Here is a 57,671-nt window from a genome sequence, read left to right on the forward strand (position 1 = left end):
TGTGCGAAGCAGCAGGAATCCCAGCGCCAGAATCAACCCCAGGAAATACACCATCGTCGCGGTATGCGGCTTCTCGGGCTCATCGTTCGTGAAGCACCGCCACAGCATCCCCAGCCCCACAAACAGGAACACCCACTGGATGAACGCTCCAGTGAATCCCGTGTTCATCTCTTTGTTGACCGTCAGGCCGAAGAAGATGAAGCACGTCAGCGCAATCAGCCCACGCTGCACGCGCCCCAGCGCATACGTCGCTTGCGCTCCATCCAGACCCAGCAGCGGAACCATGTTGAACAGATTGATCCACGCCCCGACATTCGCCAGCACCACGAACAGCTCACTCGTCCGGCCCTGTGTCCCCCACGCGATCGCCAGACAAGCCAGTGCCGCCGCCAGCCCATACATCGGTCCGGCCAGCGCAATCGCCGCCAGCTGATCAACCGAGACACCTTGGTTGTACCAGCGCACATACGCGCCCAGCCCCGGAAAGAACACCGGCAGGTCCGCCTTTAGCCCGCGCCGCTTTACCGCCACGAAATGCCCCATCTCGTGAACGAAGAGGCAAACCGTAAACCCCAGCGCGAACTTCCATCCGAACAGCGCCCAGTAAATTCCGAAGAAGCCCAGAATCCCGAGCAGGAACTTCAGCTTGAACAGCAGGAAGATCGCCGTCTTAATCTTGATCAGAAACAGCGCAATCGGAGCGAACGGTCCCAGCCGCTTCGTCCACTTCGCCTTGCGGTCCTCTTCCGCGCGCATCCTGCTGTCGATCTGCGCAATGTGCTGCTGTATTCCCGCGGCCTGCTCCGCATTTTCCGGCAGCCACTTCAGCGTCGACCGCCAGCGCTCGCGCGCCTCCGCCCACTTCCCCTGTTGCTCAAACTGCTGCGCGGTCCCCGCCAGTTCACGCAGATACAGGCCATAGGTCAGCGTGTTGCAATCCGGACACGCGAGCGTCCCGTCCGGAAGCCAGTGACTGCAACTTGGGCAGCTATGGATCTCCGGTGGCGGTGCGGGTTCGGCAGAAAACGTTGTTGCGGTCGACATCAAAGTGGGTACCAGTTCCATTCTATGAGACTCGGCGCCGGAGGATCTGTCGCGCTCTCTCCAGCTGCATGGATTCAGAGCCCAAAATCCAACCCGCCTGCGCACTTCTCGCGGGAATCGATTGCGAGCAATAAATCGTGCAAAATTTTGCAGGGAAATCGTTTAGTTTCATTACTTCGATCACACCCAACTCATCGTGCTCCGAAGCGAATATTTTTGTGGAAATGTGTTTCAAATGACGTATTCTTAAGACTCGCCAGATGGGCAGGTTTGGAGGTGTAGTTCAGTGGCAGAGGTTCGTGTGCAGGAAGGCGAGCCCCTTGAGAATGCCCTGCGCCGGTTTAAGCGCAAGGTGCAGACGGAAGACATCATCAAGGAGGTCAAGCGCCACTCCTTCTACCTGAAGCCCGGCGAAAAGCGCCGCGTCAAGGAAGCTCTAGCTCGTAAACGGAATCGAAAGAAAGTCCGTAAAGAACAGGACTAAATCGCCCGTAAGGAGCAGGATTAGTGACGAAGTCCGGATCAGTGTTCTGCTGATCCCAACAAAACTCGCAGCGAACGGGGCGTGCAATTCGGCGCCCCGTCGCCGCAATAACCTGGAGAGCCGCCCCAGTTCCTGCGGCATCCTCATGATCAAGTCGACGGGCTCCGAAGTGAAAATTCGTACTTAGGCTTGAACACGCGTCCTGGGGATCTCAACCCTTTGAGTCTGGACCTCTGGTAACGTTTCAGCCTTATCCCGCAAGATGGGAGAAGGCGCATGGAATTCACGGACCGTATCCTGAAGTGCTCCGACTGTGGCAACGAGTTCGTCTTTACCGCAGGTGAGCAACTCTTCTTCTACGACAAGCAGTTCAAAAACGACCCCAAGCGATGCAAGCTCTGCAAGGCCAAGCGTGCCGGCCTTGGGCGCTCTGCCAATGCCACCGGGGCCGTAACCCTTCCGCTCTCACGCACCGAAACCCGAACGAAATGCTCGGCTTGCGGCGTTGAGACCACGGTGCCGTTCAAGCCCACCCAGGGCCGCCCCGTGCTCTGTCGCTCCTGCTTCCAGCTCAAACGAGTCCCATCAGGTGTCGCTGCCGTTGCGCAAATGGACTCGGCTGCCACGCAGGTCGCCAACGCCATGGAACAGGTGCTGCCATCCGCGGATGGCGTCGAGACCTCAGCCTCGGCCATGGAGCTGATCACCCAGGCCCCCGCTGCCGTCATCGCCGAGAACTCCGACGCTCCGCTCGCTGCTGTCGCCGCCGAAGCCGCACAGGCATGACCAACGCTGCTCACCCATCAGGCTCGTGTAGCCTGATGCGGTGAAGTACGTCCCGCATCCAGCAGCCCAGCCCACCGACAACAGCCTCATCCGCGCCCGCCACACCCTCGGCGATCTCAGCCTCACCATCTGCACCGACGGCACCTTCCTGCTCGATGGCGGAGCCATGTTCGGCGTCGTCCCCAAACCTCTCTGGAGCCGCCGCGCCCCAGCCGACGATCAGAACCGCATCCTTCTCGGCCTTAACGCCCTAGTAATACGATTCCCCGGCTCAGCGCGCATGCCGTCCGCCCTCGTCGTAATCGAGACCGGCCTCGGAAACAAGCTCTCACCCAAAATGCGCGAAATCCACGCCAACCAGGAGCTTCTCCCCGCCTCCCTCGCCGCCGCCGGCATCCGCCCCGAAGAGGTGACCCACGTCCTCAACACCCACCTGCACTTCGACCATTGCGGCTGGAACACCACCCTCCACCCCGACGGCTCCGTCACCCCCACCTTCCCCAACGCGCGCTACTTCTTCGCCGCCGGTGAGCTCGCCCACGGGCGCCTCCAGCACGACCGCGACCGCGTCAGCTATCTCTCCCCCAACTACGACCCACTCCTCGCCTCCGGCCAACTCACCCTGCTCGACCCGCACGGCCTCGGTGGCTTCACCCCAGACGACCAACGCCTTCGCAACCCCGAGGCACCAAATCTCCCACTCCCCACGATCCAAACATCGCCCGAAATCCTTCCCGGCCTCACGGTCGAGCCCTTCCCCGGTCACACCTCCAGCATGCTCGCCGTCCATATCACCTCAGGCGATGAACACGCCGTCTACACCGGCGACCTCTTCCCCACGCACAACCACCTCGACCCGACCTGGGTTATGGGCTACGATCTCGACCCCATCCGCTGCATCGACGAGCGCAAGCGCCTCCTCGCCCGCGCCATCCCCGAGCGATGGCTCCTGATCTTCCCCCACGACCACCAGCTCCCCGCAACCCACGTTACCCTCAACGACAAAGGCCGCCCCATAGCCGAGGCGGCCCTCTAGTCCCTACTCCAGGCAGCGTCAGCTCTTCGTCGCCACCTGTTGCACTGCCTTGTCCACCACCACATACAGAAGCTGGTCGTGGTCCGCTTTGGCGCCTTCCTTCACCAGTTGTCCAAAGCGCTTACCCGTCTCTTCTGAATCTGGCAACGTCAAGCCGCGCTTCTGCGCCGAAATCTGCGCGAGTTGCGTGACCATCTCAAAGAACGTCGCCTCATTCCGTCCGCTCAGCAACCACGCATCGTGCACGGACGAGGTAATCAACTGATCAGTCGTCCATGTAGGCGCCGGCTGCGTAGTCGTCGTCGTCGACCGTGTCTCTGTCGTCGACGTCTGGGTATTCGCCGGTGCAGCCTGCGCAAATCCGCTGCTCCCCGCCGCCATTCCACCCGCCAGTAACGCTATTGCCACCACTCGCATCGTCTTCATCGCGTCGTCCTTTCGTTCTCGCAAATCTGCTGTAAACCTAGCCATCAGTACCGGCGTTCGCGGTTATCCTGCGCATGCTCGCCGAGAATCGCGCCGACTCCCGCACCCGCCGCGCCGCCGATGATGGCGCCCTTGGCGCTTCCGGTGAACAGCGCTCCCAGCGCCGCTCCACCCGCGCCGCCAATCAGCGCTCCCTTGCCCGGCCCTATCCCGCCCTGGTGATACCGCCGGTCGTAGTCGTCATAGCGTCGATCGTGTCCGTAGTAATCGCCGCCCCTTCCGCCTTCATAAGCTCCGTTGTAAAACCGCTGATGGTCTCCGCGGTGGTAGTCCCTATACTGCTGTCCGTGCCCGCACGACGGAACCGCTGCCAACAAAGGTACGCACAGCACAGCCGCCATCAATTTCCGCATAAGCCTGCTCTCTTTCCCGCGCATGCATGCACACTGCGCGTAAGCCACTCGGTTAGATGCTCCCAGCGCCCAATCAAGCCCCTTTGGAATACTCTTCCTCTAGACCATCGCATGCCAGATACCTTCTCCCACTTCGACCTCGCCGCCATGCCCAAGCCCGACGCCTACAAGCTCCTGGCTTCGGTCATCATGCCGCGTCCCATCGCCTGGGTCGTCTCGCGCGACCCAGCCGGCACCCTCAATGCCGCGCCCTTCTCCTTCTTCAACATCCTCTCCGCCGACCCGCCACTCGTCGCCATCAGCTTCTCCGCCGCACCCGACCGCGAAGGCAAGGACACGCTGGCCAACATCCGCGCTCATAACGATTTCGTCATCAACATGGTCCCCGAAGAGCTCGCGCCCGAGATGAACATCACCGCCACCAACGCGCCGCGCGGCACCGACGAAACCCGCCTCGCCGGCCTCGATCTCGCACCTTCCACCCTCATCGATGTCCCGCGCATCGCCGCCTCGCCCGTCGGCTTCGAGTGCCGTCTCTTCCAGCTCATCGAACCCGGCGGTTCCAGCATCATCGCCCTCGCGCGCATCCTCTACGCGCACGTCCGCACCGACGCCTTCGCCAACCTCGAGCGCCTCTACATCGACCCCCACAAACTCCGCCTCATCGGCCGCATGCACGGTGCCGGCGGCTACTGCCGCACCACCGACATCTTCACCATCGACCGCAAATCGTGGCCTCTCGACGAATAGCCCCAAAGTAGACGGCCGCGAGCTCCTCTATCGCAACGGTCCTTCCAACGGCGGCCGCTACAGCGCCAACACCCTCATCTTCCGCGCCCGCCTCCTTGCCTCCATCTTCGGCATCATCGCCACTCTGCTCGTCTTCCTCGGCACAACCGAGATGTTCTCGCTCACTGCCGGCCTCATCGCGCTCATCCTCTTCTGCTTCGAACCTAACCTCCTCGCGCACGGCGCCTACGTCACCACCGACATGGCCGCAGCCTGCACCATCTTCGCAACCATCTACGCCTTCTGGCGATGGCACGACACCCTCGCCGACAAGCTCCCCGGCAAAGCAGACTCACGCAAACGTCTCGACTAGCGGCGGCTACGCGCCGTGCCCCTCGCACACCATCACGCCCATGTACTTGCGCCACGGCCCCACCGCCTCGCGATACTGACGCGCCATCACCCGTGAAATCTGGTGCAGATGATTCAGATCGTGCGCCGCCCACGTCGCCATCAACTGCGCGAGCGTCACCTCACCCAGTGCCGGATGCCTACCGCGCATCGCCATCTGCTCCGCGCTCAAATTCCACTCGCGCACTGTCGCGAGATTCTCTCTCCGCAGTCGCGCAAAATCATCCAACACTTCGCCCATCGACTTCGACTGGCTCTCACGAATCCCACCCCAGCGATCGAATGGCGGCAGCTCCCGCACCTCGCCATCCTTCGATTCCAGAATCGTCCGCGCCCGCGGCACCCAATCGGTCTTCTCGCAGTTGATCAGGTGTACGACGACATCGAACGCACTCCACGTCCCCTCACCCTCGTTCGTGCGCGTCCACTCCTCCGGCAACCCACGCAGCAGCGCGGCCAACACCGCCGGCGTCCGCTCCAAAACGGCTATCGTCCTCTGCAGCGTCTGGTCCATGACGTACTCATCTCCGGAACACCATCCTAAAGCGCTCTCGCCCTCTTTCCCGCGCACCCCATCGCCGTAGCGTCCCTTAGCGTTCCCTTCGCGCCCTTTGCGTCAGAGTCTTTCCTCCCGCGCAACTACGCCCAAACGCACGAAAGCCCCGCCGAAGCGGGGCTTTCAATCCTTATAACGAACGAACTTACTGCGCGACCGGCTCGATCGACACGAACCGCCCATGCTGGCCGCGATTCTGAAACTTCACGATGCCATCGATCTTCGCAAACAGCGTGTCATCGCTTCCGCGCCCGACGTTCTTGCCCGGCTTCAGCGGTGTTCCACGCTGCCGCACCAGGATCGATCCGCCCGTCACCGTCTCGCCGCCAAAGCGCTTCACGCCCAGCCGCTGCGCGTTTGAATCGCGCCCATTCTTACTGCTTCCAAGACCTTTTTTATGTGCCATCGCTCTGCCTCATCGTGAGACCGCCGGAGCATCCGCTCCCGATCTCTGATCTCTCTTCTCTGATCTCTTACTTCTCAGCCTTGAAGCTCTTCCCATTCACCTGAATCTCGTTGATCTTCACCTCAACGAAACTCTGGCGGTGGCCCTGCAGCTTCTTGTACTGCTTCTTCCGCTTGTAGTGGAAGACCAGGATCTTCTCGCCGCGGCCTTCGCCCACGACCTCGGCCAGCACCTTCGCGCCGCCCAGCTCCTGCTCAAACTTGCCCTCTTCGCCGCTCACCGCCAGCACGTCCGAGAACTCGAGCGTCCCATTGTGCTCGCTCTTCTCAATCCTCAGCGTGTCGCCGGGAGCTACGCGGTACTGCTTGCCGCCGGTACGAATGACTGCGTACATAACTTCAACCTCTCGCGGGCCACGCACACGCGTCACCCAGAAAATCTCGCTCGATAAGCCTGTATCAGGAAGCGTTTGCCACGCCAGCTCCGGGCCGTGCTGCCAACCCTTCAGAATCTTCAGGTTGCGTCCACGCCGGAACAGCCTCAGCAGCCAGCCATCCCCTCAAAAGACAGGAAGCCCAGCCACTTCGCCGAACTTATTGAGTTTACCCCAGAATCCCGCCCGGAATCAACTGCCGCCCCGTCCCACCGCCGTCGCATGTCGCGGCTGATACATCCCCAACTCACCTCCGCCCGGCAGCGGCACACTCGTCACCGACCCCCACCGTTCCTCTCTCACCTCTCCGCACCGAACACCCTTCCCCTCCAGCGCCCGAATCTCCGCCGGCAGATCGTGGCACATCAGGTACAGCTCGTGCCTCCCATTCGCCTCCGCCGGATGCACCGCAACCTCCGCCGGTGGCAGCGCCAGGATCAGCCATCCGTGCCCCGCGTCGACCGCCGCAAATCCCAGTACATCTCGCAGAAACGCCCGGTCCGCCTCCGCATCCCTGCTGTAAACCACCACGTGCGCTCCGAAGACCATGCTTCCCGCGCCTCCCTCGCGCGCGGACCCCACTCCTACACACGAAATCCTGCGCTGAAAATCGCCTCCTCCGCAAGCAGAAAGGGCGGCAGCCGAAGCCACCGCCCTCTCAGGTTGATCGGCCTTCCTCTTAGAACGAGAGGCGCGCCGAGATCTGGATCTCGCGCGGCGTAAACGTAAAGCCGCTCGAGTTGATGCTGGTCGGAACACCAAACGTCGTCGGCTGATAAGCCGCCGTGCTGGTCAGCGCCCCGGTGTCGTTGAAGATGTACGCCGTGCTGCCGATTCCGCCGACGTTCTCATGGTTGGCCACGTTGAACAAGTCCGCGCGAAGCTGCAGGCTGTAACGCTCCGTGAACGGAATCCCCTTCACCACACGGATGTCATCCACGATCGGCCGCTTGTTCTTCAACGTATTGCGTCCAATGCCGAACCCCGGCAAAACATTGCTGGGAATGAACGACTGTCCTCCCGCCCCATTCAGACTGCCCGAGAGAATCGCGTTATTCGAGTTGTAGCCGCTCAGCGAGACCGAGTACGGCAGACCGCTCTGCATCTGGAAGTCGTCGTTGATCGACCACTGATTTGCAATGTACTTCGCCCAGTTTCCACCCTTCAGGTTCGGGAAGTTGTAAAGCGCGTACGCCACAAACCGGTTCGGCACGTTGTAGTTTGAGTTCCCGTAGTTGGTCCGCATCGACCCATACGGATCGTAGACGTCGTTGCCACCACCCTGCGTCAGCGCGTTCTGGGCATAATCCAGAGCGTGCGACCAGGTGTAGTTTGCATCCGCCTCCAACCCATGCAGGTTGCGCGTCTTCACTTCCCATACCAGCGCGTTGTAGCTCGAGTTCACGTTGCTCACTGCTTCCGTGATCGCCTGGAACTTCGTCGCCTGCGGTCCAAACAGCGCCGTGTTTCCATACCCCGTGTACGTCGGGATCTGGACCGACGTGCCGTTTGGAATCGGACCGCCGCCAGTGAAGGTAATCGTCGCCAGCGAGGTCGTCGGGTTCAGGTTCAGGTCGATGAAGTTCGGCAGCTCGCGTCCCAGCCCGCCCAGGTAGCTCACGCTCAGCACCGCGCTCTGTCCCAGGTCCTGCTGCAGAATCAGGTCGAACTCATGCACCTGCGGATTCTGGAAGTTGTTCGCAAAGAAGTACACGCTCGGAGCCGCCGGCGCTGATCCGCTGGTCGTGCTCAGTGCCGGGAACGTCGGTGCCCCCGCCGTCGTCGGCTTGAAGGTTGTCGTGTACTGGCCCAGCGGGCTGCCCGTGTTCAGGAAGATATTTTCAATCGTCCCGTTCAGCACGCGCCCGTAGTAGATGCCGTATCCTCCGCGCAGAACCGACTTGCCATTACCGAACAGGTCATACGCGAAGCCAAGCCGCGGTCCAAAGTTGTTCTTGTCGCTCGGACGGTTCGTCACACCCGGAAACGGTGTGTACGATCCGCTGGCCACGGTCAGCGTGCTGCTCGGGTTCGGCAGCGCCTCGTAGTCCCAGCGCACGCCCAGCTCAACGGTCAACCGCGGCGTCAGCTTCCAGTCGTCCTGCGCAAACACACCGTAGTCCGTCGTGAAGATGTCGAACAGCGGATTGCCGTAACCCTGGAAGTACGACGTGTAGCAGGGCAGGCTGCCGACCGCCGAGCTCACCGCTCCGGTCTTGGAGTTGTAGCTTGCAACCTGCGGCGCACCCGTAGCGCAGCCGGCGTTCGCCAGGTGGTTCTGTTCCGCGTAAACATCCGCGAAGTAGTTGCCGATGTACGAGTAGCTGTAATCGCCGTTCGACTCGTACGTGTTATTCAGCAGGTCATAGTTGTGCAGCACGTCAACACCGGCCTTGAACGTGTGGTTCCCCTTCACCCAGTACGCCGTGTCGAACACCTGCCACTTGCGCTCATCAGGATATGCAAGACGGTAGGAGTAGTAAGGCGACCCCAGGTTGAACCCGCTCGAAGTCGCCAGGTTCACATAGTTGATATTGCCGTTGCTCACCAGGTTCTGCTGCGTGTACGGCGTCAGCGGCTGCTGCGTCTCGTAATCGAGCTCGCGGCTGTACTGATATCCCAGCTCGTTCGAGATCTTGTTCGTGATCTGGCTGTCCAGTCTCGCCACACCGTAGTCCAGCTTCACAAAGTCATTGCCGAACGCATCACGCGAGTACGTCGCCGTCGCCGACGTCTGCACGCCGCCCGGCGAATCCCAGCGCAACCGGTGATACAGCAGCGACACGCGGTTCTTCGAATTGATCTGGAAGTCCAGCTTCGGCGTGTTGATCTCCTGATCGCCGATACGCGGCACGTTGCCCAGCGTTCCCGCCACGCTCGCCAGCTGCGATGCATAGGTTGACGATCCCGCCGCGTAGCTCCCCAGCTTCAGGCGCGCCGCCAGCACGCAGGCCATCTCGTTCTGCGTGTTCGTGCTCACCGTCGGGCTCGCCAGCGTTCCCGTGTAGAGCAACCCTGTATTCAGATCGCAGGTTTCGCCCGTCGCCAGATTCGTCTCCGGTAGCGTGAAGAACGTCGTCGGGTTTGCAGGACGTCCAACGCCAGGAAAGAGATGGTGGTGCTGGTCGTAGGTGTAGTACCAGAACAGCCGGTCCTTGATCAGAGATCCGCCCGCCGAGAAGCCCCAGATCTTGCGCAGGTCCTTCGGCTTCAGCGGAACATTCGAGTAGGTTCCCGTCGTCGGGTTCAGCACCGCGTTCGTGACCAGTGGCGTGTACGCCGCCCAGTTGCTCTCGCGGTCATAGAAGTACGCCTCGCCGTGCAACTGGTTGCCGCCGCTCTTCGTCACCGAGTTGATCACGCCGCCGGCTGCGCGTCCGAACTCCGCCGGAAACACGCCCGTATTCACCGAGAACTCGCGCACCGCGTCCTCAGAGGTCGAGTACGCCTCACGTGTTCTGCCGCGCTCTTCTGAGAAGAACGCCTGGTTGTCATCCGCGCCGTCAATCAGCACGTTGTTCATCAGCGGGCTCACACCGCGGATCGAAACCAGTCCATAGCCGTTCGAATCCGACACCACGCCCGGCGTCATCATCGCCAGGCTCGACCACCGGCGGTTGTTCGCCGGCAGGTTCGTAATCGCCGCGGTCGGCACGTTGCTCGAGAACTGCGGCGACTCGAAGTTCAGCTCCGGCGTCACCGCCGTCACTTCCACCGTTTGCGTCTCGCCGCCCAGCGCCAGATGTGGACGCAGTTCCGTCGACTGGCTCACCTGAACAACCACATGGTCCTGCACGAATGCGCTGAACCCGGTCGCGTTGACCGTCACCTTGTATTCGCCCGGCTGCAACAGCGGAGCGTTGAAGTATCCCTTATCGTCTGCGGTCAGCGTCGTGTCGGCGTTCGTCGCGTCGTTGTGCACCACGACCGTCGCCTTCGGCACTACCGCACCCGTCGCATCTTCCACGGTTCCGGTAATCGCGCCCTGCGTCTGCGTCTGTGCGAGCGCCGCGCCTGCCGTAAGTAAAAATGCGGAACAGAGCAGGCTCAGCCTGCTCAGCGTCATATTGCGTCTCATACCGTCTCCTAAAAGTTCGCCGTTTCGGTCAGCTCTGTGAAAGCTACGGAGCTTTGACCGGGGCACCTGTACTCGCCCTGGCTCGTCAATCGTTTGCGTCCCGGCGCAATGCCTTTTCCACGTCCGGGCGCAGTTTGGCTTTCGATGGCTGCAAGTGTAGCAACGCCGCATACACCTGAACATTAAAAAATGACGACAAATCCATCTTCGTCGCCCCAAATCGCCGGTTATGTCCCTCCTAATCCACAGTTTGTCTCCTCCGTTACCAAAACAGCACTTTTCAACTCTTCAGGGCCGCCGAAGCCGCCCACTCTTCCCTCCGCTAAACTCATGGTTGAGTCTGACCAACAGCCTCAGAATCAATCGCCTGAGGACCAGCACCCCCGATGTTCATCGACGAAGCACACATCCGAATCAAAGCCGGCGACGGCGGCAATGGCTGCATGGCCTTCCGCCGCGAAAAGTTCGTCCCCCGAGGCGGCCCCTCCGGTGGCGACGGTGGCCACGGCGGCGACATCCTCATGCGCTCCTCGCTCTCCCACAACACCCTCATCCACTTCCGCTACAACCCCGAGTGGAAGTCCCAGCGCGGCGGCCACGGCCTCGGCTCCAACATGTCCGGCACCACCGGCGAGCCCACCGTCCTCAACGTCCCCGTCGGCACCCTGCTCTACGACGAAGACACCGGCGAGCTGATCCACGACTTCACCCGTCCCAACGAAGAGATCGTCATCGCCCGCGGCGGCCGCGGCGGTCGCGGCAACCAGCACTTCGCCACCAGCACGCACCAGGCCCCGCGCGAGCACGAGCTCGGCCGCCCCGGCGAAGCCCGCAACTACCGCCTCGAGCTCCGTCTCCTCGCCGACGCCGGCCTCGTCGGCTTCCCCAACGTCGGCAAATCCACGCTCATCTCGCGCCTCTCCGCCGCCCGCCCCAAAATCGCCAACTACGCCTTCACTACCCTCGAGCCCAACCTCGGCGTCGTCCAGGTCGGCGACCCGCCCTACGAGCAATCCTTCACCGTCGCCGACATGCCCGGCCTCATCGAAGGCGCCAGCCAGGGCGCCGGTCTCGGAACCCAGTTCCTCCGCCACATCGAACGCACCAGCGTCCTGGTCCATCTCGTCGACGTCTCCGATGCCTCGGATGCCATCGAAGGCAGCGCGCGCCCCGACCCCGTCGAGGACTTCAAGACCATCACCGCCGAGCTCAAAGCCTTCGACCCCGCCCTCGCCGCCAAGCCCACCATCCTCGTCGCCACCAAAGCCGACGTCGCCAACCCTGACAAGCTCAAAAGGCTGAAAGCCTTCGCCACTCGCCGTAAGCTGCCCTTCTACACCATCAGCGCCGTTACCGGCGAAGGCATCGACAAGCTGAAATACGCCATCGCCGAAGCCGTCGCGCAGCACCGCACCCACGAGCCCTATACCGAGCCCGAACCTGCGATCTACAAGGCCCCCAAGCCCAAGCCGGCCTACCCACCTCCGCTCCCCTCCGCGAAAGCGCACCGCCGCTGAGCGCCATCGCTCGGCATCTTCAACTATGCCGTGGCGAACCTTCGCGCTCCTTTGCGTCCTTTGCGTCAAAGCACCTTGCTCTAAACTGCCAGCAGACTTTGCAGTCCACAGAAACGTCTCCGTGCACGACAGTCCCGCCAAAACCCGCTGCGCCTGGGTCCGCGCCGACGACCCACTCATGCTCGCCTACCACGACCGCGAATGGGGCGTCCCCGTCCACGACGACCGCACCCACTTCGAGTTCCTCATCCTCGAAGGCGCCCAGGCCGGCCTCAGCTGGACCACCATCCTCCGCAAACGCGAAAACTACCGCCGCGCCTTCGCCGACTTCGACCCCGAAAAGGTCGCGCGCTTCACCCCCTCGCGCATCGAAAAACTCATCCTCGATCCCGGCATCATCCGCAACCGCCTCAAGATCGAATCCGCCGTGCGCAACGCCCGCGCCTTCCTCAAAGTCCAGCAAGAATTCGGCACCTTCGACACCTATTGCTGGCGCTTCGTCGACGGCAAGCCAAAACTCAACCACTGGAAGTCCACCCAACAGATCCCCGCGACTTCCCCCGAGTCCGACGCCTTCAGCAAGGACCTCAAGCAGCGCGGCTTCAACTTCGTTGGCTCAACCATCCTCTACGCCCACATGCAGGCCGTCGGCATGATCAACGACCACCTCACCACCTGCTTCCGCTACCCCAAACTCCGTTAGCCCTCCGCGTAACGTGACCTCAGCGACAACTCAGTGGAGCTTTGTTCTTTGCCCGGGCGTCCGCATCCGGTAGAGTACCCGAGACACTCGGCCACCTATGATGACGCGACGGACCCTTCCCTCTGCCAGCCTCCGGGCTCTGCAGTACCTTCTTGCTGCAATCACTTTCGCTTTCATCTCAGGTTGCTCTGGCGGCTCAGGGGGTGGCACCACATCGCGTGCGCCCGCGCCTATCGTCGCGAACGTATCGCCGACAACTGTCCCGGTCGGCTCCTCTGGCTTCACCCTCGCCGTCACCGGTAGCAACTTTCAGTCACAGGCAGTCGTCAACTGGAACTCCACCGCGCTCGCGACCACCTACAACAGCGCCAGCTCGCTCAATGCCGCAGTCCCCGCAACTCTCGCCGCCACCGGCATCGTCGCCAACATCACTGTCTCCAACCCAGACGGCCAGGCATCCACTTCCAACGCCGGATCCACGCAGGTCTCTGTCGACAACCCTGCGCCGACTCTCACCGCCGTCAGCCCCACCGCACTCTACGCCGGCGCCGGCGACACCACCTTCACCCTCACCGGCACAAACTTCAACTCCTCCTCTGTGGTCATGGCCGGGACCACCGCGCTCACGACCACCTTCGTCAACGGCACCCAGCTCACTGCCGTCGTTCCCGCCGCCACGCTCGCTCCGGTCGGCACCCTGAGCCTCTCGGTCAGCAATCCAACGCCCGGCGGCGGCGCCTCGCAAGCCGTCTCCGTCACACTCAAACAGCCGGCTGCCAAGCTTAGCTCGCTCTCGCCGGCGTCCGCCCTCGTCGGTTCTCCCTCACCCGTTACCGTGACCATCTCCGGCAGCTACTTCACATCCTCCGACGTCGTAATTCTGAACTCCTTGGTAGCGCCGACGACATACGTCTCGGCAACCTCCCTTCAGTTCACCATCTCACCGCAATACTTCACCAGCACCGGCAATCTCAACATCTACGTCCGCGACCCCATATCGGGGTTCAACTCGAACAGCCTCACATTTCAGGTCGTCAATCCGGTTCCAGTACTCAACAGCATCTCGCCCGGTACGGTCACTGCCGGTGCACCTAACTTCGTCCTCACGCTCACTGGAACCAACTTCGTTCAATCCGCCACAGTCCTCGTTAATGGCGTGCAGGCATCGCAAGCTTCCTATCCCACCGCCACCAGCGCTGCCGTCTTCGTTCCCGCCAGCGCCGTCTCCAGCGTCGGCAATGTGAGCGTCACCATCGCCAACCCCACTCCCGGCGGCGGCACCTCCACCGCTCAAACTCTCCACGTCATCAGCGCAGACAACCGCGTCCGCACCGTCAATCTCACCGCTAACGATCTCGGTTGGGACTCAGCTCACAACCTGCTCGTTGCTTCAAGCGGCTGGTCCGTTACGAACACCCCCAACAACCTTGTCACCATCGACCCACTCCAAGGCACAATCGTTACCACGCAACCCCTGCCCAGTTCGCCAGCGGGTATTACCGTCACCGACGACGGCAGCTATGTCTACGTCACTCTCCCATCCACCGGACAGGTCGAGCGCTTCACCCTTCCTTCGCTCACGCCCGATATCACCTTCTCGCTTGGCAACGATTCGAACGGCAAGTTCTACTTGTCAAATCACGTCGTCGCCGCACCGGGACATCCGCATACCGTCGCGGTCACTCGCCACTCCAGCACCACAAGTGTGTATGGCTCGATCGGCGGCGTTGTCGTCTATGACGACGGCGTACCGCGCCCCAACATTGCCTACCCGGGCGCCTATCCCAACTATTACGACGACATAATCTGGGGCGCCGACGCTACCACGCTTTACGGCACGAACCCCGAAATCTCTCCTCAAGGAGATAAAGACACCTTCGCTGTCGACGCGAACGGCGTAACTTTGCTCTCCAATCAGCCGGACGTTTTGGACGCGTCCCAACACCTTGCCTTCGATACAAAAACCGCTAACCTGATCGACGGCGATGGTCTCGTCGCGAGTGCCGCTACGGGTCAGCAGGTCGGCCGATTCCAATCAAGGGGTTCTGGGGGACCGCTCAGCGATCAACCCTTTGCGCTCGACCTCACTCAGCGAAAGGCGTTCTTCCTGACGAGTTCCTCTCTAAGCGGCTCAACTCAAATCTCTATCTCGGCGTTTGATCTCGATCATCTCAGCTACCTCAACTCGATGGCTGTCTACGGACTCGGCTATGGCTCCGCAATGGTGCGTTGGGGATCAAGCGGGCTTGCGATCGCCGGCTCGCAGATCTACATCATCGACGGCTCATTCGTTGCCTCTACCGGCATCTCCTCTGCCGTCGGTGGCTACTTGGCGCCATCGCCCACACTCACCTCGCTCAGTCCCGCCGCTGTAACTGCGGGCAGCCCCGACGTTCAGGTCACCTTGACGGGCCGCGACTTCACGCAGGCGTCCGAAGTCACCTGGAACAATCAAACGCTTCTCATCAACTCCGTCTCCGACACTCAACTCGTCGTCACGATCCCGGCGGCATCGCTCGCCAGTGCGGCCGCCAGTGGAATAAGCGTCACCAACGGGCCAGGCACCGGCAGTTCCGGTTCGCTCGCCTTCACCGTGCTCCCGAATCTCGGTACGACCGCGCAAATCAGCGTGCTCGACATCTCCGGTCAGGACCTCGTCTGGGATAACACGCACAACTTGCTCTACGTCGCAGTCCCATCCAACGATCCCGTCTACGCCAACAGCATCGCCGTCATCGACCCGAGCAAGTCCGCCCTTCAACAGACCGTCCCCGTCGCACAGGGTCCAAGCTCTATCGCCATCTCCGACGACGACCAGTATCTCTACTCCGGTTTCTTTGATCAGGCAATCATTCAGCGCTACACGTTGCCATCCTTCGCGCTGGATCTAACCTTCCCATCAGGTGGCCACGCCCCTTCGAACCTGGTAGGTCTCAGCGAGACCTGCACATTTGCAGTCAGCCTCAAAGTCGCTCCCGGCAAACCACAGACCATCGCGGTCGGCGAGGGTTGTCCCAACGGATTAGAGGCGTCAGCTGGTTTCGATATCTACGACAACGCCACCCCGAGACCTGGCTACTTCACCTCCCAGGCCTTCATCACCAGCTTCGCCTGGGGCGCAGATGCCACAACCCTCTACGGTCAATCCGAAATCTTCGAACCACAGACCCTCGATGGATTTTCCGTCTCACCCTCCGGCGTCACTCTCACAGGACAGTTGAACACCGGCGGCCTCGGCCTTCACCTCCACTACGACTCCGGCACCGGTCTGCTCTACAGCGATTCCGGCGTAATCACGAATCCCGCTGGTCCCGCACAGGTCGCAAAACTCGCCGCAGGGTCGGGTGATCTTCTGGTGCCCGACGACACGCTCAAACGGATCTTTATCCTCACCAATACCAGCGGTAACAGCGGGTCAGGACAAGGCGCCATCAGCTACACGCTCAACGTCTACGACCTCAACACCTACGCTCTGCTCAACTCCATTACCATCCCCGATGTCCTCGGCGCTCCTATGCAAATGGCGCGCTGGGGCAGCAATGGCATCGTGTTCGTCACGACCGGCACCAACTACACAACCGTATCCCCCGGAACGCTCTACATCCTCCAAGGCAGCGCTATCTCAGGCACGCCATAGACTTACTCGGCATCGACTTGACAAACTCTCACTTGAAACAGGAACACGAATGCCCGGCACCCGCCGGGCATTCCCATTTTCGGACACACCCCGACACCTCAGGTGCGCCCCTAAGTTCTCTTCTTTGAGGATTTTGCGCAATTTATTGGGGGAGGGGGGACCCTGCCTTACCCGCCCAGAAGCGGATGCCAGAAGTCGATCCCCAGCATGCACGCGACGCCAAACGCAATCACCAGCCAATACCAGTAACGGTCCACCCAAGCAATCAAACCTGTCTTCTCGTGCTGCGACGTCATGCTCTCAACTCCTTGCCACAAATCCTAACCGAGTCCACCCTATCTCGCACACCCACCTCGCGCAAGGGTATCTCGTAATCCATAGATAGCTCTCAAAAACCGGAAGGTTTCTCAGCCCCGCGGACCCGCCAACTTCCCTGTTTTCAACAACTATTCGCTTTGGCTTCTCAATTGCACGAAAGCTATTGCCCCAGCTCCAAGTGTGACGTCGGAGGGTTCGTTCCTGTCGGCCTCCCTGCGCACCGGAGTGGCATTTCCAGGAGAACCTCCTACGACGATGAGACGTTCATTCTCGAAGCTCGCCTTCCTCTTTCTGCTTTTCGCCTGTACTGCAGCCTTCCTCCACGCTCAAGACAGAGCTGTACTGACAGGTGTCGTTACCGACCAAACCGGCGCGGTCATTCCCGGCGCGGCCGTGGATCTTTCCAACCCCACCACCAGCGTGCACCTTAAAACGGTCACCAACGGTGCAGGTTCGTATCGCTTTGACAACGTGCCGCCCGGGCCGAACTATGTGCTCAGCTTCACGCAGCCCGGTTTCGCGCAATACACCGTCAAGAGCTTCTACGTAAACGTCGGCATTGCGAACAGCCAGAATGCGAAGCTGTCGGCAGGCGCTGTCACCACGGACATCGAGGTTTCGGCGGGCGAGGGAGTCACGCTCAACACCGAAGACGCGACCATCGGCGACAACGTCCAGGTGGAGTCGCTGAATAGTCTTCCCGTGCAGAATCGACTGTCCCCGGCCGTACTCTTTACCCTCCAGCCCGGCGTGACCAGCGACGGCTCAAGTGCCGCCAATGGCTCGGTGCTCGGCTCGCGCGTCGATCAGGGCGCTGACGTGACGGTTGACGGCCTCGATGTGAACGACTTCGCGACAGGCAACTTCGGAGCGATTACAGGCGATGCTCCGGTTGATTCTGTGCAGGAGTTTCGCGGCACAGTCGGCGGATTCACAGCCACCAGTGGACAGGGGGGCGGCGGCCAGTTCCAACTGGTCACGAAGAGCGGAACGAACCACTGGCACGGGAACGCGAGCGAGTATCACCGCGACAACTCGACGACTGCCAATGATTGGTTCAATAACCTGGCCGGGATTCGCGCTCCAAAGCTGGTGCAGAACCAGTTCGGGGGCAGCGTGGGCGGTCCCATCAAGCACGACAAGCTGTTCTTCTTCTTCGACTTCGTCGACAACCGCGTCGCGCAGGACGCGGCCGTCGCGCGCACGGTGCCCCTGCCTTCCTACAAGCAGGGCAACATTGGCTACATCAATAACAATACTGGTTGCACCAGGAGCAGCCGTCAAAACACCACACCAAACTGCATCAGCTTTCTCACTCCGGCGCAGGTCAAGGCGATGGATCCAGCCGGTGTCGGCGAAAGTCCCGCTCTCTTCAAGATCATCGACTCGCGCTATCCCGACCCCAACGACCTGACCGGCGGCGACGGCGTCAACTCCGGTTACTTCCGGTTCAACGCCCCGACCCCGACCTTCACCACGGTGTATGTCGGTCGCGTGGACTACAACCTGACCTCGAAAATCCGGCTGTGGGGCCGCGGACAGGCGGCTCGTGAAAATCAAGTAAATAGCGCACCTCAGTTCCCTGGCGACCCACCGGCGGCGCAGTTTGTTGACCGCAGCTACGCATACGTCGGCGGAATGGACTGGCAGATCAGCGCCAGGAAGTTCAACCAGGTCAGCTACGGCGCGACCGTGCAGGACTACTCATTCCCCCGCCCGTCCAATCCTCTCGGGACGAGCCAGATCACCTTTGCTACCGGAACGACGACGCCGTTCACGGCGCCCTATGCCAGCCCGTCGAACTCGCAGGCGCGGCACGTCCCCATCCCGCAGGTCACAGACAACTTCACCTGGAATTTGGGACGCCACTCGATCACCTTGGGCGGCACTTTCAAGTGGATCCACGCCACCGACAACACCGTTCTGGATATCAACTCCTTCGACATCGGGCTGGGCGGCCACGTGTTGGGTCTGAACAGCAGCCTCCGCCCCTCAAACCTCCTGCCCGGTTCCTCAACTGCAAACACCTTATATGACAGCGCGTTCACTGCGGCGCTGGGTCGGGTGGGCTCCATCTCCGGCAAGGTCAACTACGACTCGGCCGGCAACCCCTTGCCATTTGCAACGGGCTCGCGCCGGTCGTATCAGTACTACCAGCCGATGCTATATGCCTCGGACAGCTGGAAGGTCACACCGCACCTGACCTTAACCTACGGATTGAACTGGCAGTACTTCTCCGTTCCTTATGAGACCAACGGTCTCGAAACTGTCCAGACGATGCCCTTCGACACCTACTTCGCCGATCGCGTGAAGCAGAGTGCGGCCGGCATCAGCGGGCCCACGTCGGTGCCGTTCCTCAGCTACGTGCTGGGAGGCAAGGCTAATAACGGTCCCGGCTACTATGCCCCGGACTGGAAGGACTACGCACCGCGGTTTGCCTTTGCCTGGAACCCCGGTTTTGACTCCAAGACGGTCTTCAGCGGAAGCGCCGGAATCGTCTTCGACCGCACCATCGTGAACGCAGTCCAATACCAGCAGGACCAATTCTCGTACCTGTTCTCGCAGCCAATCACCCAAAGCTACGGTGTCTCGACGAATGTCGTGGGCTCCATCGCGAACGACGCGCGCTTCGATGCGCCGCCAGCCATCAGCATTCCATCAACGCCGAAGCCGCCGTTCACGCCGTATGTTTCGAACGGCATTCCCTACGGCCTGCAGAACGGTGGGGCCTTCAACGAAATGGTCGATCCGACGCTGAAGACACCCTACTCCATCGAGTTCAGCTTCGGCATGCAACACGAGTTCCCCACCTCGACGCTGTTGCGCGTAAGCTGGGCCAGCCGTCTTGGCCGGCGTCTGCTGGGCCAGGCTGACTCAAACCAGCTTGTGGACTTCTCGGACAAGGCATCTGGACAGCTCATGTCGCAGGCAATCACGAATATGGAGCTGCAGATCCGCGCCGGTGCAAATACCGCGAACCTGACCGCACAGCCGTGGATCGAGGATCTTGTTGGACCAAACATCGGCAGCCTCACGGTTGGGAGCACGGTTTATCCCAACTACACCTCCTTGGTCGCTGACCAGGCGATCGGCTCCCTGCTGCAGATCGGCGACTTTGCCGACAGTATCCAGGGACTCTCCGGCGTGCTGCCGTACAACGTCGGCATGGGGGCGCAATTCTCTGAAAACACCTTCTACACGAACAAGGGCTTTTCCAGCTACAACGGCCTGCTAGTCACGCTGCACCAGAACGTCAAGCACGGACTGCAGTTCGAGGCCAACTACACTTGGGCACATTCATTGGACAACGTCTCGCTGATCGCCAACTCGGCCGCCTACGGCGGATACGGGTTCATCTGCGATGCGCTGCGTCCGCGTCTCTGCCGCGGCAACTCTGACTTCGACATCACCCATACCTTCAACGGATACTCGACCTACTCTCTGCCCTTTGGGCGCGGACGGTCCTTCGCAACCCACATGCCGCTCGGACTCGAGGAGCTGTTGGGAGGATGGGATGTGAGCGGCATCGTCCGGGCCCATAGCGGACTGGCCTTTACCGCGCAGAGCAACGCATTTATTGCCGGTTACGCGAACGATGCGCCCGCGCTCTTCGACGGGGACTCGTCGGCAGTTCAGCGCAGCGTCCATAAGGAGACTGGCGGCCTGTTCCTGTTCTCGAATACCAACAATGCGTTGAATGCATTTGGGCCGCCGATTGGCTTCAACATTGGCTCTCGCAACACTCTTCGCGGACCGACATTCTTCAACCTCGACGCCGGCCTCGCCAAGTCGTTTGCGCTCTGGCCCAGTGAGGGGATGAAGCTGCAGTTCCGCGGCGACGCCTTCAACGTGCTAAACCACCCGAACTTCCTGGCTCCATCAAACAACGGCAGTGCGGACAACATCCAGAGTCCGAGCAATTTCGGACAGTTGACTGCGATGAACGGCGGAGCCCGCGTGCTGCAGATCGGGGTTCGCTTAGAGTTCTAACCTCGACCGCGCCTCCAAGCGCGGTCCTCACCCAGCCTGCCGCGACCTCCGTCGCGGCAGGCTTTTTCTTTTGTGCAACATGCCTCTCCCAGAACGCACCGCACACTCGAATCCGAGCGCACCCCACCCCATGGCCAACCCCATGATTCTAAATAGCTTGCACGTAAAGTCTTTAGATCCAAGACTTTGCACATAAAGTCCAGACCTAAGTCCAATCTTCTTAATACTTTGCGCAAAAACAGGGGGAGGGGTACCCTACCCCTTCTCCCGAAACCGATTCGCCGTTCGGAACTCGTCGCGCAGCGCGGGCGTGCGCAGGTTCTCGCGCACATGCTGCAACCGCTGCTCTAGTGCGGCGATGGCACGCGCGATCGGCTCGGTGTTGGTGAGGGCTACATCGCGCCACATGCTGTACGGGCTCGCGCCGAGCCGCGTGGTCTCGCGCAGCGCCCGGCCACCGATCGCCTGAACCGCAGCCATTCCCTCCGGATCACCGGCGAAGGTCTCCTCGAGAAGCGCGGCCAGGGCGGTGGAGAGCATCTGCGGCAAGTGGCTGACCCACGCGCACACCTCGTCGTGCCGCGCGGCATCCATCTCCATAACGCGCGCTCCGAACCGCCCCACGAGCGCAATCCACTGGCGCTCGATCTCGGACCGCTGATCATCGACAGGAGTGAAGAGCCACGCCGCCCCGCGGAACAGCTCAGGCTCGGCCAGCGCGGCTCCGCCCGCCTCTTTTCCCGCCATGGGGTGCCCCGGCAAAAATCTCGCCCGCCCCGGCTGGTTGAAGAGACTCCGCGCGCGACGAACAACCTCCAGCTTCGTTGAGCCGACGTCGGTGACGAGCTGCGCCTCGCCGAGTACCGGTGCCAGGCGCTCCATCCAGTCGAGGATTGGCAGCACCGGCGTAGCCAGGACAACTATGTCGGCGACATCCGGCTTCAGGACAGATTCACGGTTGTCGAGGGCGCGGTCGATCGCGCCGATGCGCAGAGCCGTCTGGAGCTCAGTCGCGGCCGCATCCCAGCCGAGCACCTCGCCGGAGAAGTCGTCGAGCGATTTGAGGGCGAGGCCGATGGAGGCTCCGATCAGGCCCGTGCCGATAATCAGAACCTTCACGACTTGGCCTCGCGGCGGTGCGTGAAGGAGCGGGCATCCGGCCCGCGGTAGTCTCCGGCGATGTGGCCGTGGCCGCGCAGAACGTACTTGTAGGTGGTCAGGCCGTCGAGACCGACGGGGCCGCGGGCGTGCAGCTTGCTGGTGCTGATGCCCACCTCGGCGCCAAAGCCGTAGCGGAAGCCGTCGGCGAAGCGCGTGGAAGCGTTGTGAAAGACGCCGGCGGCGTCCACCTCGCGGAGAAATCTTTCTGCGGCATCGGGATCTTCCGTGAGGATCGATTCCGTGTGCGAAGAGCCGTGGGCGTGGATGTGATCGATCGCGGCATCGAGCGAATCGACGATGCCGATCGCGAGCTCGGGTACGCCGTACTCGCAGTGCCACGTGGTGACCGGTTGCACGTCGTTACTGATGGATCGCACCTGCTCATCGCCGTAAACCACAACGTTGCGATCACGCAAACGGTTCAACAACCTCGGAAGAAACTGATCTTTGATGTCGCGATGGACGAGAACGGTTTCGACTGCGTTGCAGGCTGCTGGGTAGTCGAACTTGGCGTCGTCGATCACGCGCAGAGCGAGCTCCTGGTCGGCGGCGCTGTCGACATAGATGTGGCAGATGCCCTCGGAGTGGCCGAGGACGGGAATCCGCGTGTTCGCCTGCACGTACTCGACGAGCGCCTTTGACCCGCGCGGGATCACCATGTCGACGAGGTCGTGCATCGCGAGGAGATCGTTGACCTCGTCGCGCCCGAGCACGAGCGAGATTGCATTTTCGGGGACTGCTTCGGTTGCCAGAGCGCTGCGCAGCACGCGCACGATGGCTTTTGCGGTGTGCTCTACCTCACGGCCGGGCTTAAGAATGACGGCGTTGCCGGATTTGATGGCGAGCGAGGAGATTTGGGTTACGGCATCCGGACGAGCTTCGAAGATCACTGCAAGCACGCCAAGCGGAACGGAAATCTTCTCGAGGTGCAGCCCGCTCTTCGCCATTTCGCGCGCTGAAGAGACATAGGGATCGGCGTCATCGAGTTCGATGGCGTCCAGCTTGCGATTGAGCGGATCCGGCAGTGCGGCGACCGAGCGAACCTGCACGGTCATCTCGTCGAGTTTGGCTTCCGTGAGCTTGAGCCGGGAGAGTGTGCTTTCGGGCAGCGCGTCGTCTGCACTTAGAGCGGAGGCACGCTGCATGTCCTCAGCGTTCGCGGCAAAGAGCTCCGAGGCCGATTGTTCGAGCGCAGAGGCCATCGCTTCGAGCATGCGATTGCGCTTCGCTTCATCGAGCGATGCGAGCGAACGAGAGGCACGCCTGGCTGATTCTGCGATCTCGCGTACGCTCGCGGAACTCATCGCGTGACCCCAGCGACCTGATGAGTGGATGCGAAGCGCGTGCCCACCTCCTCGCCGTCGACGATGCGCTCGAGCACTGCGGGCGTGCGGCCATTGGCGATGACGACCTGTTTCCCGGCGTCGAGTGCAATGCGCGCGGATTCGAGCTTGGAGAGCATGCCTCCGCGCCCGCGACCGTTGCCGCCGTGCGCGAGCTCGAGCACGCGTGCGTCGATCTGCGAGACCGAAGGGATGATCGTTGCGCCAGTTTCTGCAGGGTTGCGGTCGTAGAGGCCGTCGACGTCCGACAGAAGAACAAGCAGATCGGCGTCGATGTGCGTGAGCAACAGCGCAGAGAGCTTGTCGTTGTCGCCGAAGAGGCGGCCTTGTGTGCCGTTGGTCCGTGGTTCGCCGACGTGTTCGCCCTGCTCGTCGTTGACGTGAGGAGGAACTAGCGGACGATCGAGCTCCATCGTCGAGACGGTATCGTTCTCGTTCACGATGGGGATGACGCCGAGTGCGAGGAGTGAATGCAGTGTGGCGCGAAGGTTCGCGTGACGGACAGGATCGCGGAAGTCGTCTTCCGTGAGGAGCACCTGCGCGATGCGGCAACCGAGACGGTCGAATGCGTCGTCGTAGAGAGCCATCAAGCGTGATTGGCCGATGGCAGCGCATGCCTGAATTTGTTCAAGCGCCTTGGGCCGTTCGGCAAGTCCGAGACGTTCTGCGCCGAGCCCGATAGCGCCCGAGCTGACGACGAGCACGTCGATGCCGCGGTTGCGGAGTGCGGCGATCTGCTCCACGAGCCCGCAGAGCAGTCCCAGCGCGACCTTACCGTCAGGACGCATGATGACGTTCGTCCCGAGTTTGACGACGATGCGCCGCATGCGCGTGCTCCCTTACGCGTGGGCCGCGGCGACTGCCGGAGCGATGCTGCGATCGACGACGGGAGCGAGTCTGCGGAGACGCTCGACGAGCTCGGTGAGTTGGGCCGGGAAGAGCGACTGCGCGCCGTCCGACATCGCCTTGTCCGGGTTCGGATGCATCTCCATCAGCAGCCCGTCAGCGCCTGCCGCGACGCAGGCAAGAGCGAGCGCGGGCACAAGGTCGCGCTTGCCGACACCGTGCGATGGATCGCCGAGCACCGGAAGGTGCGTGAGCTTCTTGAGCACGGGGATGGCGGAGACGTCCATCGTGTTGCGCGTGTAGGTCTCGAAGGTGCGGATGCCGCGCTCGCAAAGCATAAGGTCGTAGTTGCCGCCGGAGAGAATGTACTCGGCGGAGAGCAGAACCTCTTCGATGGTGGCGGAGATGCCGCGCTTGAGCAGGCAGGGCTTGCGCACGTGGCCGAGCTCACGGAGCAGGTTGAAGTTCTGCATGTTGCGCGCGCCGATCTGGAAGCAGTCGATATACGGCAGCATGACTTCTATCTGCGAGATCTCCATGACCTCAGTGATGACGAGGAGGCCGTATTCGTCGGCGGCCTCGCGCATGATCTTCAGACCTTCGACGCCCATGCCCTGGAAGCTATAGGGCGAGCTGCGCGGCTTGAATGCGCCGCCGCGAAGGAACTGCGCGCCCGCAGCAGCAACCTGCTTGGCGCTGAGGCGAATCTGATCACGGCTCTCCACCGAGCACGGGCCGGCCATGATGACGACCTCTTCGCCGCCAACGACAACGCCATTGGGGAAGCGCACGCGCGTGCCTTCCGGGCGGAAGCCGCGGCCCGCGAGCTTGTAGGGCGAGGAGATGCGGTAGGCCTGATGCACGCCGGGCAACACCTGGAACTCGGTGACCTCAAAGTGCGCGGGTGTGCCGACACCGGCCAAAATCGTTTGCGTCTCGCCGGTAGTGCGGTGGACGTTGAAACCCAACTCCACCATGCGCTCGATTACGTGCTGAATCTGTTCGTCCGTGGCTCGGTCCTGCATTGCGACGATCATCACTGGATTCCTTCCCGCGCCGTCCGCATGACGGCGCTCTCTTGCAAATGTGTGCGCGAGGCGCGCGAGATGTGGCTAGCTTTTGCTGCCGGAGACTTGCTGGTGTGAGGCTGGGATGCCATGATCGGGCCGCTGCAGCGAACGCATGATGTCCATGATGCGTTCGTAGATGTCCTGCACCTGCTCAGGAGCGAGCGGGCCCGGGCTGGCGTTGCGGGCGTGCTCGATGACCTGGCGCTCGCGCTGCGGCTCGTAGATGGCTGCGCCGTCCTTGCGCTTGATCTCGCCGATGGCGATGGCGCAGGCGGCTCTTTCATTGAGCAGCTTAACGATCTGCTCATCCAATTCGTCGATTTTCTTGCGCCAGTCGGCGATGTCCATAGTCCTCGTGCCTCATGTTGATGATACGTGTTGGTCGAGGAGATCATGCGTGCACCTCGCGGGCGATCTCGTTGGCGTTGTTGTGCGTGGCGTTATCGTTTCCGCGGAGAGAGCGGACGAAATCGCCGACGGCTTGCGCGGCTTCAGCTGCTGGAGTTTTTTCGACGAGGCCGACGATGGCGCTTCCGATCACGGCTGCGTCAGCGAAGGCGCTGACCGAGCGAACATGATCGGCGTTCGAGATTCCGAAGCCGAGTGCGATCGGAAGATCCGTGAACTGTTTCAGGCGGCGGACGAGCGTTTCGGCGTCCGCGGCGAGCTCCGTCTGCGTGCCGGTGATGCCGACGCGCGAGATGGCGTAGACGAAGCCGCGCGAGTGCTCGGCGATCGCGCGGAGACGATCGTCGGGCGAGGTGGGTGCGGCGAGGAAGACGGGCGCGAGATCGTTGGCGCGCATGACGTCGAGGTACTCGGCGGCTTCTTCGACGATCATGTCGGTGAGGAGGACGCCGTCGGCGCCGTGCGCCTTCGCGGCTTTGGCGAACTCGGCCATACCCATGCGGATGACGGGATTGAGATAGCTGAAAAGGATGATGCCGGCTTGCGGGCGCAGCTTGCGGATGTCGAGGCAGGTTTCGAGGACGTCGGCGAGACGCGTGCCTCGGGCGACGGCGCGTTCGCTGGCCCGCTGAATCACGGGGCCGTCGGCGAGCGGATCGCTGAAGGGAACGCCGAGCTCGATGACGTCGGCGCCCGCGTCGATGGCGGCGATGGCCATGTCGCGCGTCGTGGCGAGGTCGGGGTCGCCCGCGGTGAGGTAGATGACGAGGCCGGGTTTGCGGTCGAAACGGATCACAGTGCCAACTCCCGGGTGAGGATGCCCATGTCTTTGTCGCCGCGGCCGGAGACGTTGACCATGAGGATTTTGTCGCGACCCATCTTTGGCGCGAGCTTGATGGCTTCGGCGATGGCGTGTGCGGATTCGAGGGCGGGGATGATGCCTTCGGTGCGCGAGAGAATCTTGGTGGCTTCGAGGGCTTCGGCGTCGGTGGCTGACGTGTACTTTGCACGCCCGCTGTCGTGCAGCATGGCGTGTTCGGGGCCGACACTGGCGTAGTCGAGGCCGGCGGAGACGGAGTGCGTCTGCGCGACCTGTCCGGCGTCGTTCTGGAGGACATAGCTGTAGGTGCCTTGCAGGACGCCGGGCAAGCCTCCGGAGAACCGCGCAGCGTGTTCTCCGAGTGCAGTCCCGCGGCCACCGGCTTCGACGCCGATGAGCTCCACATTCTTCTCCGGGATGTACTCGTAGAAGGCGCCGATGGCGTTCGACCCTCCGCCGACGCAGGCGACGATGGCGTCAGGCAGGCGGCCTTCGTGCTCGAGGATCTGGCGCTTAGATTCGCGCGAGATGACGCGGTGGAAGTCGCGGACCATCGTCGGGTAAGGATGCGCTCCGAGCGCCGAGCCGAGGATGTAGAAGGTATCGCGGACGTTGGTGACCCAGTCGCGCATCGCCTCGTTGATGGCGTCCTTGAGCGTGGCGGAGCCGGAGCTGACGCCGCGGACCTCCGCACCAAGCAGCCGCATGCGGAAGACGTTGAGCTCCTGGCGGCGCATGTCTTCTTCGCCCATGTAGACGACGCATTCGAGGCCGAAGAGCGCGCAGACCGTGGCCGTGGCAACGCCGTGCTGGCCCGCGCCGGTCTCGGCGATGATGCGCTGCTTGCCCATGCGTCTGGCTAGCAGCGCCTGTCCGAGCGCATTGTTGATCTTGTGCGCGCCGGTATGGAGCAGGTCTTCGCGCTTGAGATAGATCTTTGCGCCGCCGAGGGTTTCAGAGAGGCGCTTGGCGAAGTAGAGCGGCGTGGGGCGTCCGCAGTAGTCGCGGAGCAGCGAGGCAAGCTCGGCCTGGAAGGCTTCGTCCTTCTGCGCGTCGGCGTAGGCGTGCTCAAGCTCGAGCAGCGCGGCCATGAGGGTTTCGGGCACGTAGCGGCCGCCGTACTTGCCAAAGCGCCCGGGCGTTGACGCTGTGGGCATCGCTATCGGGCTGGTTAGGTGCGTGGTGCTCATGTGATGCTCGATCCTCGTTAGCTGGGTCGTAAAAACGAAAGCCGCGACTCGTATTGAGTTCGCGGCTCGGGGCTTTTTGATGCAGTCTGCTGAGTCTCTTTACTTCAGCAGAAGTCAGTCCGCCGCGGCCGCTACTGTCCACCAGTAGCGGTACGGAAAAGCAAAGAACGCGATGGACGACAGAGACATCGCCTTTACGGTACACCCGGGCTTCGCATCGCGCAAGGGTTGCCCCAAGAATTCTTTTTTTGAGTGCATCCGGCGCGCACGCGAGGGGCATCGCATTAGAGGGCCGCAGATACGAAAGTGGGCTTGAAACAAGAGATTTTGCGGAGCGATTCCTTCAGCTTTTGAGGAGAAAAACAATGAAGAAGTTTATGGGTCAGTTGGTAATCGGATCGATGTTTCTGCTGCCGGTCGGCATGTCGGCGCAGCATAGCGACCAGTACTATCACGCCAAGCACGTGCAGGAAGAGCATGACGCGCACCATCACACCAAAGCGAAGATCGTCGGCGGATCAGCGGTGGGCGGAGCGGTAGTCGGCGGCCTGATGGGCGGACCGAAGGGCGCAGTGCTTGGCGCTGGTGTAGGCGCGGGCGGCGGCCTGGTTGCGAACCACGTCCGCAAGCAGCACGACATCCACAAGCGCGAGCGCTGCGAGGATGAGGGCGGCTGCCGCTAACAGCTCTGCAAACTGGCAAGTCAGTGCCGAATCAGCGGACTGACTTGCTGACTCGCTCTCTCATGCATAAGGACTAGCAAGCAGCATGCCAATACCAAAGGGTCGTCGCCGAAAGGCGCGGCCCTTTTTGATTTTTTGTGATGAGGATGGGAAGGAATCAGAAGGATGTCGGTCGCAGTCACGAAGCTCGAAGTTGCACACGGGGAGGTTGCATGTAACCGCGAGCTCCGTGTCTGTCCCCACAAACTGCGATGCACGCAGATGTTCGCGCGGATGCCCGACTCCATCGGAACATCTGTGGAAGAAAGCTGCTGACTAGCGCGAGAGCCGCGAACTGAATGTCTGACTGAGCCAGCAGCCGATGATGCCAAGCTCGGCGAGAAGTGCAAGCTCGATATCGAAGCTGAGGCTATGGAGATTGGGCGTGGCGTGGAGCGCCAAAGCAAACAGTGCTAACGCCGCCACCGGAACCGAGAGGAGAGCAATCAGGCTGCCAAACTGCGGTACGATCCTTCGGCGGCGCGGCGGCTGGGCTACTGCAAGGGCCGCGACCTTTGCGGCGAAGTCGGCGGGAATCTGCAGCTCGGGCTTGTGCTCGAGTGCAGCCGTGAGGCGCGCGTCGTCTGTCATAGGGCCGCGCGGAGGCGTGAGTTTGTTGTCCATGTTGTTCATCGGGCCTCCAGAGGTTGAGGATACCGCGGCGGCGTCATGGGCCGTGATGGCGAGAGTTGCGCCTGGATAAGCGCGCTCATCCGTTTCCGGCCGCGGTGCAGGTGGGTGCGAACGGTGTTGATGGGCATCTCCAGGGCGGCGGAGATAGCCTCGTAGCTGCAATCCTCCTGGTGGTAGAGGACCAGGACGGCGCGCTCGGGCTCAGAGAGCGAAAGCAGGGCGGCGTCGACGGCGTTTTGCAGCTCGGCGTCGGACAGGAGCTGTTCCGGCGTGCGGGCGTGGCCGTGCAGGGTGTCGCCGGGCAGGTTCTCGATCCACTCGGACGCTTCGTCGTCCATCGCGCTGGGTGGAGTAGCGACGAACTCGCGATCGCGGCGGCGGCGTTTCCACTCATCCTGCGCGACGTTGACGACGATGCGGTAGAGATAGGTGGTGATCGCGGAGTCGCCGCGGAACTCAGGAAGGGCGCGGTAGAGGCGCAGAAAGACCTCCTGCGCGAGGTCTTCGACATGCGGCCCGGCCCCGGTCATCCGCGAAAGGGTGCGAAAGACCATCGACTGGTGCTCGCGGACCAGGGATTCGAAGGCCTGCGGCGATGTAAGGTCGGCGCGCATGGGTGCGGGAGAGTCAGACTTCAGGATCGCGCAAAAGTTTCAGAGTGGCGAGTGAAACTTTCGGACGCCGGCTCAGTCTGAGGCCGACGTGATGTTGACGCTGACCCAGACGGTCAGGCCGGGAGGAAGCAAATGGTAGATCTTGCAGTTTTGGCAATGCATGAAGCTGGTGATTATGCGTATAGCCCCTTTATCGTGCCCGTTGCGGGCTGCGCGATGATTCTTGGAATTGTCGCCTTCAGTATGTGGTCGGGCGTTCGAAACCGTGAGATTCAGTCCCGGGAGCGCCTCGAAGCCATCGCGCGCGGTGTTCCGATTCCGCCGACGCCGGAAGAGCTTGCCATTACACATGGCCGGCCGACGGCTGACCTGCGGCGGCGGCGCGCAAACATTCGGCTGGCAGGCGTGGTGCTCCTGGCCAGCGCGGTGGGCATCATCTTGTTCTTCATTGCTCTGTCGGCAGTGTTGCAGGAGAGGGCTGTGCTCTGTGGCGCGGCGGTCGGGTTGATTCCGCTGGCGATCGGCGGCGGATTCCTCATCGACACCAAGATTCAGACACACGAGATGGATGAGATTCGGACGCAGGGCGGTTCGCCGGTCTAAGTGTCTCCTCGGCTACTTCGATAGACTGGAAGCTCTATGACTTCCGGCAATGACAAGGGCGCGCCTCGCGGTGAGGCGCGCCCATCGCGAGCGGCGGGCTTACAAATCAAGGCCGTTCGCGGCACCCGTGATCTTCTTCCTGACCAGACTCCGCTGTGGAACCGCGTGGAAGCGACCGCGCGCGCGGTTTTTGCGCGCTATGGCTTCGGCGAAATTCGCACACCCGTGTTCGAGACGACCGACCTGTTCGCCCGCGGCGTGGGCGAGGAGACGGATATCGTCTCCAAGGAGATGTTCACGTGGGAGGACCGGGCCCGCGCTGCGAGCGAAAAAGCACAATCGCTGACGCTGCGGCCGGAGTCGACGGCCGGCGTCGTTCGCGCTTACATCGAGCACAAGATGGGCGAGACCGGCGCGCTGCAGAAGCTCTATTACATCGGGCCACAGTTCCGGCGCGAGCGTCCGCAGAGGGGCCGCTACCGCCAGTTCTGGCAGATCGGCGCGGAGGTGATCGGCCCGCCGAGCTCCGGGTCGGAGTCGCCGCTGCGTGATGCTGAAGTGCTGGAAATGCTCGCTTCCCTGCTGGATGAACTGGGCGTGCGCGACTGGCGGCTGGAGCTGAACTCGGTGGGCAATGCCGAGGACCGTGCACGCTACAACACAGCGCTGCGCGAAGCGTTAGCGCCGGTAAAGGACCGTCTCTGCCCCGACAACCAGCGTCGAGCGGAGACCAACCCGCTGCGCGTGCTGGACTCCAAGGATGAGCAGGACCAGGAGATCATCAACGGCCTGCCGAAGATCGCCGACTACCTCGGCGACGCCTCACGCGAGCACTTTGCGCAGGTGCGCGCGGCGCTCGATGCGTGCGGCGTGCCGTACCACGTGAATCCCCGCCTCGTGCGCGGGCTGGACTACTACACGCGCACGACCTTCGAGTTCACGGTGCAGACGGGACTGGGCACGCAGAATGCCCTTCTGGGCGGCGGCCGGTACGACGGCCTGAGCGAGATGCTCGGCGGCCCGAAGGCCCCGGGGATCGGGTTCGCGATCGGCGAAGACCGCCTGATCCTCGTGCTACAAGAGCAGGCGAAACAAGACGCTGAAGCAGCCGGTTCCGCCCCTGCCGAGGAGAAGCTGGACGCCTACATCGCCCCGCTGGGCATCGAGCGCAATGCCGCTGCCCTGGCGGTGGCAAGGGACTTGCGGCGCGCCGGGCTGAGCGTCGAGGTAGGTGACGGCACCTTCAAGCTGCGCAAGAGCTTCGAGGTCGCCGACCGTATGGCGCGGGCCATTGTGCTGCTGGGTGAAGATGAGCTCGCCGCCAATGAAGCCACCGTGAAGACCTTCGCGACCGGCGAGCAGCGAAAGGTGCGGCGCGCCGAATTGGCGGACGCTCTCCGGCAACGCTAGGTGACTAAAGACAGCATTGGAATGGCCCGGCGGGTGCGGTAGAGTCGGTGGCACCGAAAGACGCGAAGATGCCAGTGCGAATTCAACACTGGTGCGGCCCATTTCGTCATGCTTGATGCACAGACCAGTGCGGGTTCAGAGGCGCGGCGCCGGCGCGTGCGCCGCATCGTCGGCCGCGTGGGCTACGCCGTCGTGGCGCTGCTGCTGATTGGGTGGGAGCTGCAGGAGGGGCATGTCTATCAGTCGGAAAGCTGCGACCTGAAGACGTCTGCGCCGAGCGAAAGTGTCCTGATGACGCCGTTGTACAGCCGCGTGCTTGCATTCGCGAAGCTGAAGGATTCGCAACAGGTGAGCATGGTCGCGATAGAGAGCGGCCTCGATCAGATTCAGGCGAATGTGTGCCCCGCAAGGGCGTTTACCGCGGACCTGCTGCAGGCGATTGCGGCGCAGCAACCGGCCGTAATCGCGATCGACAAGTTCTACGGCAAGGGATCGTGCGCTCCCGATGATCCTGATACCGCGAAGCTGCTGGCGACGATCGCCGCGCTGAAGGTGCCGGTCGTGGTGGGCGCATCGACGCATAGTTCCGAGCAGAGCAACACATCCTCGTGCCTTGTGCTGACGCAACAGCTTTTCACGCCCGTCGCGGGTGGCAACGGCTCAACCGCGCAGGCTGGTGGGGCAGTCGTACATACCGGGCTGACAAGGCTGAACGAGGACCCGCTCAAAATTCCACTCGTGTGGCAGGTGTTCGCGAAGGACGGCGACAAGCAAGTCGCGAGTGATCGTTCGGGCGAAAGTTTCGCGCTGGTCACGACCCAGCTGACGAACCCCGCGCTTACGAAGACGAAGAGGTTTCAAAAGCTGATCGGTAGCCCGCAGCAGCCTTATGCGGATGTGACCGATTCGCTGGAGAAACAGACCGCGACGAACCTGCTGTGCACCGCGGGAGCTCCGGATGCGGTGAAGCACTGGGGCCTCAACTGCGCAGGTACGAAGCAGTTCGATCTGAAAGATAAGATTGTGGTCGTCGGAGCGGAAAGCTCGGCGGACAGCTACAGCGTGACGGGACACGAGATGTACGGGTTCGATCTGCAGGCGCACTATGTCGCAGCGCTGCTCGGCGGAGCGTACCTGCGCGACATTTCCGCGGCGTGGTTGTTAGTACCGCTGGCACTGTACTACTGCATCGCGGAGCTGCTGCTGCCGTACATGCAGATCCACAAGCATCCGGTCCGGCCGCTGTGGCACGTGAAGCACGCGATCGTCTGGGAGCTGGGGCTCTTTTGCTTGACAATGCTGATTGCATTCTTTGTGCCGCTGTTGTTCCATCGATTTCCGCCGGTGGCGATCATGCTGGTGATGATGGCGATCTTCGTGCCGCGGATCCTGATTGAATCGTGGGCATTATTGAACGAAGGTCTGGAAGAGAAAGAGGCGGAGAAGGAGCTTTCATCATGAAGGCTGCGTTAGCGCTGATCGTCTTCGCAGGTGTGGCCGTCGCGGCGGCACAGAGCGGAGGCACGCGTTTCACGGGATGCGTGATGACGGACATGGATGGGCACCTGACGTTCTGCGAGCCCGATCATTGTTCGCTGCTTAGCGGCGAGGGAGTGGGTGCAAAGCTGTCAGGGCACACTGTCACCGTCGAAGCAAGCGTGAAGGAGGCCGGCGATGGGCAGCCTCGCCAGGTGGTAGCGACCAGGATTGTCTCGGTCGGTGCAGCGTGCAATCAAAGCTGCGCGTTGTATTCAGTGCATCATCGCGGGATCGGCGGGAAGGACAAGCCGGGCAGCGAGGGCGGCACGCCCGGAGTTACCACCAAGCCGCAGCCGTGATGCCGGCAGAAGTCAGGCGAAATTATTTCGTTTCGACACGACGGTAGACCGTTGGTCCGCGGAACATATCGGTGGGTCCCCCAACTGCTGCCCCTCCTATACCTCCGACGACAGCGCACGCCGCTCGATAAGCGCCGGTTAAGTCAATAAAGCCGCCAGGGTGGCTCGTCCCGACGCCGATGATCGCACCCACGCCCCCGCCGATTGCGGCGCCGCCGAGTGTGGAGATGCCGTAGCGCGTGAGCTTGACGCTCTTGACGTCCGCACGCGGGAAAACGTGCCGCGCTTTGTCGGCGCCGTCCTTATGCCCGCAGGTCAGATTTTGATCGTCTGCGGAGATGAAATAGCAGGTCGCGCCGCCATGATCGGCCGCGACGTGAATGTGCGCGTGCGCCGGAAGTGCCGTCAGATGATTCCAGGTATCCGCGATTGCGGGAGCAGTTGGAGTTGCGGACGACGCGGCTGCGTTCTGCGCAGATGCGGGCAGAATGGATACAGCAATCGCGCCAGAGAGCAGAGCGATTTGAATGGAATGCATGCGCGGAAGCATAGACCGATCGCTCACCGGCATCTAGAAAAAAAGCGCGGCAGACGAGACATTTTGCATCGCAGAACGAGTCTCTAGACCTCAGACGTGTGCGTGCCGGTAAGGCTGCAAAACGACATCCAGCCGTCACGCGAGAGGGAGACGCATCCAAACTCCAGTTTTGAAAATGCATCGGCTCTTCACCATCTCGGAAGACACGACCGCGTTTCCGTGGATCAACCGGACGCCATGGTCCGGCGTGGTTGCCGTGCTTGCGGTCGGCCTCGCGCTGCTTCTGGGCTGGCTGACCGGTCATCGCAGCGCGGGCGCAATCGCGGCCGGCAGCGCCTTCACGGTCGGATTTGCTGTGTTTCACGAGGCGCTGGCGTCGGTGCTCTTGAGTATGGCGGTCACGACGCTGGGCCTTGCGTCGGCAACGCTGGCGGGAAGTCTGGCTGCGCCGTGGACCGTGGTGGTCCTGGCAGTGGTGTTTGTGGCGGCCGTGAACTATGGGTTGCTCGCGGGGCTCGGGCCGACGGAAGGATGGATCGGGCAGCAGAGCGGCGTGTTCGTCATCGTCGCAAGCTACTTCGCGAATGGGCCTCACTATGCCCTGGGCCGCACGGGAATGGTTCTCGCGGGTGGCGCGCTGCAAATTGTGGTGTTCTGGTTGTTCTACCTGCTGCGTCCCAAAAGGCGAGAGCCGGGCGAACAACGAACGCATGAGCGAATACCGCGTCGACTGCGGGAGCTATGGCATTGCCTCCGCGATGAACTGACCCTGCACGGCGATACCGCTGGTTATGTGGCGCGATTGGCGATAGTGCTGCTGACCGGCACCGAGATTTACCGCTACTTTCATGTACGCAACGGCTACTGGATTCCAATGACAGCGTTGCTGGTGCTGAAGCCACAGTGGGCCAACACACTAAGCCGCGGGATTGCGCGCATGCTGGGCACGGTTGCCGGCGCGGGGTTTGCGCTGATGATGGCCAGGTTCATGCCATACCCGGCGTGGGTAATGCCGGCAATGGTGCTCGTGAGCGCGTGGGGATGTTATGCGCTGCAAGCAGTAAATTATGCCGTTTTTTCGTTCTTTATCACGCTCTATATCGTCTTTTTGTTCCGATTCGGCGGATTCTCGGAAACAGCGGCCGCCCATATCCGGCTAGTAAATACGGTGGTGGGCGGCAGTCTCGCGCTGGCGATTGATGCGTTGTGGAAGTTTGCCTTTGCGAAACGCAGGGAGGTTCGCACGGTGGACTCCGTACAATAGAAGGATTGTGACACTAGACTTTTTAGGATCTCTTCAACGCTCGCACCGTTGCGGCGAGCTCGGCGCATCTGACGCCGGCTCGACCGTCACCCTGATGGGATGGGTGAATGGGCGTCGCGACCATGGCGGACTGATCTTTCTCGACCTGCGCGACCGCAGCGGGATTACGCAAGTGGTATTCGATAAGAGCGTATCGGCGGAAGCGCACGCGAAGGCAGAGGCGGCAAGGCCGGAGTATGTTGTTGCCGTCACCGGCAAGGTGCGGATGCGCGGCGCGGGCCTGACGAATCCGAAGATGGCGACCGGAGAGATCGAGGTTGTTGGGCAGGAGCTGTTGCTGCTGAACGACGCGAAAACGCCACCATTTTCGCCTGCAGAAGACGCCATAGCGAACGAAGAGGTGCGGCTGAAGTATCGCTACATCGACCTGCGCCGCGAAGAGATGCAGAAGAATTTCGCCGTTCGCAGCAGGGTCGCGATGGCGATTCGGAATTATCTGGTCGAGCAGGGATTCCTGGAGATCGAGACGCCGTTCATGACACGGTCCACGCCGGAGGGCGCGCGCGATTACCTTGTGCCGAGCCGCGTGCATGCGGGCAGCTTCTACGCGCTGCCGCAGTCCCCGCAGATCTTCAAGCAGATTTTGATGATCTCCGGCTTCGATCGCTACTTCCAGATTGCGCGCTGCTTCCGCGATGAGGACCTGCGCGCGGATAGGCAGCCGGAGTTTACACAGATCGACCTGGAGATGACGTTTCCGCAACAGGAGACGGTGTTTCGCATCGTCGAAGGATTTCTGCGCGCGGCGTTCTCGGCAGCAGGAGTTGAACTGCCGCAAGGATCCTTTGTGCAGATGACCTACGACCAGGCGATCGCGAAGTATGGCATCGACAAGCCGGACATGCGGCTGCCCGCGATGGTGGATTTATCCGACGAGCTGACACCGGAGCTGCGTGAGACGCTGAAGATCGATCCGACGCTGCCGGTGTATGGCTTCACGATTCCGAAGGCCGGTGAGATGAGTGGGACAGCGCGAAAAGCGCTCGTGAACGAAATTCGCGCGAGCCTGGGAGACACTGGGCTGGATTTTCTGGATGTGGCGCGGCTGCGCACGAACGAGGCGTTTGTCCCGCTCGCCGAAGCGATTGCCGCGAAGCTGACGGCGGAGCAGATTGTCTTTTGCGGAGAGAACTTCACGACCGATGATCTGGCCGTCGTGATCACAGCGAAGCCGGGAACGGCAACGACGTGGAATAACGACAGGTTATGGATTCCGAAGCGCGTAGGTGCGCTGCGGCTGGAGCTTGCGAAAAAGTTCGCGGAGAAGCACGGATTATTCGCGCAGACCGGAACGGCGAAAGACTTCCGGTTCCTCTGGGTCACGGACTTCCCGATGTACGAGTGGAACGAAGAGACGAAGCAGTGGGATGCGGCACATCATCCGTTCACCTCTCCGCATGAAGAGGACATCAAGTCCGGTGCACTTTGGAACGACAAGGGCGCGGTGCGGGCGCTGGCGTATGACGTGGTGCTGAATGGGATGGAGCTTGGGTCAGGGTCGATCCGCATTCATCGCAAGGATGTGCAGTCGGAGATATTCCGTACGCTTGGAATGAGTGACGAAGAGGCGCATGAGCGTTTTGGATTTTTCCTGGATGCGCTGGAGTACGGCACACCTCCGCATGGAGGGATTGCGCTGGGACTGGACCGGATTGTGATGCTGTTGGCGGGTGCGTCATCGCTGCGCGAGGTGATTGCGTTTCCAAAGACGGCGAAGGCGATCGATCTGATGGTTGATGCGCCGACGCCGGTGAGCGAGATGCAGTTGCGGGAGTTGAATCTGCGGATCGCACACAGGCCTTAAGAGCTGTTCCACGTGGAACATTCGTTTTTCCGGAGAATTATGGTGGAAAAACGAATATTCCTGTGGATTGCCGCTTTGTGAAGCACGATATTCGGCTAGAAGGCGCTCGCTTCGGTGAGCGCCTTTAGCTGGGCGTCGCTGAGCTTCAGGTCGACCGCGGCGAAAAGTGCTTCGAGTTGCTGTGGGCTGGTTGCGCTGGCGATGGGCGCGGTGATGGTGGGTTGGGCCAGGAGCCACGCGAGAGCAATAGAGGCCTGCTGGGCTCCGGTTTCGCCGGAGACCTGCTTCAGCGCGGCGAGAATCTTCATGCCGCGATCGTTGAAGTACTTTTCTACGCGGGAGCCGCGGTTCTTGCCTTTCGTGTCTTCGAGGCTCTGGTATTTGCCGGTGAGGAAACCGGAGGCGAGCGAGAAGTATGGAATGACGCCGAGGCCGTATTTGGCGGCGACGGGCGCGAGATCGGACTCGTAGTCCTGACGGTCGTACAGGTTGTAGTCGGGCTGGAGCGTCGTGTAGGCGGGAAGGTTGCGCTGCTTTGCGGTTTCCATTGCCTGCGTTAAGCGCTCGCCTTTGTAGTTTGAGGCTCCTATGGCGCGGACTTTGCCGCTTTTGAGCAGCTCGGCGTAGGCCTCGAGAGTCTCTTCGAGCGGTGTGGATTCGTCGTCCTTGTGGGATTGGTAGAGGTCGATGAAGTCGGTCTGCAGCCGCTTAAGCGATTGCTCCACTTCGCGGAGGATGTAGTCCTTGCGCAGACCCTCCCCGACGTTCGGCATCTTCATGCCGACCTTCGTCGCCAGAATTACTTTTTCGCGCTTGCCGGAGTGAGCGAACCAGCGGCCGATGATTGTTTCTGACTCGCCGCCGGTATGGCCGGGGACCCAGTAGGAGTAGACGTCGGCGGTGTCGATGCAGTTGAAGCCGCGGTCGACGAAGGCGTCGAGCACTTTGAAGGATTGGGCTTCGTCGATGGTCCAGCCGAAGACATTGCCGCCGAGAACGAGGGGGACGATCTCGAGGCCTGAGGTGCCGAGTGCGCGAGTCTGCATGGGTACTCCTAGATTGATTGGATTCGCGTGAGGCGGCTTGCGATGGCAGATGGTTGTGGAAGGGCTGTGAATCAGGTCAGTTCATGCGGCGGCGGTCGTCCGGGTCTTCGTCATCAAGGCCAATGTAGCGGCCGCTCGCGTCGATGTTGACGTCCTTGCCTTGCTTGCGCATGTAGACCTGGAACTTTTTGGCGGCGCGTCGACGCTTGGCGCGGTAGTAGCGATTGCGCAGACCGAACAGGCCTTCAGATACGCCGTGTCGAAGACCGCGCGCAGGAGCCATCTGGAGATAAATGCACCCGAAGATGCAGTTGCAGATGGTATTTAGCCCGTCGAAGCGGCGACCGGTGAAGAAGTCGATGACCAGGTAGAAGAGCAGGAATCCGGCTGCGATGTATTTGGCGCGCGCGCGAAAGATGAAGTTGAAGGTCATCGGCTCTTCGGCGTGGATGCGCGCGTAGACCAGCAGCAGAGCGAGGCTGACGGGCCAGAGTCCGTTGCTGCTGCCATTTGTGATGATGGGCAGGGCACGACCCACGGTGAGGCTCAGGAGGGTGGCGAGGATGGCGCCTGCAATCGATGTGAAGAAGAAGAGCTCGGCGAACCAGCGGGTGCCGCGTTCGTCCTCAAGGGCGGAGCCGAAGTACCAGAGCGTGAGGAGAGCGAAGATCAGGCTGAGCAGGCCGTCTCCCACAAAGGGCCATGTGATGAACTGCCAGGGCAGCTTAGGAGCGAGCTCCGGAGTGAGGATCAGCAGCCCAATGATGGTGCCGCCAAGCCTGGGCGAGACGATCCCGAGAATGAAGAAGAACAGGAAGCTCGCGATGGCGAGGATGATGAGCTTCCGCGTGAGGCCGCGAAAGGCGGGTAGCGCGAGAAAAGTTGGGCCACTGGAGCGCATGCGTTGCTATTGTCTCGCCGGAACAGGGGGCACGGGAAGTGAACGATGACCGGCGGCATCGACCGCGCGAACGCCGAAGAGGACGTTGTCCTTACTGACGTCCAGGGTTATGTGCGTTTCCGCGCCGGTGCTGCGGGCGTGCGTCCAGAGCTCGTCTGTGGTGTCGCGCCAGACGACCTCGTAGGTTGTGCCCGGTGGCGCAAAGGCAGATGCGTCCCAGACGAGTTCGGTGTTGTTGTCGAGATTGCGCGTAAGGACGTGCACGTTGCGGGGCTCGCTTGGAGCGGCGGCAAGCGTAGCGAGGACGGCAGCGTTCAGGCGGGCCACGCGTGCGACGTAATCCGTATCGACGAACTTGAGGAGGTCGCCATACTCGACGCCGTTTTCTGTGCGCAGGGTCTGGTGCTGGTGGTTGAAGTTTTCGCGCCATTCGGTAAAGCGGACGGCGGCGAAGCCTGCGTTGTTGAAGCTGGTGTGATCGCCACCGCGAAGGTAGCGGTCGCGGCGAAGCACGAGCACGGGACGGAATGCCGCAGCTTGCGGCTGTTTCGCGCGGCGGCCGGGCTGGAAGTAGGCGGGCGCGAGCTCGGCGATGCTGCGGGCGAGCTCGCGGGAGGGCGAGTCGTTTTCGGCGCCAAGGGAGAGGATCTGGCGCTGCTGCTCGGGCGTGGCGGTGGCAGGAACGGATTCGGAGAAGACGCGAACGACATCCTTGCGCTGCTGGGTTTCGCCAGGAGTGGTGTCACCGCCAACGATGTCGTTATTGAGGGCGGCGACGAGGGGCCAGCCTTCGGACTTTGCGAGCTCGGCAAGATGCTGTGAGCCGTTGAGGCCCTGTTCCTCGCCGGCAACCGTGACGAAGACGATGGTTCCGGTGAGTTTGAGCTTTGAGAGAGAGCGGGCGGACTCGAGCGAGACGGCAACGCCGCTGGCGTCGTCATTGGCGCCGGGAGCGGCGATGTGGGAGTCCATGACGTCGGTGGCGCGCGAATCGTAATGGCCGGTGACGAGGGTCCAGGGTGCATTCTTGTCGGTGGAGGTGCCGTGGAGAATGGCGTAGATGTTGACCAGACGCGTGGGGCCGGCGAAGCGGCTGGGGCGGCCGTTGAAAGAGGTCGGTTGCTGGATGAAGGTGTCGCGCTTGACCTCCAGACAGCCGCCGCAGTTTGCGGAGATGGCGCGGAACTGGGACTCGATCCAGTCGGCGGCCGCGTTGATGCCCTGGCCCGGCGGGAGGTCGGTATCCATGCTGGAGAGCGTGCTGCGGGTGCCGAAGCTGACAAGTTTGGCGATGTCGGCGCGGATGGCGTCCGGCGAGATGGTGCGGAGCGCGGCGGCGATAGCGGGATCGGGCGTGGGAGCGGGGAGGCGGTCGGCCGCGGGTGCCTGGGAGCGGCCAAGGGCGGGCGAGAGGAGGCAGATGGCGGCGGCGCCAAGTGCAAGAAAGCGCTTCATTCGTCGATCTCCGGGTTGTGGCGAGTAACCGCCAAAGATATTGCGGCGTCCCATGTTGACGAGTCGGAGGCGCACCGTTAGAACTAGTGAAGCTGCCCGCGGCGCTCTTTGAACATCGTACAGGGCGGCAGGAACCCAGGTTTAGGAGATCGTTATGTCAGTCGTATGCCCGGAGTGCGACAACCCACTCGATATCGACGTCGATGATGTGGAAGAGGGCGAAGTGATTCAGTGCGAGGAATGTGGAACAGATCTCGAGGTCGTCTCAAGCGATCCTTTGGAACTCGCGCCCGTCGATGAGGAAGGTTATGACGACGAAGATGACGATCCACGCGCCGAGGATGAAGACGAGGACGAGTAGGTTGCGGGCAGGCGCGCGGTTGCTGTGCATCTTTGCACTGGTGGCCGCGATGAATACGGCGGCAGCGTCTGGTATGTGGGCGCCGGGGTCGGCCTCTGAAACCACGAAAGTTCCCAAGCTGCGGACAGTTGAGGGAATGGTGTGCAGCAACGATGGCAAGCCGGTGCAGGGGGCAGTTGTCTACCTGCAGGATTCGAAGTCGCTGGCCGTGAAGAGCTATCTGAGCGACGCGCAGGGGAAGTTTCATTTTCGGGAGCTCTCGATGAGTGCGGACTACGATCTCTGGGCCGAGATGAACGGCAAAAGATCGAAGACGAAGAGCATCAGCCAGTTCAACAGCAAGCCCGATCTGCAATACAGGCTGAAGGTTAAGGTCGCGGAGTAAGTACTTTGCGAACAAACGGCGAATAAAATAGGCGAGAGCCTGAATGGACACCTCGCCTCAGCCCGATCGCTTCGGCTTTCTGCATATTGACCTGAACAGCTTTTTTGCGTCGGTCGAGCAGCAGTTGCACCCGGAGTACAGAGGCAAGCCGACGGCCGTGACCGCCACGATGGCGGATACAGGCACGATCATTGCCGCAAGCTATGAGGCGAAGGCGTTCGGCGTAAAAACCGGGACGAAGGTGGGCGAAGCAAAGCGGCTTTGCCCCGGGATATCGCTGGTTGAAGGAAATCACACAACGTATGCGAAGTATTCGCATGAGATTGCAGCGGCCGTAGAGCGGGTATGCCCGGTTGCGCACACGCCTTCGATTGACGAGATGGTCTGCGAACTTATCGGGCGCGAGCAGGAGCCGCCGCGAGCTCGAGAGATTGCGCTGGCGATCAAGCAGGCGATACGCGACGACGCCGGCGAGACGCTGCGGTGTTCGATTGGCATGGCGCCGAATCGCTATCTTGCGAAGATCGCGAGCGACATGCAGAAGCCGGACGGATTGATTGGACTGCTGCCATCGCAGCTTCCGCGGGCGATTGCGCACCTTGAGCTTCGCGACCTTCCGGGGGTGGGAGCGCGGACGGAAGCGCGGTTGAATGCAAAGGGTATACACACGATGGCGCAGCTGCTGTCGCTCGATCGCAATGGTATGCATGCACTTTGGGATTCGGTGTGGGGAGATCGTTTGTATCACTGGTTGCGCGGCGGCCAGACCGGAGATGATGGCGCACCGGTCGCGAGCGATCTGCAGAAGTCACTGGGACACTCCCATGTGTTGGGGCCGCAACACCGCACGCAGGAGGGCGCGTGGGCTGTGGCGCATAGGCTGCTGCATAAGGCCGCAATGCGGCTGCGGATGGAACACTTTCATACGTCGACACTCGCAGTGACGCTGAAGTTTGCGCTGACCCGCGAAGAGGCTGCGCGAGCGGCGAAGCTGAAGCATCACACGTCGGGCATTAAGCATTCTGGCTGGGCGATGGAGGCAAGATTCCGGCCCTGCCAGGACACGCTGACACTGCTGGATGCTTTAAAGGGCGTATGGCGGGAGCGCCCAAACGGACCGGAGCATCAGCGGCCGTTCTTTGTGGGCGTGACAATGCGGAATCTGCTGCCAGATAGCGAGGTGCCGAAGATGCTGTTTGAAGAGCCAGGACATCGGGATGAGCTCTCCGCGACCATGGACAAGCTGAACCTGAAGTTCGGCCACTCGACTGTGCACTTTGCTGGGATGCTGCCCGCGCGCGACAGTGCGCCTACGCGGATCGCGTTCACGCAGATTCCGGTGCAGTACGGTGTCGAATACATGTAGCTGCTTACGTAACCTCCGGCGATGCATCCAAAGAGACACCCAGGCCGGAGGATCGCGATGTCACCAGCTTCACACTTTTCGAGTCAGAGACGAGTTCCCCTGAAGGGCAGCGCTCGCGAACCGTTCGACGTGTCGCGGGCAGGCGAGTTTATATCGCAGGCGACCGATGAGGAGCAGATCACAGTATCGGTCGTTCTAACGTCAAAGACACCGATCGATCCCAGCGTGAGGCTAACGCGGGAGCAGTTTGCGCAACAACACTGCGCGGATGACACGGCGGAAGAGGTTGTTCGCGGCTTCGCGCAGGAGTTTGGGCTAAATGTAGACGCGCCGAAAGAGCGAGGGCGACGAACGTTGCAACTGACTGGCTCCCGGGATGCAATGGAGCGAGCTTTCGGTGTCACATTCCAGCGACATGTAACGGACGCGGGCACGTTTCGCCTGCGCGAAGGTGAGCTCACGCTTCCGGAGGAATTGTCTCCCCACGTTGTCGCGGTGCTGGGCCTGGACAACAGGCCGCAGGCGAAGTCGCATCATCGGATCGCCACTCCACGCGCCGGAAACGTGAGCTATACACCGGTTCAGGTTGCGCAGTTTTATGGCTTTCCGGCGAATGCCAGTGCGGCTGGTCAGACGATTGCGCTGCTTGAACTTGGCGGCGGATATGAGCAGGCGGACATTACAGCGTATTTCCAGAGCATTGGCGTGCCCGCTCCGAAGGTGACTGCGGTTTTTGTAGACAAAGGAACGAATTCGCCTGGGGATCCGAACGGCGCCGACGGCGAAGTAATGCTGGATATCGAGGTATCGGCGGGAGTGGCGCCGGGAGCGAATGTCGTTGTGTACTTCGCACCGAATACGGATCAGGGGTTCATCGACGCAGTTACAACGGCTGTCCATGATTCGACAAACAAACCGAGCGTACTGTCGATCAGTTGGGGTGGGCCGGAGTCCACGTGGACGCAACAGGCAGTGACTGCGCTGGATCAGGCGTGCCAGGCGGCGGCCGCGGTGGGCGTGACCATCACGGTGGCGTGCGGGGATGACGGCTCGACGGATGGAGTTTCGGGCGGAGGCAATCACGTGGACTTCCCTGCTTCGAGCCCCTTTGTGCTCGCGTGCGGCGGAACGAAGCTCGTGGCCAGCGGGACGACCGTGACGAGCGAGGTCGTGTGGAATGACCTCTCGTCGAACGAGGGCGCGACGGGCGGCGGTGTGAGCGCGTTGTTTGGCCTTCCTACGTGGCAATCGAACAGCAACGTGCCGGCCGCGCCGACGAGTGCCGGAGGGCGTGGCGTGCCGGATGTGGCAGGTGATGCGGACCCTTCCACCGGATATACCGTTCGCGTTGACGGCGAGACAACAACGATTGGAGGCACGAGTGCAGTCGCGCCGCTTTGGGCGGGGTTGATAGCGCTGGCGAACGCGGCGAACGGGCAGGACGTGGGCTTCGCGAATCCAGCGCTCTATGCTGCCAAGAGTGCGTTTCGAGATATTACGAGTGGAAACAATGGTGCGTTCAGCGCAGGTCCGGGCTGGGACGCGTGCACGGGACTGGGCAGCCCGCATGGCGCTTCGGTGATTACGGCGCTTACTTCCAAGTAGCGAGAAAGGCGATTGGCGTCTGGCATCATGAGAGTGCTATGGACGCACGCTATGCAGGCAGGCTGGCGCCCTCTCCGACGGGATTGCTGCATTTGGGGCACGCCCGCACCTTCTGGATTGCGGCGCAACGCGCTCGCGCGGCCGATGGGATCTTGTGGCTGCGCGATGAGGATCTCGACCCGCAGCGATCGCGCGAGGAGTTCGCCGAAGCGATGCGCGAGGACCTGCACTGGCTGGGAATAAGGTGGGACGCTGAGATGCGGCAGAGTGAGCGTCTGCACGTCTACCGCGGCGCCATGGAGCAGCTGGTACGCGGTGGGTTCGTCTACGCGTGCCAGTGTAGCCGTAAGGACTTGCAACAGGCCGTCCAGGCGCCACATGACGACGATGACGAACCTGTTTATAGCGGGCGATGCCGGCCTGCCGCAACCAATGTGGAAACCGAGCTTCGGCCGGACACGAACTACCGGTTTCGCGTGCCGGATGGTGAGGCTATCAGCTTCGTTGATGGCCAGGCGGGGCCGCAAAGCTTCAGGGCCGGGTGTGGAAATGGCGTGGATTTCGGTGACTTTGTGGTGTGGAGAAAGGATGGGCTTCCGAGTTATCAGCTTGCCTGCGTGGTCGATGATGCGGCGATGGGGATTACGGAAGTGGTTCGCGGCCGCGATCTGCTGCGATCGACGGCTCGGCAGATCGTTTTGCAGCGGGCGCTAGGGCTGTCGACGCCGCGCTACTTTCATTGCGAATTGATGCGAGACGAAGCCGGTGTGCGGCTCGCGAAGCGGCATGACGCCCTGAGTCTGCGCGCGCTGCGACAGGCTGGCTACACACCTGCGGAAGTACTTGCACGGTTGAAGTTAGATAGATGAATGCGCGAACAAAATCGATGGAGTGGGGAATAAATGTATGTACCCGGCGGGAAATTTGCCTGCAGTTGGTAACGAATTCAACTCTGCCGCATCTCATGGGAAGGGGTGCAGCATGAGATGTTTTTCGAGCGACGCGGTGCGGTGGGCGGCAGCGTTTTGCGTGGCGCTCCTGCTGCTTGTGAGCTAACCCGGGCGGCTAAAGATTGAAAGGGCAGCCTGCGATTGCCGGCTGCCCTTTCTGTTTAGTTTCCGTTCGGACCGTACATGGCGCGGATCACGTCGTCGTAGCTTTTCATCTGGTAATTTTCAGGCGGGATGCCTCCGGCCAGATAGCGAACGAAGTAGTCCCAGCGCCGGCGCATGATGTACTGCGACTCCTCGCCATAGCCGTGGTGGGCGTTCGGGACCATGAGCATGTCGAAGCTCTTATTCGCGTTCATCAGCGCCTGCACAACCATTAGCGTGTTCGTTGGCGGGACGTTGTCATCCATCGTGCCGTGCACGAGCATCAGATGGCCTTTCAGATTGCCCGCGTAGTTCTGGTTGGCTTGCGCCTCGTAGTTGTCCTCGCCGTTCGGTCCAATGACCTCAAGGCCGGCGTACTTCTCGTCCCAGTCGTCCTCGTAGTCGCGGTTGTCATGGTTACCGCTTTCGGACCAGCCGACCTTGAAGAAGTCGGGGTAGTGGAACATCGCTGAAGCCGTGGCGTTGCCCCCGCCGGAGTGACCCCAGATGCCGACGCGGTTGATATCAATCCAGGGATTTTCGGCTGCGAGTTGCTTGATGCCGGCAACCTGGTCCGGAATGGTGGCCTCGCCCATCTCCGCAGGCGTGTCCGCATGCACGTCGTGGAAGCTCTTGCTGCGGAATGGAGTGCCCATGCCATCGATGCAGACGACGACGAAGCCGAGATCGGCGAGTGCCTGATCGTCGTTGCTCGCAGGCAAGAAGCTGCGCGAACCGCAGGAGCCGATCTGTGGTCCGGGATAGACGTAGTCGACGATCGGATACTTCTTCGAGGCGTCGAAATTGGTTGGCTTCCAGAGGAATCCATAGAGCGGCGTCTTGCCGTCACGCGCGTTCACGGTGATCGGTGTCGGCGGCTTCCAGCCCGCGGCCAATAGCTTCGAGATGTCCTGATGCGCGAGAGTGGCGATGAGCTTCCCGGTATTGTCGCGAAGGACAGCGGTCTCGGGTGTCTCGCGAGTGGAGTAGACGTCGACGAAGGATGCACCGTCGGGAGAGGGTGTAATCGCGTGATCTGCGTTTTCGGGCGTCAGCAGTTGCTGGTTTGAGCCGTCGAAGTTCACGCGATAGTAGTGCGTGAAATATGGATCCTGACCCTTCTCTTTACCGGTTGCGAGGAAGTAGAGGACGCGGTTCTTCTCGTCAACGTTAAGGACTTGCGTAACGGGGCCATCGCCATGCGTGATCTGGTTCTTTAGCTGACCGGTAGTGAGGTCATAGAGATACATCTGGCCCCAATCGCTGCGCTCCGAGTACCAGAGAAATTCATTGGAGGCGGGCAGGTAGAACCAGTTCACTTTGCCCTGACCGGACTCGTAATAGGTGGGCACGTGCTCGTGGTAGATGGTCCGGACTTCGCCGGTTTCGGTATTCGCGACACGGAACCACTCGTCTTTGTGATCGCGCGAGGTGGAGACGAACGCGAGCGTTTTGGTGTCGGGGGAAAACTTCACATCATCCCAGCCGGAGCCGCCGCGACAGCTGACATCGTCGCAGAGTGTGCTGCGGTGTTCGTCGGGCGGCATCTTGAGGCGAACCATCTTGCCGCTGTCCACGTCGATGATGACGCGCTCAATCTTGGTGATGTCCTTGTCGCCGAGGAGCGGATAGCGCCAGGCCTCGAGCGTCGGGTGACGGTTGGTGACGGACACGAGGTACATCATGCCGTCCTTGCGTTGATCCTGTTGAAACGTTGCGATTTTTTTGGAGTCGGGCGACCAGATGAGGATCGGCGCATCGGAATGTGTCCACCCGGCGTTGTCAGTGGCGTAGCCGTAATCCTTCACGCCGTCCGTGGTGAGCTGCCGCTCTTCGCCGGTGGCCTCAACCCGAACCCAGAGATTGTTGTCGCGAATGAACGCCGCGAGCTTCTTGTCAGGGGACACATCAAATGGAGCGCGGCTGCGGCCGGGGCGCGTAGGCCTGGTAGACGTCGCCTGAGGCGGCTTCGGGCGCGCGTTCATCTGCGCGTTCCCGGTTTGCGTGGAACTGACGCCCGCGGGTGGCTGGGCGTTTGGTTTCTGTTCAGGGTGCTGGACGGGCTGCGGAGGAGCTTCCAAAGTGCAGCTCTCTGCGTTGGCGGTGCAATGAAAATTCTGCGAACGCACGGTCACCGCAAATCCTTTTGCCTCGGGTGTGTAATCGTCGATGCGCAGATGGGCGGCGTCGATCTCACGCCCGCTCGCTTTGCTCAGAGCAGCTGCGAGCTTTTTCGTGTCGAAGGCGAGATCTACCTTGCCTGTGCGCGCGTCGGCGATCCGGAAAGCAACGTTGCCAGCAGACGGGTCACGGAAGAAAACGCGCCCGTCGGTGAGATACTTCACGTCGCTCACGGTGTGATCCACCAGCGGGTTCACGTTGTAGCCCATCCAACGCTCGGCCTGCGAATAATCCTGGGCCGTATAGGTTCGCTGTGCGTGGAGGGAAATGGCTGAAGAGACCAACAGAGCGGCGACGAATTTTCTATTCATATCGTTGGCTGAAATGATACTTGGAATCGCCGTCTGTTAGGCATCCGGCTCGGGGTGGGGCGTCTCGGGCTCCCCCGTGCGGCGCAAACGCGCGAGAAGCGCACGCGGGCGCAACGCATTTGGGACGTGCCAGAGCGAACGGAAAAAGCCTCCCCAGGTGTCATGCGAGAGCCGAAGACTCGTCGGCAGGACGTAGGTGTCCATGATGATTTCGGAGAGGATCAAAGACCCCGCAGCCCCGAGCAGGCCGTAGAGGCGTGCCATGAAGTAGGTCACAACGAGCGTGACGCCGGTTGCGGCGATATAGTACGCGGCCAGCTTGCGGTGCTGATTGATGGCTGCGATCAAGGTGGAGCTCGTCGACCAGAGCGAGTAGAAGAGCACGCTGAGCAGTAGCAGGAAAAGCAGCCGTGGGCTTGGTGGGACCTTGTGCGCCGTCCAATGAGTGAGGAACCATGGTCCGATGGTCATCATCGCCATGATCAGAGCCACCGCGATTACAAGAGCCACCTGGCAGGCGCGACGATGGAGCGTGCGCACGAGCTCGAAGTTGCGCGCACCGTAGGAGCTTGAGAGCTCCGGCCAGAATGTGCTGTTGACCATCTGGACCATCTGTAGCGCCACGCGTGAGACAGTTCGTGCGGTGCCGAAGTTGACGACGTCGTCCGGTCCAAGAGCATACTGCACGGCTAGAAGCGTGCCTTGAAGATTGAGTGCGTTGCCGATGGGAAAGCCCATGAATGCCACTGCTGGTGCTGCGAGCCGACGGATCTCGGAGAACTTCGCGTGCGACCAGCCGTACCGCAGCCATGGGATATCGCGGCGCGCCATGATGCAGAGAATGACCGTTCCGGCGGCGTTCGCAACGGCGAACCAGAGTGCGGTCGCGCGTGCTCCGCGCCCCATGATGACGGGCACCAGCATCACGGCGAAGGCAATGAGGGAAAGGCAGCTCTTGATGAATGTGCCGTAGGGATATCGTCCGACGCAGGTGTATGACGACTGGACAAGCTGCTCAAGCTGGCCGAACAAGGTTGCGCAGCCCAGATAGAAGAAGATCCATTTTGCGTCGTCCGGCGTGATGAGGTGCAGCTTCAGCCATTGTCCAATGGGCAGATAGTACAGGGCCGCAGCCAAGGCAATCACTACGATCGAACAGACGCCAATGATGAACCACCAACAGCTTTGAAAGACGCGCAGAGCCTCTTCCTGCTCGCCGCGCGCCATCAGCATGGTCATCTCGTTGCCTGCGACCGAGCCAAAGCCGATGCTGGAGAAGGTGAGGTAACTCGGAATGGCGATGATGATGAGCCACTCGCCATAGAGCGTCTTGTCCCAGAAGTGCAGAAAGACGGGAACCTGGATGAGCTGGATGATGGTGCCGGCGAGGCGGCTGACCCAGTTCGAGATGAAGCCCAACACCAGCCGCCGGCGAGTTCCGCTGTCCATGCGCTTACCGGTTCGCCGCGCTGTGGGCGAGGCGGTGAGCGAGCGGGCGAAGGAGTCCGCGTGCGAAGGACAATATGGTGACCCTGGGACGGATCGACTCGCCGCGCGCGAAACGGTCAACCAGAGGGACTTGGCCATTGGATTTGGCCCAGGACATCAGGTCCGGCACGAGCAGCGCTCGATCTTCCACCGGAAGTTCGCTGCACGCTGCGGCGAGATAGCGTCGAAGGTTGGCGCGGCTTGCGTCCGCAATCCACTTGCGATCCTGCAGCTTCAGACGGTCTGCCGCGAGCGGCATGACTTGACTGAAAATCCGCAGCTCGTCACGGAGCCACATGGGAGCGCGCGCACGAAAGCGATTGCCCTCGTGCCCGACTCGATAACCACTGACGATCTCCGACGTGCGAATGAAGTCTCCGAACGGAGTGAGTTGAAGAAACAGAGCCCAATCTGCCAATGATTCGAGATCACGAGGAATCGGGCCGGATGCAATGTAAGCATCGCGCCGGATTGCGAAAGCCGCAAAGCTGACCTTCGGGCCAAAGCGTTGCGAGAGAAGCGTCGCGGGCGCATGCTGCACTCTCGGGACGCTGAGCAGGTAATCGTGCGAAAGAACGTTCCCCGAGGCATCAATGTTTTGCCATGGTGCTCGGATCAACGCAGCTTCAGGATGCTGCTCGGCGGCCTGCACGAAACACGCACAGAAGTTTGGGAGGGCGAGGTCGTCACTGGAAAGGAGAGTTATCCAGTCGCCCGTCTGCGATGAAAGCGTGAAGTTGTACTGTGCAGTGAGATTCGAGCCAGCAGGCGGCTGGACCACTCGAATGAGGTCCGGATGTTTTGCAGCATATTCCGCGAGGACCGCCGGAGTTTCGTCTGTGCTCTGGTGGTCGGAAACGACGATCTCGTCGGGCGGCCTGGTCTGCGCGAGCAGCGAATCCAGCGTCTGCCGAAGATAGCCAGCCTGATTGCGAGTCGGAATTCCCACCGAAAATCGGATCGGGCTGGCCATGTGAGGATTTTAGCAACCCATTGGTAAAGCTAGGATCGCTGCCTTCGCTCGCGGTCGAGAGCAATCTTCTCCTGCATGAGACGCTGAAGCATCTGCTCGTCGCCACGACGTTGCGCCTCGCTCATAGCGGCGCGCAGCTCGCGGCCGCGCCGATCCCAATAGCGCTCCTGGAGGGTCTGAAGAGCGCCTCGAACTCGCTCGGTAAGGCTTTGGCGGTCGTTATCTGATTCAGGAAGCTCAGAGGATGCGTGGAGCGCGGCGGCCAACAGTGCGCGTGAACTTGCGTCCGGCGCGGCATCGAACGGATTGTCTGGCGGAGGTGCGTTGGTCAGAACCTCGATCACGGGCGCCGTGGAGAGTTCGCTGTACCATCCCGGGTTGGCCGCGAGTGTCTCAGCCGCAAGCGCCCGCGCTGAATCGGCTTCGGGCAGGATGAGCGCGGAAAGCAGAATGCGCTCGACCTCAGTGACGGCGCGCGGCTGAGCCGCACGAACGCTTTCCAGACGCTGCTGCGCGGCCTGTTTCAGCTCCTGCATTACGAGTGAGCTCTCGATGCCGAGCTTCTGCGCGGCGTTGGTCGCGAACTCGTTGCGCACGATCGCGTTCGGAATGCGGCGAATGTGCGGCAGAAGAAAGTTCAGTGCCTTTACCTTCGCTTCAGGTGTTCTCTGCGGAAATTCATTTTGCGCGCGTGTAATCAGGAAGTCAGAGTAACGAGCAGCGCCACGGACAGCCTCGGCGTATGCCTGAATGCCATGTTCACGCACAAATCCATCGGGATCGAGCCCGCCTTCGAGCGTGATCACGCGCACCTCGAACCCGTCTTCTACAAGAAGGCCGAGGGTCTTCTCGGCTGCGTTTTGACCAGCCGAATCAGGGTCGAAGTTGAGCCAGACCTTTTTTGTGAAGCGGGCAAGCATACGCGACTGATGTTCGCCGAAGGCTGTTCCGCTCGTTGCGATGACGTTATCTATTCCCTGCATGAACAACGAGATGCAATCCATCTGGCCTTCGACGAGCAAGGCGGCATCTTTCGCTTTGATTCCAGCCTTCGCTTTGTCCAAATTGAAGAGGACCTGGCTCTTCGTATAGAGCGGAGTCTCAGGTGAGTTCAGATACTTCGGACCGGACTTTTCGTCGGCAGCATCGAGCAATCGGGCGGTAAAGGCAATTGGCTTTCCCTGCTCATTGCAGATCGGGAATGTGATTCGCTTCCGAAAACGCGCGTACAGCGGTCCAGAGGAGCCGTCGTCACGCTCCTTCGAGCTGAAGAGGCCGCTCGCACGCAGCACCTCTTCGCTGAAGAATTTCCCGAGGCGGTCACGCATATCGTTGAAACTCTCGGGGGCATACCCGAGGCGGAAGGTCTTGACCGTCTCCGGCGTAATGCCACGCGAGCTCATGTATTCGCGTGCTCGTGCGGCCTCCGGCGAATGCAGGTTTTGTTGAAAATACTGTGTTGCCGCTTCATGAATTTCGAGAAGCTGTTTGCGCAGGCCTGCCTCACGTGCGTCATGCGCGGAGGAGAACTCGCGCTGAGGCAGCGGGATTCCCATCTTCGTGGCAACTGAGCGCACTGCCTCGGGAAAGCTGACGTTGTCCATCTTCATCACGAAGGTGAAGACATCGCCGTGCTCGTGGCAGCCAAAGCAGTAATAGCTTGCGGTCCCGGGATAGAGGTAGAAGGAGCCGGACTTTTCCTTGTGGAACGGGCATAGGGCGGACCAGTTCGCACCGGACTTCCGCAGCTTGATGTACTCGCCGACGATGCGCACGATGTCTGTCTGCTGCTTGACGGTTTGTGCGAAGTTGTCGGCCATCTATTGCTGTCGTTTCAGTCTATTTGGGTGGTGCGGCGGGGCATTTTGAGGAATTGTGCATACCAGGCAGTTCGGTCGCCTATCGACATTCCCAATCAAGGTTACAGTTTCGCCATTGCCTATGCCCCAAAAGAGACACGTTATTGATCTGCTTCGTGTGAGCAACATAGGCCGGATATCCGGGTATAAGGGGAACGTGTAGGCGTGATCGACGCGATTTGATCCGCTCACGGAGACCAAATGAATACACGCAAGATCGTCTCTAAACTGCTGATGGGGGCCGCACTGGCAATTCCATTTGCAGCCCTGCCCGGAACCAGCGCTCATGCAGCTGTGATTATCTCGGTAAACTTCGCGCCGCCGGCGCTGCCGGTTTACGCTCAACCGATTTGCCCGGGCCCTGGCTATCTTTGGACGCCCGGCTACTGGGCATACGGTCCTGACGGGTATTACTGGGTGCCAGGTGTGTGGGTCCAGCCGCCTGCAGTTGGCGTCCTGTGGACGCCGGCATGGTGGGGCTGGGAGGGTGGCGCGTACGTCTACCACGCTGGTTACTGGGGCCCGCATGTAGGCTTCTACGGCGGCATCAACTACGGCTTCGGCTACACAGGCGTTGGCTTCTTCGGCGGCGAATGGCGCGGAGGCGCGTTCTTCTATAACCGGGCAGTGGCAAACATCGATGTCGTCCATGTCACGAACGTTTATGTCCGGAATGTCGCCGTCGAGAATCATTCGACTGTGGCGTTCAACGGCGGCAGGGGTGGCATACAGGTTCGCCCCACTTCCTTCGAGATGGCTGCGATGCATGAACAACACTTCCAGCCGACCGGCAACCAGCTGAGCCACGAGAGCTTCGCTGCGCAGAATCGCTCGCAATGGGCCAGCTTCAACCATGGACGGCCGACGGTATCGGCTGCGGCTTCAGTGAGCGCGTTCCACGATCATCCGAACAATCCCGGGTTGGCAGCACGTCCGAATCAGCGTGAGGCGAACCAGGACCAGCGCATCGCGAACGGGCTCCGCGACGGGCAGATGACCTCAGGCGAGGCGGCGCGCGCCGAACACACGCAGGCCAATATCGACCAGCAGGTCCATAACGACCGGATGGCGAATGGCGGCACGCTGACGAACCAGGAGCGCCAGCAGATCAACGGTGAGCAGAATGCGGCGTCGCGTCAGATCTATCGCGATAACCACAACGCGAATACCGTCGGCTCGAATGAGGTGAATCAGCGTGAAGCGAACCAGGAGCAGCGGATTGCCAACGGTGAGCGCGACGGACAGATGACCTCCGGCGAAGCGGCACGAGCGCAGGGTTCGCAGGCAAACATAGGCCGCCAGGCTCACAATGACCGCACCGCGAATGGTGGAGGGCTCAACCAGCAGCAACGGCAACAGATGAATCGCGAACAGAATAAGGCCTCCCGACAGATTCATCAGGAGAACCATAACAATAACCGGGACGGCAAGGGACTCTAAACCCTCTCTTCGTCTTAAGACGAGCGGCTGACCTTCGGGTCAGCCGTTCTCTTTATCAGATCGCTCCGCCGCTTGGACGGATGTGCCCATAGACTCACTAGAATCGAAACATGGTTTCGACAGTCATGCGGGCACGATTGACGGTTGGCCTCGTAGGGGCTCGCAATCCATCCAATATCGGCGCAGCCGCACGTGCGATGCGCGACTTCGGCTTCTCCGATCTGCGGTTCGTGAATGAGTATGCGGTCCCGTTCGAGGCCGCTCAGCTTGAGTCAACAAGGTCGGCGGTCGGAGCAGCGGAAATCATGCGAACCGCGCGCGCTTTTGGTTCTGTATCAGAAGCGATCGCCGACTGCACACTTGTCGTCGGAACAACCGCAATCGGTGGACGCCAGGTAGAACGACAAGTGCTTGCGCTTGCCGAGGCGGCGCCTTTGCTTCTGGAGGAGCTGTCGAGCCCGAATGCACGGGTCGCGCTGCTCTTCGGCTCCGAGAAAACTGGCCTGACGAACGATCAACTCAGCCATTGTCAGGTGCTCATTACGATTCCAATGTTCGCTCCTGCAGAGGCCCGACACCTCTCGATGAACCTGGGGCAGTCGGTCGCGGTATGCCTTTACGAGCTGGTGCGCGGTGGCTTCGAGAATGCCAGAGAGCTCCCCGCTATTGGTGAAGCGCGTGTGACGGCAGATACCCGCGAGCGGCTCACCCATCTGCTCATCGAAGCCATGGACCAGACCGGCTATTCGCGGCGGTTTCCGGCCAACGCACGAGAGCACGTGGTACGGCAGCTTGCGATGCATTTAGGCAAAACGCAGGACGAAGCTGCCACATGGATGGGCTTTTTACGGCAAATCCTCCGCAGCGAAAAGAAAGACGCTCCGGGCATCTAGCCTGCGGAGCGCGTTTCAGATTCCAGCTACGTGCAGTTTCCCGATTACCAGAGGCCCCAGGAACGGCTCATGTAATCGCTGAGCGTCATGACGATCAGAGCAAGGAATATGAAGAAACCAGAGGCGATCGTTATCTTGATCAGCCGCGACTGGTACTTTACGTGCATGAAGAACAGGATCACGATGGTTGCCTTAAGGCATGCGATGAACAGCGCAATCACCGGATTCGCCCAGCTCAGATCGATGAACGCCGCGATTACGGTGATTGCGGTAAAGAGAAGCAATGTCCCGAACACCAGCGCATACACGCCCGGAGTGACGATATGGTGCGACCCATGTTCCGGGTTGGTGACGTTTGTCGGATCTTGAGCTTCGGCGTCGTGGTGGTGAGCGGTCTCAGCCATCGAACCTTCCTTCGATCTAGGTGGAGCGGCTTAGTGAAGCGGGTGCCGGTTGATCAGATAAAGCAGCGGGAACAGGAATAGCCAAACGATATCGACGAAGTGCCAATACAGACCGAAATTTTCGATCGGCGCGACATACCCGGCACTGAATTCGCCTCTTCGCGCACGCCAGATAAGCCAAAAGAGCAGGGCAATACCGATGATCATGTGCAGAGCGTGCATGCCCGTCATCCCGAAGTAGAGGAAGAAAAAGATCTGCGTGCGCTGCGCCATATCGGGCGCCAAGGGTTTTTCGTGAATCCCGAAAGCTGCCGGGTTTACATATTCGGAGATGTCATAGTGCGCGCCCGGGATGTGGTGATGTACCCACTCGGCGTGCCACTCAACTCCCTTAATACATATGAACGCAATGCCGAAGACCGTGGTCAGAATCAAGGTCCAAACCAGCATGTCCTTCTTGCGCACCTCAGCACACCACACCGCGAGAGCCATAAAGAAGCCTGACGTGATCAGGATCGCGGTATTGGCGGTACCCAAGGGAATGCTGAGCTGATTCGACGCCGTGAAGAACGCATCGTAGTACCAGTTGCGATAGAGGAGGTACGAAAAGAAGAGGCCTCCGAAGAACATGATTTCGGTAAGCAGGAACAGCCACATCCCAAAGCTTCCCGCCTCGCGCTGCTGCTCGACCGTCTCAAAGTGATGACGGTGCTGCGGCAGCGAGACATGCGCGTGCTCTGCATGGACCGCTGTCTCGTGCGTGTATGGATGCTCGGTCGCGACGATGTTATCCAACGGTCGTCACCTCATTCCTCTGCTTTTGCTCGAGCCACTCATAGTCATAGGCTTCGTGATCCATGATTGGAATCTCGATGAAGTTTTCCGTCAGCGGCGGGGATTGTATCTGCCACTCGAGGCCGGTTGCTTGCCACGGGTTGTCACCCGCGATGGCGCCGTACTTCAGGGACCAGGCGAGGTAGAGGAGAGGCAGCATGTATCCCACTCCGAGCACTGTCGCACCTGCCGTCGAAAGGACGTTGAGCACCTGGTACTCAGGCGGATAGGCATGATAGCGGCGTGGCATGCCGAGATATCCAAGGATGAACTGCGGCATGAAGGTGAGGATGAACCCGATAAAGGTCGTGACTGCCGCAAGCTTGGATAGCGACTCCGGATACATGCGGCCCGTCATCTTCGGCCACCAGAAGTGCACGCCTGCCAGGAATGCCATAAGCATGCCGCCGACCATCACGAAGTGGAAGTGGGCGACGATAAAGTAGGTCTCTGTCAGGTGGATGTCCATGCCCAGCGAGCCGAGAAAGACACCCGTCAGTCCGCCAATGGTGAACAGGCCCAGGAAGCCGAAGGAGTAGAGCATGGGGGTCTCGAAGGTGATCGAGCCCTTCTGCAGGGTGAATGCCCAGTTGAAGACCTTGATCGCCGAGGGCACCGCTACGAGCATCGTCAGCAGTGAAAACACCAGCGCCGAGTAGTTCGAGATCCCCATGATGAACATGTGGTGTGCCCAAACGAAGAACCCGAACAGCGCGATTGCGACCGAGCTGAAGGCGACGGCCGTGTAGCCAAACACGCGCTTTCGGCTGAACGTGGAGATCGTCTCCGAGATAACGCCCATGCCCGGCAAGATCATGATGTACACAGCCGGATGGGAGTAGAACCAGAACAGATGCTGAAACAGCAGCGGATCGCCGCCTTTGGTCGGATCGAAAACGCCGATTCCGAAGACGCGCTCTAGCAGCACGAGAACCAGGGTGATCGCCAGAACCGGCGTACCCAATACCATCAGCAGCGAGGCTGCGTAATTCGACCACACGAAAAGTGGCAGCCGGAACCACGTCATGCCCGGGCAGCGCATGCGGTGGATCGTCACGATGAAGTTCAGACCGGTGAAGATCGAGCTGAACCCAGCCACAAAGATAGCCAGCGCCGCTGTAATGACGTGCGTGTTCAGGTAATGCGTCGAGAGCGGGGTGGTGAAGGTCCAACCGGTATCCACGCCACCGAGCACTAGCGCGGCGAGCAACATGATGCCGCCAACAACATACAAATACCAGCTCAGCAAATTGATCTTCGGAAAGGCAAGGTCTTTCGCTCCGACCATGATCGGGATCAGGAAGTTCCCGATCGTTGCCGGCACCGACGGCACCAGGAACAGGAACACCATGATGATGCCGTGCATCGTGAAGAACTTGTTGTAGGTATCGGCCGCCACGAGATCGGGTTGGGGCGTCAGCAACTCGAGTCGGATCAGGCCGGCAAACGCTCCTCCGATAAAGAAAAAGAAAGTGATCGAGATCAGGTAAAGCATCGCGATCCGCTTATGATCGCCGGTCAGCAGCCAGCTCAACAGGCCGTGCTCTTTGTTGAGATAGCTGACCTTCGGCAGTCTTGCCGTGGCCTGATCGGGTAGAGAGACGATGGTTGCTGTGCTGCTCATGGCTTCACCGAGTCCTGGTTGGTGCCGACTGCGGGCGTAACAGGCGAGGCCTGGTTCGAGTCCGCTGTGACGAAGGTCTGCTGGATGCGGTAGTTGGATTGCAATTGCTTGATGAATTCGACGATATCTATAAGACCGTCTTCACTGATCTGCCCCTGAT

53 protein-coding genes (2 of these 53 running past the window's edge) are annotated in these 57,671 nt (G+C 61.1%); 23 read left to right on the plus strand and 30 right to left on the minus strand.

Translation table 11 applies throughout. The features are described 5' to 3' along the window. Positions 1-1,044 carry the 5' portion of a site-2 protease family protein gene (locus tag VGU25_01980; protein ID HEV2575955.1) on the minus strand. Its footprint begins 33 nt before the window's first position, so 1,044 of the gene's 1,077 nt are visible here — the first part of the coding sequence; it begins with the start codon at positions 1,042-1,044; its stop codon lies beyond the left edge, outside the window. A gap of 286 nt (positions 1,045-1,330) precedes the next feature. Between VGU25_01980 and rpsU the strand changes: the two genes are divergently transcribed. The 3 genes from rpsU to VGU25_01995 all read left to right on the plus strand — a co-directional run bounded on the left by rpsU (position 1,331) and on the right by VGU25_01995 (position 3,350). Then, positions 1,331-1,528 carry a 30S ribosomal protein S21 gene (rpsU, locus tag VGU25_01985; GenBank protein ID HEV2575956.1) on the plus strand — a complete coding sequence of 66 codons (198 nt, stop codon included), beginning with the start codon at positions 1,331-1,333 and terminating at the stop codon, positions 1,526-1,528. Positions 1,529-1,804: 276 nt separating this feature from the next. Further along, entirely contained in the window at positions 1,805-2,314 is a 510-nt protein-coding gene (locus VGU25_01990; GenBank protein ID HEV2575957.1) for a zinc-ribbon domain containing protein, read from the plus strand. Positions 2,315-2,354: 40 nt separating this feature from the next. Then, positions 2,355-3,350 carry an MBL fold metallo-hydrolase gene (locus VGU25_01995; GenBank protein ID HEV2575958.1) on the plus strand — a complete coding sequence of 332 codons (996 nt, stop codon included), beginning with the start codon at positions 2,355-2,357 and terminating at the stop codon, positions 3,348-3,350. 18 nt (positions 3,351-3,368) lie between these two features. Here the strand turns inward: VGU25_01995 and VGU25_02000 are convergent, their stop codons facing one another. After that, positions 3,369-3,776, minus strand: coding sequence for a hypothetical protein (locus VGU25_02000; GenBank protein HEV2575959.1), 408 nt, complete (start codon positions 3,774-3,776; stop codon positions 3,369-3,371). A 44-nt stretch (positions 3,777-3,820) separates the two neighbouring features. Beyond that, entirely contained in the window at positions 3,821-4,189 is a 369-nt protein-coding gene (locus VGU25_02005) for a glycine zipper domain-containing protein (protein ID HEV2575960.1), read from the minus strand. A gap of 111 nt (positions 4,190-4,300) precedes the next feature. Here VGU25_02005 and VGU25_02010 point away from each other — a divergent pair, with 111 nt between their 5' ends. Continuing rightward, positions 4,301-4,939, plus strand: coding sequence for a flavin reductase family protein (locus tag VGU25_02010; protein ID HEV2575961.1), 639 nt, complete (start codon positions 4,301-4,303; stop codon positions 4,937-4,939). Beyond that, positions 4,869-5,291: a phospholipid carrier-dependent glycosyltransferase gene (locus tag VGU25_02015; GenBank protein HEV2575962.1), complete on the plus strand. Its 423-nt coding sequence runs from the start codon at positions 4,869-4,871 to the stop codon at positions 5,289-5,291. The genes VGU25_02010 and VGU25_02015 overlap by 71 nt, the downstream gene beginning before the upstream one ends. 6 nt (positions 5,292-5,297) lie before the next feature. Here the strand turns inward: VGU25_02015 and VGU25_02020 are convergent, their stop codons facing one another. From VGU25_02020 to VGU25_02040, 5 genes are all read right to left on the minus strand, one after another. Next, positions 5,298-5,843: a DinB family protein gene (locus tag VGU25_02020; protein ID HEV2575963.1), complete on the minus strand. Its 546-nt coding sequence runs from the start codon at positions 5,841-5,843 to the stop codon at positions 5,298-5,300. Between the two features lie 187 nt (positions 5,844-6,030). Further along, positions 6,031-6,291 carry a 50S ribosomal protein L27 gene (gene rpmA / locus VGU25_02025; GenBank protein HEV2575964.1) on the minus strand — a complete coding sequence of 87 codons (261 nt, stop codon included), beginning with the start codon at positions 6,289-6,291 and terminating at the stop codon, positions 6,031-6,033. Positions 6,292-6,358: 67 nt separating this feature from the next. After that, positions 6,359-6,685 carry a 50S ribosomal protein L21 gene (gene rplU / locus VGU25_02030; GenBank protein HEV2575965.1) on the minus strand — a complete coding sequence of 109 codons (327 nt, stop codon included), beginning with the start codon at positions 6,683-6,685 and terminating at the stop codon, positions 6,359-6,361. Positions 6,686-6,916: 231 nt separating this feature from the next. Then, positions 6,917-7,306: an extradiol dioxygenase gene (locus VGU25_02035; GenBank protein ID HEV2575966.1), complete on the minus strand. Its 390-nt coding sequence runs from the start codon at positions 7,304-7,306 to the stop codon at positions 6,917-6,919. A gap of 97 nt (positions 7,307-7,403) precedes the next feature. Continuing rightward, positions 7,404-10,802: a TonB-dependent receptor gene (locus VGU25_02040; GenBank protein HEV2575967.1), complete on the minus strand. Its 3,399-nt coding sequence runs from the start codon at positions 10,800-10,802 to the stop codon at positions 7,404-7,406. Between the two features lie 386 nt (positions 10,803-11,188). Between VGU25_02040 and obgE the strand changes: the two genes are divergently transcribed. The 3 genes from obgE (at position 11,189) to VGU25_02055 (ending at position 16,659) form a co-directional block, all read left to right on the plus strand. Further along, positions 11,189-12,319 (plus strand): GTPase ObgE, encoded by a 1,131-nt coding sequence (gene obgE / locus VGU25_02045; protein HEV2575968.1) that lies wholly within the window; start codon positions 11,189-11,191, stop codon positions 12,317-12,319. Between the two features lie 121 nt (positions 12,320-12,440). Beyond that, positions 12,441-13,022 (plus strand): DNA-3-methyladenine glycosylase I, encoded by a 582-nt coding sequence (locus VGU25_02050; protein ID HEV2575969.1) that lies wholly within the window; start codon positions 12,441-12,443, stop codon positions 13,020-13,022. Positions 13,023-13,119: 97 nt separating this feature from the next. Then, the gene (locus VGU25_02055; GenBank protein ID HEV2575970.1) at positions 13,120-16,659 is read left to right on the plus strand and encodes an IPT/TIG domain-containing protein; all 3,540 of its coding nucleotides are present in this window, start codon (positions 13,120-13,122) and stop codon (positions 16,657-16,659) included. A gap of 167 nt (positions 16,660-16,826) precedes the next feature. Here the strand turns inward: VGU25_02055 and VGU25_02060 are convergent, their stop codons facing one another. Then, a complete protein-coding gene (locus tag VGU25_02060) occupies positions 16,827-16,955 on the minus strand; it encodes a hypothetical protein (GenBank protein ID HEV2575971.1) in 129 nt (42 codons plus the stop codon). 277 nt (positions 16,956-17,232) lie between these two features. Here VGU25_02060 and VGU25_02065 point away from each other — a divergent pair, with 277 nt between their 5' ends. Then, positions 17,233-20,967 carry a carboxypeptidase-like regulatory domain-containing protein gene (locus VGU25_02065; GenBank protein ID HEV2575972.1) on the plus strand — a complete coding sequence of 1,245 codons (3,735 nt, stop codon included), beginning with the start codon at positions 17,233-17,235 and terminating at the stop codon, positions 20,965-20,967. A 255-nt stretch (positions 20,968-21,222) separates the two neighbouring features. Here the strand turns inward: VGU25_02065 and VGU25_02070 are convergent, their stop codons facing one another. The 7 genes from VGU25_02070 to trpB form a co-directional block, all read right to left on the minus strand. Continuing rightward, complete coding sequence (locus VGU25_02070; GenBank protein HEV2575973.1) at positions 21,223-22,086, minus strand: prephenate dehydrogenase/arogenate dehydrogenase family protein; 864 nt, start codon at positions 22,084-22,086, stop codon at positions 21,223-21,225. Then, positions 22,083-23,432 (minus strand): glutamate-5-semialdehyde dehydrogenase, encoded by a 1,350-nt coding sequence (locus VGU25_02075; GenBank protein ID HEV2575974.1) that lies wholly within the window; start codon positions 23,430-23,432, stop codon positions 22,083-22,085. The genes VGU25_02070 and VGU25_02075 overlap by 4 nt, the downstream gene beginning before the upstream one ends. After that, on the minus strand, positions 23,429-24,298 hold the full coding sequence (locus VGU25_02080) for a glutamate 5-kinase (GenBank protein ID HEV2575975.1): 870 nt from the start codon (positions 24,296-24,298) through the stop codon (positions 23,429-23,431). The genes VGU25_02075 and VGU25_02080 overlap by 4 nt, the downstream gene beginning before the upstream one ends. A gap of 12 nt (positions 24,299-24,310) precedes the next feature. Beyond that, on the minus strand, positions 24,311-25,354 hold the full coding sequence (aroF, locus tag VGU25_02085; GenBank protein HEV2575976.1) for a 3-deoxy-7-phosphoheptulonate synthase: 1,044 nt from the start codon (positions 25,352-25,354) through the stop codon (positions 24,311-24,313). Between the two features lie 75 nt (positions 25,355-25,429). Then, complete coding sequence (gene pheA, locus VGU25_02090; protein HEV2575977.1) at positions 25,430-25,735, minus strand: chorismate mutase; 306 nt, start codon at positions 25,733-25,735, stop codon at positions 25,430-25,432. A gap of 43 nt (positions 25,736-25,778) precedes the next feature. Next, entirely contained in the window at positions 25,779-26,591 is an 813-nt protein-coding gene (gene trpA, locus VGU25_02095; GenBank protein ID HEV2575978.1) for a tryptophan synthase subunit alpha, read from the minus strand. Continuing rightward, positions 26,588-27,805, minus strand: coding sequence for a tryptophan synthase subunit beta (gene trpB, locus VGU25_02100; protein ID HEV2575979.1), 1,218 nt, complete (start codon positions 27,803-27,805; stop codon positions 26,588-26,590). Before trpB ends, trpA begins: the two co-directional genes overlap by 4 nt. Before the next feature lie 365 nt (positions 27,806-28,170). On the opposite strand from trpB, the gene VGU25_02105 reads away from it, so the two are divergent. Further along, positions 28,171-28,488 (plus strand): hypothetical protein, encoded by a 318-nt coding sequence (locus VGU25_02105; GenBank protein HEV2575980.1) that lies wholly within the window; start codon positions 28,171-28,173, stop codon positions 28,486-28,488. Between the two features lie 315 nt (positions 28,489-28,803). Here VGU25_02105 and VGU25_02110 read toward each other — a convergent pair whose 3' ends face one another. Together VGU25_02110 and VGU25_02115 are read right to left on the minus strand one after the other, a co-directional pair. Then, complete coding sequence (locus VGU25_02110) at positions 28,804-29,160, minus strand: hypothetical protein (GenBank protein ID HEV2575981.1); 357 nt, start codon at positions 29,158-29,160, stop codon at positions 28,804-28,806. Continuing rightward, positions 29,157-29,774 carry a sigma-70 family RNA polymerase sigma factor gene (locus VGU25_02115; GenBank protein HEV2575982.1) on the minus strand — a complete coding sequence of 206 codons (618 nt, stop codon included), beginning with the start codon at positions 29,772-29,774 and terminating at the stop codon, positions 29,157-29,159. The genes VGU25_02110 and VGU25_02115 overlap by 4 nt, the downstream gene beginning before the upstream one ends. Positions 29,775-29,906: 132 nt before the next feature. Here VGU25_02115 and VGU25_02120 point away from each other — a divergent pair, with 132 nt between their 5' ends. From VGU25_02120 to VGU25_02135, 4 genes are all read left to right on the plus strand, one after another. Continuing rightward, positions 29,907-30,377 carry a hypothetical protein gene (locus VGU25_02120; GenBank protein HEV2575983.1) on the plus strand — a complete coding sequence of 157 codons (471 nt, stop codon included), beginning with the start codon at positions 29,907-29,909 and terminating at the stop codon, positions 30,375-30,377. A gap of 36 nt (positions 30,378-30,413) precedes the next feature. After that, positions 30,414-31,787, plus strand: a complete 1,374-nt coding sequence (hisS, locus tag VGU25_02125; protein ID HEV2575984.1) for a histidine--tRNA ligase — start codon at positions 30,414-30,416, stop codon at positions 31,785-31,787. A 108-nt stretch (positions 31,788-31,895) separates the two neighbouring features. Beyond that, positions 31,896-33,248 (plus strand): CHASE2 domain-containing protein, encoded by a 1,353-nt coding sequence (locus tag VGU25_02130; GenBank protein HEV2575985.1) that lies wholly within the window; start codon positions 31,896-31,898, stop codon positions 33,246-33,248. Then, complete coding sequence (locus VGU25_02135) at positions 33,245-33,625, plus strand: hypothetical protein (protein ID HEV2575986.1); 381 nt, start codon at positions 33,245-33,247, stop codon at positions 33,623-33,625. The genes VGU25_02130 and VGU25_02135 overlap by 4 nt, the downstream gene beginning before the upstream one ends. A gap of 22 nt (positions 33,626-33,647) precedes the next feature. Here VGU25_02135 and VGU25_02140 read toward each other — a convergent pair whose 3' ends face one another. Beyond that, positions 33,648-34,163, minus strand: a complete 516-nt coding sequence (locus VGU25_02140; GenBank protein ID HEV2575987.1) for a hypothetical protein — start codon at positions 34,161-34,163, stop codon at positions 33,648-33,650. Positions 34,164-34,338: 175 nt separating this feature from the next. Here VGU25_02140 and VGU25_02145 point away from each other — a divergent pair, with 175 nt between their 5' ends. Together VGU25_02145 and aspS are read left to right on the plus strand one after the other, a co-directional pair. After that, the gene (locus VGU25_02145; GenBank protein HEV2575988.1) at positions 34,339-35,427 is read left to right on the plus strand and encodes an FUSC family protein; all 1,089 of its coding nucleotides are present in this window, start codon (positions 34,339-34,341) and stop codon (positions 35,425-35,427) included. 7 nt (positions 35,428-35,434) lie between these two features. Beyond that, positions 35,435-37,291, plus strand: a complete 1,857-nt coding sequence (gene aspS / locus VGU25_02150; GenBank protein ID HEV2575989.1) for an aspartate--tRNA ligase — start codon at positions 35,435-35,437, stop codon at positions 37,289-37,291. A 95-nt stretch (positions 37,292-37,386) separates the two neighbouring features. Here aspS and VGU25_02155 read toward each other — a convergent pair whose 3' ends face one another. The 3 genes from VGU25_02155 to VGU25_02165 all read right to left on the minus strand — a co-directional run bounded on the left by VGU25_02155 (position 37,387) and on the right by VGU25_02165 (position 40,693). Next, positions 37,387-38,337: an aldo/keto reductase gene (locus VGU25_02155; GenBank protein HEV2575990.1), complete on the minus strand. Its 951-nt coding sequence runs from the start codon at positions 38,335-38,337 to the stop codon at positions 37,387-37,389. 76 nt (positions 38,338-38,413) lie between these two features. Further along, positions 38,414-39,238 (minus strand): rhomboid family intramembrane serine protease, encoded by an 825-nt coding sequence (locus VGU25_02160; GenBank protein HEV2575991.1) that lies wholly within the window; start codon positions 39,236-39,238, stop codon positions 38,414-38,416. Positions 39,239-39,244: 6 nt separating this feature from the next. After that, complete coding sequence (locus tag VGU25_02165) at positions 39,245-40,693, minus strand: M28 family metallopeptidase (GenBank protein HEV2575992.1); 1,449 nt, start codon at positions 40,691-40,693, stop codon at positions 39,245-39,247. A gap of 154 nt (positions 40,694-40,847) precedes the next feature. Between VGU25_02165 and VGU25_02170 the strand changes: the two genes are divergently transcribed. The 5 genes from VGU25_02170 to gluQRS are packed head-to-tail and all read left to right on the plus strand — an operon-like array spanning position 40,848 to position 45,279. Further along, positions 40,848-41,054 carry a hypothetical protein gene (locus VGU25_02170; GenBank protein HEV2575993.1) on the plus strand — a complete coding sequence of 69 codons (207 nt, stop codon included), beginning with the start codon at positions 40,848-40,850 and terminating at the stop codon, positions 41,052-41,054. Next, the gene (locus VGU25_02175; protein ID HEV2575994.1) at positions 41,002-41,439 is read left to right on the plus strand and encodes a carboxypeptidase-like regulatory domain-containing protein; all 438 of its coding nucleotides are present in this window, start codon (positions 41,002-41,004) and stop codon (positions 41,437-41,439) included. Before VGU25_02170 ends, VGU25_02175 begins: the two co-directional genes overlap by 53 nt. 43 nt (positions 41,440-41,482) lie before the next feature. Further along, positions 41,483-42,805, plus strand: a complete 1,323-nt coding sequence (locus VGU25_02180) for a DNA polymerase (protein HEV2575995.1) — start codon at positions 41,483-41,485, stop codon at positions 42,803-42,805. A gap of 57 nt (positions 42,806-42,862) precedes the next feature. Continuing rightward, entirely contained in the window at positions 42,863-44,410 is a 1,548-nt protein-coding gene (locus VGU25_02185; GenBank protein ID HEV2575996.1) for a S53 family peptidase, read from the plus strand. Between the two features lie 38 nt (positions 44,411-44,448). Further along, positions 44,449-45,279: a tRNA glutamyl-Q(34) synthetase GluQRS gene (gene gluQRS, locus VGU25_02190; protein ID HEV2575997.1), complete on the plus strand. Its 831-nt coding sequence runs from the start codon at positions 44,449-44,451 to the stop codon at positions 45,277-45,279. A 242-nt stretch (positions 45,280-45,521) separates the two neighbouring features. Here gluQRS and VGU25_02195 read toward each other — a convergent pair whose 3' ends face one another. Genes VGU25_02195 through dnaG form a run of 4 tightly spaced genes read right to left on the minus strand, consistent with a single transcriptional unit; the run spans position 45,522 to position 52,277 of the window. Beyond that, positions 45,522-47,996: a DPP IV N-terminal domain-containing protein gene (locus VGU25_02195; protein ID HEV2575998.1), complete on the minus strand. Its 2,475-nt coding sequence runs from the start codon at positions 47,994-47,996 to the stop codon at positions 45,522-45,524. Between the two features lie 36 nt (positions 47,997-48,032). Then, positions 48,033-49,445, minus strand: coding sequence for a lipopolysaccharide biosynthesis protein (locus tag VGU25_02200; protein ID HEV2575999.1), 1,413 nt, complete (start codon positions 49,443-49,445; stop codon positions 48,033-48,035). A 4-nt stretch (positions 49,446-49,449) separates the two neighbouring features. After that, entirely contained in the window at positions 49,450-50,457 is a 1,008-nt protein-coding gene (locus VGU25_02205; GenBank protein ID HEV2576000.1) for a glycosyltransferase family A protein, read from the minus strand. A 29-nt stretch (positions 50,458-50,486) separates the two neighbouring features. Then, positions 50,487-52,277, minus strand: a complete 1,791-nt coding sequence (gene dnaG, locus VGU25_02210) for a DNA primase (protein ID HEV2576001.1) — start codon at positions 52,275-52,277, stop codon at positions 50,487-50,489. Between the two features lie 240 nt (positions 52,278-52,517). Here dnaG and VGU25_02215 point away from each other — a divergent pair, with 240 nt between their 5' ends. Beyond that, complete coding sequence (locus VGU25_02215; protein HEV2576002.1) at positions 52,518-53,756, plus strand: YXWGXW repeat-containing protein; 1,239 nt, start codon at positions 52,518-52,520, stop codon at positions 53,754-53,756. Between the two features lie 125 nt (positions 53,757-53,881). Further along, positions 53,882-54,649, plus strand: coding sequence for an RNA methyltransferase (locus tag VGU25_02220; protein ID HEV2576003.1), 768 nt, complete (start codon positions 53,882-53,884; stop codon positions 54,647-54,649). Between the two features lie 44 nt (positions 54,650-54,693). Here VGU25_02220 and VGU25_02225 read toward each other — a convergent pair whose 3' ends face one another. The 4 genes in view from VGU25_02225 to coxB are tightly spaced (at most 30 nt apart) and all read right to left on the minus strand, a layout consistent with a single transcriptional unit that may run on beyond the window. Then, on the minus strand, positions 54,694-55,053 hold the full coding sequence (locus VGU25_02225; GenBank protein ID HEV2576004.1) for a cytochrome C oxidase subunit IV family protein: 360 nt from the start codon (positions 55,051-55,053) through the stop codon (positions 54,694-54,696). A gap of 30 nt (positions 55,054-55,083) precedes the next feature. Then, positions 55,084-55,848, minus strand: coding sequence for a cytochrome c oxidase subunit 3 family protein (locus VGU25_02230; protein HEV2576005.1), 765 nt, complete (start codon positions 55,846-55,848; stop codon positions 55,084-55,086). Further along, the gene (locus VGU25_02235; GenBank protein ID HEV2576006.1) at positions 55,841-57,511 is read right to left on the minus strand and encodes a cbb3-type cytochrome c oxidase subunit I; all 1,671 of its coding nucleotides are present in this window, start codon (positions 57,509-57,511) and stop codon (positions 55,841-55,843) included. The genes VGU25_02230 and VGU25_02235 overlap by 8 nt, the downstream gene beginning before the upstream one ends. Continuing rightward, positions 57,508-57,671: the final stretch of a cytochrome c oxidase subunit II gene (gene coxB, locus VGU25_02240; protein HEV2576007.1), read on the minus strand. It continues 898 nt past the right edge of the window; 164 of the gene's 1,062 nt are visible here — the last part of the coding sequence; its start codon lies beyond the right edge, outside the window; its stop codon occupies positions 57,508-57,510. The genes VGU25_02235 and coxB overlap by 4 nt, the downstream gene beginning before the upstream one ends.

This window comes from Acidobacteriaceae bacterium (genome assembly GCA_035944135.1).
Taxonomy (GTDB): Bacteria; Acidobacteriota; Terriglobia; order Terriglobales; family Acidobacteriaceae; genus Granulicella.

Coding starts and splice junctions, on each gene's coding strand:
- pheA (HEV2575977.1), bottom strand. CDS start 25,735: ATGGACATCGCCGACTGGCGCAAGAAAATCGACGAATTGGATGAGCAG.
- VGU25_02065 (HEV2575972.1), top strand. CDS start 17,233: ATGAGACGTTCATTCTCGAAGCTCGCCTTCCTCTTTCTGCTTTTCGCC.
- dnaG (HEV2576001.1), bottom strand. CDS start 52,277: ATGGCCGACAACTTCGCACAAACCGTCAAGCAGCAGACAGACATCGTG.
- VGU25_02170 (HEV2575993.1), top strand. CDS start 40,848: ATGTCAGTCGTATGCCCGGAGTGCGACAACCCACTCGATATCGACGTC.
- VGU25_02180 (HEV2575995.1), top strand. CDS start 41,483: ATGGACACCTCGCCTCAGCCCGATCGCTTCGGCTTTCTGCATATTGAC.
- VGU25_02130 (HEV2575985.1), top strand. CDS start 31,896: ATGCTTGATGCACAGACCAGTGCGGGTTCAGAGGCGCGGCGCCGGCGC.
- VGU25_02080 (HEV2575975.1), bottom strand. CDS start 24,298: ATGCGGCGCATCGTCGTCAAACTCGGGACGAACGTCATCATGCGTCCT.
- trpB (HEV2575979.1), bottom strand. CDS start 27,805: ATGAGCACCACGCACCTAACCAGCCCGATAGCGATGCCCACAGCGTCA.
- VGU25_02135 (HEV2575986.1), top strand. CDS start 33,245: ATGAAGGCTGCGTTAGCGCTGATCGTCTTCGCAGGTGTGGCCGTCGCG.
- VGU25_02200 (HEV2575999.1), bottom strand. CDS start 49,445: ATGGACAGCGGAACTCGCCGGCGGCTGGTGTTGGGCTTCATCTCGAAC.
- VGU25_02040 (HEV2575967.1), bottom strand. CDS start 10,802: ATGAGACGCAATATGACGCTGAGCAGGCTGAGCCTGCTCTGTTCCGCA.
- VGU25_02010 (HEV2575961.1), top strand. CDS start 4,301: ATGCCAGATACCTTCTCCCACTTCGACCTCGCCGCCATGCCCAAGCCC.
- VGU25_02110 (HEV2575981.1), bottom strand. CDS start 29,160: ATGAACAACATGGACAACAAACTCACGCCTCCGCGCGGCCCTATGACA.
- VGU25_02215 (HEV2576002.1), top strand. CDS start 52,518: ATGAATACACGCAAGATCGTCTCTAAACTGCTGATGGGGGCCGCACTG.
- rplU (HEV2575965.1), bottom strand. CDS start 6,685: ATGTACGCAGTCATTCGTACCGGCGGCAAGCAGTACCGCGTAGCTCCC.
- VGU25_02075 (HEV2575974.1), bottom strand. CDS start 23,432: ATGAGTTCCGCGAGCGTACGCGAGATCGCAGAATCAGCCAGGCGTGCC.
- VGU25_02005 (HEV2575960.1), bottom strand. CDS start 4,189: ATGCGGAAATTGATGGCGGCTGTGCTGTGCGTACCTTTGTTGGCAGCG.
- VGU25_02185 (HEV2575996.1), top strand. CDS start 42,863: ATGTCACCAGCTTCACACTTTTCGAGTCAGAGACGAGTTCCCCTGAAG.
- obgE (HEV2575968.1), top strand. CDS start 11,189: ATGTTCATCGACGAAGCACACATCCGAATCAAAGCCGGCGACGGCGGC.
- VGU25_02155 (HEV2575990.1), bottom strand. CDS start 38,337: ATGCAGACTCGCGCACTCGGCACCTCAGGCCTCGAGATCGTCCCCCTC.
- VGU25_02115 (HEV2575982.1), bottom strand. CDS start 29,774: ATGCGCGCCGACCTTACATCGCCGCAGGCCTTCGAATCCCTGGTCCGC.
- VGU25_02165 (HEV2575992.1), bottom strand. CDS start 40,693: ATGAAGCGCTTTCTTGCACTTGGCGCCGCCGCCATCTGCCTCCTCTCG.
- hisS (HEV2575984.1), top strand. CDS start 30,414: ATGACTTCCGGCAATGACAAGGGCGCGCCTCGCGGTGAGGCGCGCCCA.
- VGU25_02205 (HEV2576000.1), bottom strand. CDS start 50,457: ATGGCCAGCCCGATCCGATTTTCGGTGGGAATTCCGACTCGCAATCAG.
- VGU25_02145 (HEV2575988.1), top strand. CDS start 34,339: ATGCATCGGCTCTTCACCATCTCGGAAGACACGACCGCGTTTCCGTGG.
- aroF (HEV2575976.1), bottom strand. CDS start 25,354: ATGATCGTCGCAATGCAGGACCGAGCCACGGACGAACAGATTCAGCAC.
- VGU25_02195 (HEV2575998.1), bottom strand. CDS start 47,996: ATGAATAGAAAATTCGTCGCCGCTCTGTTGGTCTCTTCAGCCATTTCC.
- VGU25_02140 (HEV2575987.1), bottom strand. CDS start 34,163: ATGCATTCCATTCAAATCGCTCTGCTCTCTGGCGCGATTGCTGTATCC.
- VGU25_02235 (HEV2576006.1), bottom strand. CDS start 57,511: ATGAGCAGCACAGCAACCATCGTCTCTCTACCCGATCAGGCCACGGCA.
- VGU25_01990 (HEV2575957.1), top strand. CDS start 1,805: ATGGAATTCACGGACCGTATCCTGAAGTGCTCCGACTGTGGCAACGAG.
- VGU25_02055 (HEV2575970.1), top strand. CDS start 13,120: ATGATGACGCGACGGACCCTTCCCTCTGCCAGCCTCCGGGCTCTGCAG.
- gluQRS (HEV2575997.1), top strand. CDS start 44,449: ATGGACGCACGCTATGCAGGCAGGCTGGCGCCCTCTCCGACGGGATTG.
- VGU25_02120 (HEV2575983.1), top strand. CDS start 29,907: ATGGTAGATCTTGCAGTTTTGGCAATGCATGAAGCTGGTGATTATGCG.
- VGU25_02160 (HEV2575991.1), bottom strand. CDS start 39,238: ATGCGCTCCAGTGGCCCAACTTTTCTCGCGCTACCCGCCTTTCGCGGC.
- VGU25_02175 (HEV2575994.1), top strand. CDS start 41,002: ATGACGACGAAGATGACGATCCACGCGCCGAGGATGAAGACGAGGACG.
- rpmA (HEV2575964.1), bottom strand. CDS start 6,291: ATGGCACATAAAAAAGGTCTTGGAAGCAGTAAGAATGGGCGCGATTCA.
- VGU25_02220 (HEV2576003.1), top strand. CDS start 53,882: ATGCGGGCACGATTGACGGTTGGCCTCGTAGGGGCTCGCAATCCATCC.
- VGU25_02105 (HEV2575980.1), top strand. CDS start 28,171: ATGAAGAAGTTTATGGGTCAGTTGGTAATCGGATCGATGTTTCTGCTG.
- VGU25_02060 (HEV2575971.1), bottom strand. CDS start 16,955: ATGACGTCGCAGCACGAGAAGACAGGTTTGATTGCTTGGGTGGACCGT.
- VGU25_02000 (HEV2575959.1), bottom strand. CDS start 3,776: ATGAAGACGATGCGAGTGGTGGCAATAGCGTTACTGGCGGGTGGAATG.
- VGU25_02020 (HEV2575963.1), bottom strand. CDS start 5,843: ATGGACCAGACGCTGCAGAGGACGATAGCCGTTTTGGAGCGGACGCCG.
- VGU25_02225 (HEV2576004.1), bottom strand. CDS start 55,053: ATGGCTGAGACCGCTCACCACCACGACGCCGAAGCTCAAGATCCGACA.